This is a genomic window from Stenotrophomonas sp. TWI587, assembly GCF_039674145.1.
Taxonomy (GTDB): domain Bacteria; phylum Pseudomonadota; class Gammaproteobacteria; order Xanthomonadales; family Xanthomonadaceae; genus Stenotrophomonas; species Stenotrophomonas maltophilia_AY.
Genome location: NZ_JBDJMW010000004.1, coordinates 57,672 through 113,464 on the forward strand (window position 1 = coordinate 57,672; position 55,793 = coordinate 113,464).

56 protein-coding genes and 1 tRNA gene (1 of these 57 only partly in view) are annotated in these 55,793 nt (G+C 67.0%); 23 read left to right on the forward strand and 34 right to left on the reverse strand.

What is annotated here, in order from left to right; genetic code table 11:
* Positions 1–423: 423 nt before the first annotated feature.
* From ABE464_RS07840 to ABE464_RS07885, 10 genes are all read left to right on the forward strand, one after another.
* Positions 424–1,851: a Do family serine endopeptidase gene (locus ABE464_RS07840; RefSeq protein WP_346471485.1), complete on the forward strand. Its 1,428-nt coding sequence runs from the start codon at positions 424–426 to the stop codon at positions 1,849–1,851.
* 111 nt (positions 1,852–1,962) lie between these two features.
* Positions 1,963–2,328, forward strand: a complete 366-nt coding sequence (locus ABE464_RS07845; protein WP_019185548.1) for a hypothetical protein — start codon at positions 1,963–1,965, stop codon at positions 2,326–2,328.
* A gap of 8 nt (positions 2,329–2,336) precedes the next feature.
* Complete coding sequence (locus ABE464_RS07850; RefSeq protein ID WP_346471486.1) at positions 2,337–2,837, forward strand: phage holin family protein; 501 nt, start codon at positions 2,337–2,339, stop codon at positions 2,835–2,837.
* On the forward strand, positions 2,834–3,310 hold the full coding sequence (locus ABE464_RS07855) for a protein sip-5 (protein ID WP_346471487.1): 477 nt from the start codon (positions 2,834–2,836) through the stop codon (positions 3,308–3,310). Before ABE464_RS07850 ends, ABE464_RS07855 begins: the two co-directional genes overlap by 4 nt.
* 136 nt (positions 3,311–3,446) lie before the next feature.
* Positions 3,447–4,538: an AI-2E family transporter gene (locus tag ABE464_RS07860; RefSeq protein ID WP_346471488.1), complete on the forward strand. Its 1,092-nt coding sequence runs from the start codon at positions 3,447–3,449 to the stop codon at positions 4,536–4,538.
* A gap of 85 nt (positions 4,539–4,623) precedes the next feature.
* The gene (locus ABE464_RS07865) at positions 4,624–5,100 is read left to right on the forward strand and encodes a hypothetical protein (protein ID WP_346471489.1); all 477 of its coding nucleotides are present in this window, start codon (positions 4,624–4,626) and stop codon (positions 5,098–5,100) included.
* Positions 5,101–5,164: 64 nt separating this feature from the next.
* The gene (locus ABE464_RS07870; RefSeq protein ID WP_346471490.1) at positions 5,165–5,875 is read left to right on the forward strand and encodes an HAD family hydrolase; all 711 of its coding nucleotides are present in this window, start codon (positions 5,165–5,167) and stop codon (positions 5,873–5,875) included.
* Between the two features lie 28 nt (positions 5,876–5,903).
* Positions 5,904–7,271 carry a leucyl aminopeptidase family protein gene (locus ABE464_RS07875; protein WP_346471491.1) on the forward strand — a complete coding sequence of 456 codons (1,368 nt, stop codon included), beginning with the start codon at positions 5,904–5,906 and terminating at the stop codon, positions 7,269–7,271.
* 168 nt (positions 7,272–7,439) lie between these two features.
* On the forward strand, positions 7,440–8,552 hold the full coding sequence (locus ABE464_RS07880; protein ID WP_346471492.1) for a catalase family peroxidase: 1,113 nt from the start codon (positions 7,440–7,442) through the stop codon (positions 8,550–8,552).
* Positions 8,549–9,109, forward strand: coding sequence for a cytochrome b/b6 domain-containing protein (locus ABE464_RS07885; protein WP_346471493.1), 561 nt, complete (start codon positions 8,549–8,551; stop codon positions 9,107–9,109). Before ABE464_RS07880 ends, ABE464_RS07885 begins: the two co-directional genes overlap by 4 nt.
* A gap of 37 nt (positions 9,110–9,146) precedes the next feature.
* On the opposite strand, the gene ABE464_RS07890 is transcribed toward ABE464_RS07885, so the two are convergent.
* From ABE464_RS07890 to ABE464_RS07905, 4 genes are read right to left on the reverse strand one after another with little or no spacing between them, the layout of a single operon-like run.
* Positions 9,147–9,749, reverse strand: a complete 603-nt coding sequence (locus ABE464_RS07890; protein WP_346471494.1) for a response regulator transcription factor — start codon at positions 9,747–9,749, stop codon at positions 9,147–9,149.
* On the reverse strand, positions 9,746–10,981 hold the full coding sequence (locus ABE464_RS07895; protein WP_346471495.1) for a sensor histidine kinase: 1,236 nt from the start codon (positions 10,979–10,981) through the stop codon (positions 9,746–9,748). The genes ABE464_RS07890 and ABE464_RS07895 overlap by 4 nt, the downstream gene beginning before the upstream one ends.
* Before the next feature lie 6 nt (positions 10,982–10,987).
* On the reverse strand, positions 10,988–11,758 hold the full coding sequence (locus ABE464_RS07900; protein WP_346471496.1) for an ABC transporter permease: 771 nt from the start codon (positions 11,756–11,758) through the stop codon (positions 10,988–10,990).
* Positions 11,755–12,654 (reverse strand): ABC transporter ATP-binding protein, encoded by a 900-nt coding sequence (locus ABE464_RS07905; protein WP_346471497.1) that lies wholly within the window; start codon positions 12,652–12,654, stop codon positions 11,755–11,757. Before ABE464_RS07905 ends, ABE464_RS07900 begins: the two co-directional genes overlap by 4 nt.
* A gap of 205 nt (positions 12,655–12,859) precedes the next feature.
* On the opposite strand from ABE464_RS07905, the gene ABE464_RS07910 reads away from it, so the two are divergent.
* The 5 genes from ABE464_RS07910 (at position 12,860) to ABE464_RS07930 (ending at position 20,711) form a co-directional block, all read left to right on the forward strand.
* Entirely contained in the window at positions 12,860–14,095 is a 1,236-nt protein-coding gene (locus tag ABE464_RS07910; RefSeq protein ID WP_346471498.1) for an efflux RND transporter periplasmic adaptor subunit, read from the forward strand.
* Positions 14,096–14,261: 166 nt separating this feature from the next.
* Complete coding sequence (locus ABE464_RS07915; RefSeq protein WP_176990924.1) at positions 14,262–14,951, forward strand: ABC transporter ATP-binding protein; 690 nt, start codon at positions 14,262–14,264, stop codon at positions 14,949–14,951.
* Between the two features lie 14 nt (positions 14,952–14,965).
* A complete protein-coding gene (locus ABE464_RS07920; protein WP_346471499.1) occupies positions 14,966–16,126 on the forward strand; it encodes an FtsX-like permease family protein in 1,161 nt (386 codons plus the stop codon).
* Positions 16,127–16,135: 9 nt separating this feature from the next.
* Positions 16,136–17,446, forward strand: coding sequence for an ABC transporter permease (locus tag ABE464_RS07925; protein ID WP_346471500.1), 1,311 nt, complete (start codon positions 16,136–16,138; stop codon positions 17,444–17,446).
* A gap of 442 nt (positions 17,447–17,888) precedes the next feature.
* Positions 17,889–20,711, forward strand: coding sequence for a TonB-dependent receptor (locus tag ABE464_RS07930; protein WP_346471501.1), 2,823 nt, complete (start codon positions 17,889–17,891; stop codon positions 20,709–20,711).
* A gap of 799 nt (positions 20,712–21,510) precedes the next feature.
* Here the strand turns inward: ABE464_RS07930 and rarD are convergent.
* Both rarD and yedA read right to left on the reverse strand, forming a co-directional pair.
* Positions 21,511–22,431 carry an EamA family transporter RarD gene (gene rarD / locus ABE464_RS07935; protein WP_346471502.1) on the reverse strand — a complete coding sequence of 307 codons (921 nt, stop codon included), beginning with the start codon at positions 22,429–22,431 and terminating at the stop codon, positions 21,511–21,513.
* The gene (gene yedA, locus ABE464_RS07940) at positions 22,428–23,330 is read right to left on the reverse strand and encodes a drug/metabolite exporter YedA (protein WP_346471503.1); all 903 of its coding nucleotides are present in this window, start codon (positions 23,328–23,330) and stop codon (positions 22,428–22,430) included. The genes rarD and yedA overlap by 4 nt, the downstream gene beginning before the upstream one ends.
* A 178-nt stretch (positions 23,331–23,508) precedes the next feature.
* On the opposite strand from yedA, the gene ABE464_RS07945 reads away from it, so the two are divergent.
* Both ABE464_RS07945 and ABE464_RS07950 read left to right on the forward strand, forming a co-directional pair.
* Positions 23,509–24,843, forward strand: coding sequence for an MFS transporter (locus ABE464_RS07945; RefSeq protein ID WP_123731145.1), 1,335 nt, complete (start codon positions 23,509–23,511; stop codon positions 24,841–24,843).
* The gene (locus ABE464_RS07950) at positions 24,827–25,270 is read left to right on the forward strand and encodes a hypothetical protein (RefSeq protein WP_346471504.1); all 444 of its coding nucleotides are present in this window, start codon (positions 24,827–24,829) and stop codon (positions 25,268–25,270) included. The genes ABE464_RS07945 and ABE464_RS07950 overlap by 17 nt, the downstream gene beginning before the upstream one ends.
* Positions 25,271–25,289: 19 nt before the next feature.
* Here ABE464_RS07950 and ABE464_RS07955 read toward each other — a convergent pair whose 3' ends face one another.
* From ABE464_RS07955 to ABE464_RS07970, 4 genes are all read right to left on the reverse strand, one after another.
* Positions 25,290–26,942 carry a M28 family metallopeptidase gene (locus ABE464_RS07955; RefSeq protein ID WP_346471720.1) on the reverse strand — a complete coding sequence of 551 codons (1,653 nt, stop codon included), beginning with the start codon at positions 26,940–26,942 and terminating at the stop codon, positions 25,290–25,292.
* Between the two features lie 71 nt (positions 26,943–27,013).
* Positions 27,014–27,946 (reverse strand): MBL fold metallo-hydrolase, encoded by a 933-nt coding sequence (locus ABE464_RS07960; RefSeq protein WP_346471505.1) that lies wholly within the window; start codon positions 27,944–27,946, stop codon positions 27,014–27,016.
* Positions 27,947–27,986: 40 nt separating this feature from the next.
* Positions 27,987–28,316 (reverse strand): hypothetical protein, encoded by a 330-nt coding sequence (locus ABE464_RS07965; protein WP_346471506.1) that lies wholly within the window; start codon positions 28,314–28,316, stop codon positions 27,987–27,989.
* An 81-nt stretch (positions 28,317–28,397) separates the two neighbouring features.
* Entirely contained in the window at positions 28,398–29,687 is a 1,290-nt protein-coding gene (locus ABE464_RS07970; RefSeq protein WP_346471507.1) for a tryptophan--tRNA ligase, read from the reverse strand.
* Positions 29,688–29,795: 108 nt separating this feature from the next.
* Between ABE464_RS07970 and ABE464_RS07975 the strand changes: the two genes are divergently transcribed.
* The gene (locus tag ABE464_RS07975) at positions 29,796–30,599 is read left to right on the forward strand and encodes a hypothetical protein (RefSeq protein ID WP_346471508.1); all 804 of its coding nucleotides are present in this window, start codon (positions 29,796–29,798) and stop codon (positions 30,597–30,599) included.
* A gap of 101 nt (positions 30,600–30,700) precedes the next feature.
* Here the strand turns inward: ABE464_RS07975 and ABE464_RS07980 are convergent, their stop codons facing one another.
* The 7 genes from ABE464_RS07980 to birA all read right to left on the reverse strand — a co-directional run bounded on the left by ABE464_RS07980 (position 30,701) and on the right by birA (position 35,118).
* Complete coding sequence (locus ABE464_RS07980; protein ID WP_019185523.1) at positions 30,701–30,922, reverse strand: CsbD family protein; 222 nt, start codon at positions 30,920–30,922, stop codon at positions 30,701–30,703.
* A 213-nt stretch (positions 30,923–31,135) separates the two neighbouring features.
* Positions 31,136–31,273: an entericidin A/B family lipoprotein gene (locus tag ABE464_RS07985; protein WP_137191860.1), complete on the reverse strand. Its 138-nt coding sequence runs from the start codon at positions 31,271–31,273 to the stop codon at positions 31,136–31,138.
* A 191-nt stretch (positions 31,274–31,464) separates the two neighbouring features.
* A complete protein-coding gene (gene rocF, locus ABE464_RS07990; RefSeq protein WP_346471509.1) occupies positions 31,465–32,385 on the reverse strand; it encodes an arginase in 921 nt (306 codons plus the stop codon).
* A gap of 94 nt (positions 32,386–32,479) precedes the next feature.
* Positions 32,480–32,555, reverse strand: a tRNA-Thr gene (locus ABE464_RS07995).
* 41 nt (positions 32,556–32,596) lie between these two features.
* Positions 32,597–33,409: an SPOR domain-containing protein gene (locus ABE464_RS08000; protein ID WP_346471510.1), complete on the reverse strand. Its 813-nt coding sequence runs from the start codon at positions 33,407–33,409 to the stop codon at positions 32,597–32,599.
* A gap of 9 nt (positions 33,410–33,418) precedes the next feature.
* Complete coding sequence (locus ABE464_RS08005) at positions 33,419–34,156, reverse strand: type III pantothenate kinase (RefSeq protein WP_346471511.1); 738 nt, start codon at positions 34,154–34,156, stop codon at positions 33,419–33,421.
* Positions 34,153–35,118, reverse strand: a complete 966-nt coding sequence (gene birA, locus ABE464_RS08010; RefSeq protein WP_346471512.1) for a bifunctional biotin--[acetyl-CoA-carboxylase] ligase/biotin operon repressor BirA — start codon at positions 35,116–35,118, stop codon at positions 34,153–34,155. Before birA ends, ABE464_RS08005 begins: the two co-directional genes overlap by 4 nt.
* A gap of 128 nt (positions 35,119–35,246) precedes the next feature.
* On the opposite strand from birA, the gene ABE464_RS08015 reads away from it, so the two are divergent.
* Both ABE464_RS08015 and ABE464_RS08020 read left to right on the forward strand, forming a co-directional pair.
* A complete protein-coding gene (locus ABE464_RS08015) occupies positions 35,247–35,522 on the forward strand; it encodes a hypothetical protein (RefSeq protein ID WP_259260506.1) in 276 nt (91 codons plus the stop codon).
* A complete protein-coding gene (locus ABE464_RS08020) occupies positions 35,489–36,274 on the forward strand; it encodes a M90 family metallopeptidase (RefSeq protein WP_346471513.1) in 786 nt (261 codons plus the stop codon). Before ABE464_RS08015 ends, ABE464_RS08020 begins: the two co-directional genes overlap by 34 nt.
* Before the next feature lie 4 nt (positions 36,275–36,278).
* On the opposite strand, the gene ABE464_RS08025 is transcribed toward ABE464_RS08020, so the two are convergent.
* The 4 genes from ABE464_RS08025 to dusA form a co-directional block, all read right to left on the reverse strand.
* Entirely contained in the window at positions 36,279–37,703 is a 1,425-nt protein-coding gene (locus tag ABE464_RS08025; protein ID WP_070474511.1) for a sensor histidine kinase, read from the reverse strand.
* A 20-nt stretch (positions 37,704–37,723) separates the two neighbouring features.
* Positions 37,724–38,407, reverse strand: a complete 684-nt coding sequence (locus ABE464_RS08030) for a response regulator transcription factor (RefSeq protein WP_019185514.1) — start codon at positions 38,405–38,407, stop codon at positions 37,724–37,726.
* Positions 38,408–38,484: 77 nt separating this feature from the next.
* Positions 38,485–38,853: a hypothetical protein gene (locus tag ABE464_RS08035; protein ID WP_313208862.1), complete on the reverse strand. Its 369-nt coding sequence runs from the start codon at positions 38,851–38,853 to the stop codon at positions 38,485–38,487.
* 212 nt (positions 38,854–39,065) lie between these two features.
* Positions 39,066–40,082 (reverse strand): tRNA dihydrouridine(20/20a) synthase DusA, encoded by a 1,017-nt coding sequence (gene dusA / locus ABE464_RS08040; protein WP_346471514.1) that lies wholly within the window; start codon positions 40,080–40,082, stop codon positions 39,066–39,068.
* A 169-nt stretch (positions 40,083–40,251) separates the two neighbouring features.
* On the opposite strand from dusA, the gene ABE464_RS08045 reads away from it, so the two are divergent.
* Complete coding sequence (locus tag ABE464_RS08045; protein WP_346471515.1) at positions 40,252–41,208, forward strand: cation transporter; 957 nt, start codon at positions 40,252–40,254, stop codon at positions 41,206–41,208.
* Between the two features lie 14 nt (positions 41,209–41,222).
* Here ABE464_RS08045 and ABE464_RS08050 read toward each other — a convergent pair whose 3' ends face one another.
* Entirely contained in the window at positions 41,223–41,537 is a 315-nt protein-coding gene (locus ABE464_RS08050) for a hypothetical protein (RefSeq protein WP_346471516.1), read from the reverse strand.
* Positions 41,534–42,382 carry an AraC family transcriptional regulator gene (locus ABE464_RS08055; protein ID WP_346471517.1) on the reverse strand — a complete coding sequence of 283 codons (849 nt, stop codon included), beginning with the start codon at positions 42,380–42,382 and terminating at the stop codon, positions 41,534–41,536. Before ABE464_RS08055 ends, ABE464_RS08050 begins: the two co-directional genes overlap by 4 nt.
* Before the next feature lie 110 nt (positions 42,383–42,492).
* On the opposite strand from ABE464_RS08055, the gene ABE464_RS08060 reads away from it, so the two are divergent.
* Positions 42,493–42,918: an organic hydroperoxide resistance protein gene (locus ABE464_RS08060; RefSeq protein WP_346464218.1), complete on the forward strand. Its 426-nt coding sequence runs from the start codon at positions 42,493–42,495 to the stop codon at positions 42,916–42,918.
* Between the two features lie 96 nt (positions 42,919–43,014).
* On the opposite strand, the gene mmsB is transcribed toward ABE464_RS08060, so the two are convergent.
* The 5 genes from mmsB to ABE464_RS08085 are packed head-to-tail and all read right to left on the reverse strand — an operon-like array spanning position 43,015 to position 48,565.
* Positions 43,015–43,905: a 3-hydroxyisobutyrate dehydrogenase gene (gene mmsB / locus ABE464_RS08065; RefSeq protein WP_346471518.1), complete on the reverse strand. Its 891-nt coding sequence runs from the start codon at positions 43,903–43,905 to the stop codon at positions 43,015–43,017.
* Positions 43,902–45,077, reverse strand: coding sequence for an enoyl-CoA hydratase/isomerase family protein (locus tag ABE464_RS08070; RefSeq protein ID WP_070474376.1), 1,176 nt, complete (start codon positions 45,075–45,077; stop codon positions 43,902–43,904). The genes mmsB and ABE464_RS08070 overlap by 4 nt, the downstream gene beginning before the upstream one ends.
* Complete coding sequence (locus ABE464_RS08075; RefSeq protein ID WP_346471519.1) at positions 45,074–45,871, reverse strand: enoyl-CoA hydratase; 798 nt, start codon at positions 45,869–45,871, stop codon at positions 45,074–45,076. Before ABE464_RS08075 ends, ABE464_RS08070 begins: the two co-directional genes overlap by 4 nt.
* Positions 45,868–47,034, reverse strand: a complete 1,167-nt coding sequence (locus tag ABE464_RS08080) for an acyl-CoA dehydrogenase family protein (protein ID WP_070474374.1) — start codon at positions 47,032–47,034, stop codon at positions 45,868–45,870. Before ABE464_RS08080 ends, ABE464_RS08075 begins: the two co-directional genes overlap by 4 nt.
* Before the next feature lie 25 nt (positions 47,035–47,059).
* Positions 47,060–48,565, reverse strand: coding sequence for a CoA-acylating methylmalonate-semialdehyde dehydrogenase (locus ABE464_RS08085; RefSeq protein ID WP_346471520.1), 1,506 nt, complete (start codon positions 48,563–48,565; stop codon positions 47,060–47,062).
* An 84-nt stretch (positions 48,566–48,649) separates the two neighbouring features.
* Between ABE464_RS08085 and ABE464_RS08090 the strand changes: the two genes are divergently transcribed.
* Entirely contained in the window at positions 48,650–50,047 is a 1,398-nt protein-coding gene (locus ABE464_RS08090) for a short-chain fatty acyl-CoA regulator family protein (RefSeq protein WP_346471521.1), read from the forward strand.
* A 67-nt stretch (positions 50,048–50,114) separates the two neighbouring features.
* Here the strand turns inward: ABE464_RS08090 and ABE464_RS08095 are convergent, their stop codons facing one another.
* From ABE464_RS08095 to ABE464_RS08120, 6 genes are all read right to left on the reverse strand, one after another.
* Entirely contained in the window at positions 50,115–52,004 is a 1,890-nt protein-coding gene (locus ABE464_RS08095) for an RpoH suppressor (RefSeq protein WP_346471522.1), read from the reverse strand.
* A gap of 144 nt (positions 52,005–52,148) precedes the next feature.
* On the reverse strand, positions 52,149–52,685 hold the full coding sequence (locus ABE464_RS08100) for a lipocalin family protein (protein ID WP_259260518.1): 537 nt from the start codon (positions 52,683–52,685) through the stop codon (positions 52,149–52,151).
* Positions 52,686–52,713: 28 nt separating this feature from the next.
* A complete protein-coding gene (locus ABE464_RS08105; RefSeq protein ID WP_346471523.1) occupies positions 52,714–53,787 on the reverse strand; it encodes a class I SAM-dependent methyltransferase in 1,074 nt (357 codons plus the stop codon).
* Positions 53,784–54,581, reverse strand: coding sequence for a DUF1295 domain-containing protein (locus tag ABE464_RS08110; RefSeq protein WP_346471524.1), 798 nt, complete (start codon positions 54,579–54,581; stop codon positions 53,784–53,786). Before ABE464_RS08110 ends, ABE464_RS08105 begins: the two co-directional genes overlap by 4 nt.
* Positions 54,578–55,135: a DUF2878 domain-containing protein gene (locus tag ABE464_RS08115; protein ID WP_346471525.1), complete on the reverse strand. Its 558-nt coding sequence runs from the start codon at positions 55,133–55,135 to the stop codon at positions 54,578–54,580. The genes ABE464_RS08110 and ABE464_RS08115 overlap by 4 nt, the downstream gene beginning before the upstream one ends.
* A 1-nt stretch (position 55,136) precedes the next feature.
* Positions 55,137–55,793, reverse strand: partial view of a cyclopropane-fatty-acyl-phospholipid synthase family protein gene (locus tag ABE464_RS08120; RefSeq protein ID WP_346471526.1) — the 3' portion only. 600 nt of this gene lie beyond the right edge of the window; 657 of the gene's 1,257 nt are visible here — the last part of the coding sequence; its start codon lies off the right edge, out of view — the gene reads right to left on this strand; its stop codon occupies positions 55,137–55,139.

Here is a 55,793-nt window from a genome sequence, read left to right on the forward strand (position 1 = left end):
CGCACCGGTCGCGTGCACGAAACCCCTTGAAAACAGCAGTGGCGTTCCAGCACGTGGCGCGCGCGATGTGTCTCGATGCGCATGGTGGGTGCATCCAATGAACCGATGATTGGTCGTCGCACTTGATCCGTTCCTCACCCCCGCACGCCGTTTTTGCGCTGGTTTCGATGACGCGGGCATGCCCTGAAGAGGCATGACCAACGGGCGATGTGGCTGCGCCAGATACACCGCAGCGCCCTCCCTGGTGCCTCGCCATGTGACGCATCGGCACCGCCGCGCGTGCCTGGGCAACCCCACCGCGAGGCCGAGGACGTAGTGAATTTCATCCGGGGTTTAACCGGCTGCGGACACACTCATTCAGGTTGAATTACCGTATACGTGTTTTCCCTGCCCCCGCCCCCTCCGACACGGAACCGCCGGACCATGCGACCGCTCCCGACCCTGCTTACGCTCGCCCTCGCCGCTGCCTTCGGCGGGTTCACCGCCACGGCCATCAATGCGCACCTGGACAACCGTGCCGAAGCGGCGCCGGCCGCGTACACGATCCCCAGCGCGGCCGCGCTGCCCGCAGCGGTCGCCGGGCAACCCGTGCCCTCGCTGGCGCCGATGCTGGACCGTGTGATGCCGGCGGTGGTCAGCGTCAACACCAAGCAGGTGGTGCGCGTGCGCAACCCCTATTTCAACGATCCATTCTTCCGCCGCCTGTTCCCGGAAGTGCCGCAGGAACGCATCAACGAATCGCTGGGCTCGGGGGTGATCATCGATGCCGCCGAGGGCCTGGTGCTGACCAACCACCACGTCATCGACAACGCCGACGACGTGCAGGTGACCCTGGCCGATGGGCGGACGGTCAAGGCTGAATTCATCGGTTCCGATGCCGATACCGATGTTGCGTTGATCCGCATTCCGACCGGCAACCTGACCGAGATCAAGCTCGGCGACAGCGCGCAGCTGCGCGTGGGCGACTTCGTGGTGGCGATCGGCAACCCGTTCGGTTTCAGCCAGACGGTGACCTCCGGCATCGTCTCGGCCGTCGGCCGCAGTGGCATCCGCGGCCTGGGCTACCAGAACTTCATCCAGACCGATGCCTCGATCAACCCGGGCAATTCCGGCGGTGCGCTGGTCAACCTTCAGGGTCAGCTGGTCGGCATCAACACCGCCAGTTTCAATCCGCAGGGCAGCATGGCCGGCAACATCGGCCTGGGCCTGGCGATCCCTTCCAACCTGGCACGCGACGTGGTCGACCAGCTGGTCAAACACGGCGTGGTGGTGCGCGGCACGCTGGGCATCGAGAGCCAGAACCTCACCCAGCAGATCGCGCAGGGCCTGGGCCTGACCGAGACGCGGGGCGCGCTGGTCACCCGCGTGCTGGCCGGGTCCAGTGCCGCGGCCGCCGGGCTCAAGCCGGGCGACGTGGTGGTGTCGGCCAACGGGCAGCGCGTGGACAGCGCGCAGGCGCTGCACAACGTGGAAGGCCTGCAGCCCGTCGGCAGCACGCTGACCCTGGAGGTGCGCCGCGAAGGCAAGCCGCTGCAGATCAAGGCCACGCTGAAGGAACAGGCACGCGCGGTCACCGGCGAGTCGCTGGACCCGCGCCTGGGCGGGGCCACGTTTGTCGATCTGCCCGAGTCGCTGCGCCAGGCCGGCGTCAGCGGTGTGCTGGTCAGTGAGGTCAAGCGCGGCAGCCGTGCGGCCAACTCCGGTCTTGCGCAGGGTGACGTGATCACCGCGACAACGGCGGGTGAGTTTGCCGATCTCGCCAGCTGGCGCGCCAACTTCCAGCAGCGCCCGGCGCAGCTGGTGGTAAGGATCATCCGCGGAAACAGCGGCGGCCAGCTGGTCATGCGCTGAACGCGCACGCAGCCGTAACGTCGCTTACACCCGGCCGGTGCTATTACCTTGTGTTCGTTGCCGTCGGATCGTCCGCGGTCACCTTCCCCATCGCACAGCAGGAGATACACGATGAGCCCCACCAATACCGAGAACCTGAAGGAACACCTGGGCGAAGCCGGCTCGCACCTGAAGTCGGCCGCCACCGCTGCCGGCGGTGCCATCAAGGGCGCCACCGGTGCTGCCGGTGATGAGCTGCGCATCGGCAAGGCCAACGTCAAGGCCGAACTGTCCGATACCGCGCTGTCCGGCCTCGCCGCAGCCGAGTTTGGTGGTGCCGCCGCCAAGGAACAGGTTGATGCACTGATGGACAAGGGCAAGGACCTGGTCGACAGCGCCGCCGAGCTGATCCGTGAGCGTCCGCTTGCCTCCTTCGGCGTGGCCTTCGCGGCTGGCTGGATCATCGCCAAGCTGGCCCGCAGCGGCGGCGACAAGTAAGCAGCGGCGTGAGCGATCAAGCCCAGTCGACCGCCTCCGGTGGCGCGGATACCCCGCCACCGGACAGCGGTGAAAAAGCACCCCGCCTGGACGAGAGCATCCGCCAGGTCGGTGAGGCCGGCCGTGAGACGGTCGATTCGGCCAAGCACACGCTGCGCTCCCTGCGACGGTTGGCCTCGGCCGACTTCGCCCTGGCGCGCAGCGCGTTTGGCCGGGCACTTGCTTGGGCCGGGGTGGCGATCGTGTTCGGTGCATCGGCCTGGTTGTTGCTGGCCGGTACGCTGATCGCCCTGATGCAGCGCTGGGGCCTGTCCTGGTTCCATTCGCTGTTGATCACCTCGATCGTGAGCCTGCTGGTGACCGGCTATTCGATGTGGCGGGTGTCGTTCTTCTTCCGCCATACCGGCATGCATGCCACCCGCCGCCAGCTGTCGCGGTTGGGCCTGTATGACGAACCCAGCGATGAAGATCCCGATGCCGACGTCGACACCACAGGGGTGAAGCGATGAACTTCGAAGCCTTGCGGCAACGCGTCCAGCGCGCCGAGCTGGTGGTGGCGGTGCGGGTGGAGAAAACCCGCAGCAGCTGGTCCACCCTCAGCACCGTCTGGCGTACCGGATGGACACCATTGCGCATCATCACTGTGGGTCTGGCCGGTGGCTTCCTGGCCGGCAAGCTGGAGCCGACCGGCCTGGGCGCGAAAGTGCAGGGCGCACGCTGGCTGCAGATGATCGGCTCGGTCTCCAACCTGGTGGCCAGCACGCAGGCGGCGTTTGCCTCGATGCAGGCCAGTGAAGCGGCCGATACCGCCGAACAGGCCGCCGACAAAGTGGATGACGCGGCCGATGAAGTGCCACGTCAGGCTGCGCCGGCGGCAGCGGCCCCGACAACGCCGCGGCTCAACCCGCAACGGCGCGCCGAATCAGCGTCGCCAAACCAGCCGCAGCCGGCCGAGGCCGCCACGGACTTGTCCGAACGTTGATCGCATCGCGGTCACACGCATCTTCTGAAGGCCCTGCGGCGCACGCCACGGGGCCTTTCTTCACCTGCACGCCCCCCACACGCCACGCGCACCCGGCTTGCCCAATAATGGCGCTCCTTTCCAGTGTGCGACCCGCATGAGCGTTCCGGTTCCTCCTTCCGCCGAAGCCGTCGTCGCACCGCCCCCGCCGCGTCCGCGCGCGCCAATGTCGCTGGTCATCCTGGCCACGCTGGCCGTGGCCTTTACTCTGTGGGCGGCACAGGACGTGGTGCTGCCGATCCTGCTGGCGATGTTCTTCGCGCTGGTCGGCAACCCGATCCTGCGGATGCTGCAGAAGATCTGGATTCCCCGCTTCCTTGGCGCGGTACTGGTGCTCGGCGTTGGCTTGAGCGGCGCCGCCGCACTGGGTGTGCAGCTGGTCGGCCCGGCAATGGAGTGGGCCCAGGAAGCACCGCAGCAGCTGCGCAAGGTCGCCCGTCAGGTGCAGAACCTGACCAAGCCGGTGCAGCAGGCCAACCAGGCCGCCGAGAATTTCGCGCGCGTGGCCGGTGGCGAAGGCAGCCGCCGGGTGCAGATCGTGCGCACCCAGCTCGATGATCCCTACAAGGTACTGACCCGGGCACCCCGGTTGGCCGCCTCGGTGCTGGCGGTGGTGCTGTTGACCCTGTTCTTCATGATCTACGGGCAGAGCCTGCAGAAGCACGCGATCGCGTTGTTCCCCAGCCGTCAGCAGCAACGGTTCACTACGGACATCCTGCGTTCGATCGAACGTGAGGTGTCCCGCTATGTCCTGACCATCACGGTGATCAACACGCTGGTCGGCCTGGTGTTCTCCGGCATCCTGCTGCTGCTCGGCATCTCGCTGCAGGAGGCACTGCTATGGGGCACCGTGGCCGCGCTGCTGAATTTCGCGCCCTACGTGGGTCCGCTGATCGGCGTGGCGCTGATGCTGTTGATGGGCTTCGTGGAGTTCAGTGATCCCTTCAAAGCGTTGCTGCCGGCGGCGTGCTATCTCGCGCTGCATACCATCGAGGGCCAGGTCGTGACCCCGATCGTGCTCGGCCGGCAGATGGCGATCTCGCCACTGATTCTGATCCTGGCCCTGATGGTGTTCGGCTGGCTGTGGGGCATGATCGGCCTGCTGCTGGCAGTGCCGCTGCTGGTCTGCATCAAGCTGGTGCTGGCGCGCCTGGATGGCACCCAGGGCTGGGCCAAGCTGCTGGAATAAGCAGTCAAAGCCAGGGCTACGGCTGGCCGCGCGATCCGCGGTGCTGCCAGAATACCGGCACCTTTTCGGATGGATCCCGACCCTGATGTCTTCCTTCGCTGCCCGTTGCCTCGCCCTCGCCGGCCTTGTCTCCCTTGCTGCCCCGACGTTGGCCGCTCCCCCACCCAGCGCCGAGGTGGCCAGCCGCCAGCTGATCGAGGCGGTCACCTGCAAGCGTCACCTGACGCCTGCGCAGTTCGCCGCGCTGGCAAAGGTGCTCAAGCCGACCGAGCTGCAGGCGTACGGCGAACTGTCCGATGGCGAGTATGCGCTGACCACGCCATTGCTCGTGCTGGGCCAGCCGGTGAACCGCCTGCACCTGTACGACGGCGCCAGCGGCGAGGACAGCATCGACAGCTATACCGCCTACTTCAGCACGGCCGGTATCGACCAGGTCGCAGCGCTGGCGAAGATTCCGCGCAATGAAGCCGGCGACTACACGCTGGAAGTGGGCCGCCACGACCTGAGCGTGCGGCAGGACGAGGGCCAGGCAGCCATCACCTGTTCTTACGACCCGCGCTGAAGGACTGCCCTGCACTGCCTGCGCGCGCCATGAAAGCCTGCGCGCGCAGGCGTAGAATGGCGGGGTGAATTTCCCCGTCCAAGCCATCACCCTCGACCTCGACGACACCCTGTGGCCGTTCGCCCCCATCGGCGCCCGCATCGACCAGGTGTTGTACGAGTGGATGCTCCAGCACAGCCCCGCCACCGCCGCGATGTACCCGGTGGCGGCGATGCGCGAACTGCGCGAGCGCTCCTTTCATGACAACCCGCACCTGCACTACGACCTCAGCGCGCTGCGCCGGTTGACGCTGAGCGAGGCGCTGGAGAAAAGCGGCGCCGATCCGGCGCTGCTGGAACCGGCCTACGAGGCGTTCTACGCCGCGCGCAACCAGGTGGAGTTCTACCCGGATGCGATGGAGGCGCTGGCCCGGATCGCCGCGCGCGTGCCGGTCGCCGCGCTCAGCAACGGCAATGCCGACCTGCAGCGGATCGGCGTGTCCCACCACTTCACCTTCCAGCTCGGCTCACGCGAGCACGGTGCGGCCAAGCCGGCCGCCAGCATCTTCCACGCCGCCTGCGACCGGCTCGGCGTTGCGCCTGGCCAGGTCCTGCACGTCGGCGACCACGCCGAGATGGACGTGGTCGGGGCGATGCAGGCCGGTCTGCGCGGCTGCTGGATCAACCGCGAAGAACACACCTGGACCCACCCTTCACTGCAGCCCGATCTGCAGTTCGACACCCTGACCGGGCTGGCCGACTGGCTGGATGCAAACGCATCCGTCCAGCGCGCGTAAGCCGCCGCCCAAGGAGCACTCGAGTCCCATGTCCCAGATCAACGGTTTCACTTCCGAAACGCGCAACGCACTGCCGCTGCACGTGATGACCCGCGAACAGTACGCCGGCTGGCGCGCGCAGCAGTCGGACGCGCTGGGCGCGTGGCTGGATGCGCAGCGCTTCAACGGCAGCGGTGGCAGCGTGGTCCTGCTGCCGGGCGAGCACGGCCTGGCCGGCGCCATCGTCGGCGTGGGTGACCCGGGGGATGTCTACAGCTACGCGCATGCGCCGTTCGCGTTGCCGGAAGGCACCGTCTGGGCGCCGGCCGATGCGCTGGCACCGGAGATCGAGACCCTGCTGCAGCTCGGCTGGAGCCTGGGCAGCTACCGCTTCGCGCGCTATCGCAAACCGAACCGCGCGCCGGCGCAGCTGGCCGCCACGCCCTCGGCCGAAGTGCGCGACGTGATCGCCGCCAGCCTGCGCGTGCGTGACTGGGTCAATACCCCGACCGAAGACATGGGCCCGCAGCAGCTCGAAGACGCCGCGCGTGAACTGGCTGCCGCCCACGGCGCGCAGATCGAAGTGATCACCGGCGATGCATTGCTGGAGCAGAACTTCCCGTCCATCCATGCCGTGGGCCGCGCCTCGCATCGCGCGCCGCGCCTGATCGTGCTGCGCTGGGGCAATGAAGGCCAGCCGCACGTTGCGCTGGTCGGCAAAGGCGTGTGCTTCGATACCGGCGGGCTGGACATCAAGCCGGGCGATGGCATGCGCAACATGAAGAAGGACATGGGCGGCGCCGCGCATGCGCTGGGCCTGGCCGGGCTGATCATGGCCCAGCAGCTGCCGGTGCAGCTGACCCTGCTGATCCCGGCGGTGGAAAACGCGATCGGTCCGGATGCGTTCCGCCCGGGCGAAGTGATCGCCACCCGCAAGGGCCTGAGCATCGAGATCGACAACACCGACGCCGAAGGCCGCGTGATCCTTGCCGATGCACTGACCTATGCCAGCGAGCAGCAGCCGGAGATCGTGCTCGATTTCGCCACCCTGACCGGCGCGGCCCGCATCGCGCTCGGTCCGGACCTGCCGGCGCTCTTCAGCAACGACGACACCCTGGCCCAGCAGTGGCTGCAGGCCGGCGAATCGGTGCGCGATCCGGTCTGGCGCATGCCGCTGTGGCGCCCGTACCTGCGCTACCTGCACAGCAACATCGCGGATCTGGCCAATGCCGGTTCGCGCATGGCCGGCTCGGTCACCGCCGCGCTGTACCTGGAGCGCTTCATCGCGGAAGGCCAGACCTGGGCACACCTGGATGTGTACGCCTGGAACGACGGCGAGCGCCCGGGCCGCCCGGCTGGCGGCGAGGCATTGGCGCTGCGTTCGGCGTGGGCGATGCTGAAGACGCGTTACGCCTGAGGCACGGCCGAGTACTGCCCGGCACGCGCTGAACCACATGATCCCCGCCCCGGCGGGGATCGTCGTTTTTGAAGAGTTGTCGAAAATGTGAATATCGGCTTGCGCCGTGTTCTGCGACGATGCCCGCTGTCGCCCACCCACACGCATCGTGAAGGCAGGAATCCGGACATGTCGCTTTTCGGCTATACCCGCGCTGGTCGCGAACCGGGCGGCCCACGCCCCCCCTCACCGTTGCTGTGGATCGCGCTGATCGCCCTGATCGCCGGCGGCCTGGTGCTGGCCTTTGCCTGGCTGGCCGGCTGGATCGGCCGCGACCGCGTCACCGCGCAGACCTTCACCGATGCCATCGAGGCGACGGGGCCACCGCAGCCCGGCTTCCGTCGCGCCCACACCAAAGGCGTCTGCGTCAGTGGTGTGTTCCAGGGCACGCCGGAAGGCGCGGCACTGAGCTCGGCACGCGTATTCCGCCAGCGCCAGGTACCGGTACTGGGCCGCCTCTCGATCGGCGGCGGTGACCCTCATGGCGCCGACAACAAGGCCCGCGTGCGCAGCATGGCGCTGCAGTTGGTCAGCGACGACGGCCAGGAATGGCGAATGGCGATGAACAGTTTCCCGTTCTTCGCGGTGCCCACCGCCGAGGCGTTCCTGGAACAGACCCGCGCCGGTACGCCGGACCCGGCCACGGGTAAACCCGACCCGGCGAAGATGGCGGCGGTGCTGGAGAAGTACCCGTCCGCGCGGGCCTTCCAGCAGTGGGCCAAGACCGCCCCGTGGTCGAACAGCTGGGCCAACACCGCCTACAACGGCGTCAACAGCTTCCGCTTCACCGCGGCCGATGGCAGCCACCGCTTCGTGCGCTGGAGCATGCGCCCGCAGGCGCCGTTCGAAGACATGACGCCGGAACAGCGTGCGCAGTCCGACGATGATTTCCTGAGCGAGGAGTTCGCACAACGACTGGCGCAGGGCCCGGTGCGCTGGGACATGTGGGTGACGATCGCGAGTGACAGTGACCCGATCAACGACCCCTCGCAGGTCTGGCCGGAAGACCGCCGCCAGGTGAAGGCCGGCACGCTGACCCTGAGCAGCATGCAGCCGCAGGCCACAGGTGCCTGCCGCGACCTCAACTACGATCCGTTGATCCTGCCCAGCGGCGTGGCCGGCACGGATGATCCGATCCTGGCGGCACGCTCGGCGGTGTATTCGCAATCGTTCAATCGCCGCGAGCGCGAGATCGCCAGCGGCAAAGCGCCCGCCGCCACGGGCAAGGAAGGTGCGCGATGAACCGTGATGCCGGCCATTTCAATCTCCTCGCGCGAGTCCTGCACTGGCTGATGGCGGCGATGATCCTGGCCATGCTGTTCGTCGGCGTGACCATGGTCGCGTCACTGCACTGGCGCCCGATGCTGATCGATCTGCATCGACCACTGGGCATCGCGATCCTGCTGCTGGTGCTGGTGCGCCTGTACAACCGCCTGCGGCATCGCCCACCGCCGCTGCCGGCCGACCTGCCCGCCTGGCAGGCCGCGGCCGCGCATGCCTCGCACTGGGTGTTGTACGGGCTGATGCTGGCCATGCCGCTGGTTGGGTGGGGCATGCTCTCCGCTGGCGGCTACCCGATCGTCATGGGCGGCGGCGTCCACCTGCCGGCGATCCTGCCGCACAACCCGGCGCTGTACGCGGCGCTGCGCAATGCGCACAGCCTGCTCGCCTATGTGCTGTTCGCCACGGTGGTGATGCACCTGTCGGCGGCGCTGTTCCATCTGTGGGTGCGCCGCGATGGCGTGTTCCAGGCGATGGCGAAGGGGCCGCAGAAAGAGCGCAACGACGATGCCGGATGAATCAGGCTGCCTCGCGTCCTGGTAGTCACCGACCGCGTTACAACCAGCCCTTCTGCCGCGCCAGCCGATACGCTTCGATGCGGTTGGCCACGCCGAGCTTGCCGATGCACTCGGACAGGTAGTTGCGCACCGTACCGTGCGAGAGACCGAGCTGCGTGGCGATCTCGCTGGCCGAGCGGCCGTCGCCGGACAGGCGCAGCACCTGGCGCTCGCGATCGTTGAGTGGATCGGCCTGCGACCACGCATCCAGCGCAAGTTGCGGGTCGATCGCGCGACCACCGTGCTGCACCTGGCGCAGCGCATCGGCCAGGCGTTCGGCCGGGGCATCCTTGAGCAGATACCCGCAGACACCGGCATCCAGCGCACGGCGCAGGAAGCCCGAGCGCGCGAACGTGGTGACGATCACCACCTTGATCGGCAGGCCCTGGCGGGCGATCCGCTGTGCCAGTTCCAGCCCGGACAGCCCGGGCATTTCGATGTCGGTGACCAGGATGTCCGGCTGCAGCTGCTGCAGCATCCGCCATGCGGCCTCGCCGTCGGCTGCACTGCCCAGCACCTCGATATCCGGTTCCAGCCCGAGCAGCGCTGACAACGCGCCACGCACCATTGCCTGGTCTTCGGCCAGCAGGATCCGGATCATGATGCGCCCCCGGCCGGCAGCGACGGTGCTGTCGGCATCTCCACGGGCGCCGCCACCGCGGTGGTCGCGGCCGGCAAGGTGACCCGCACCGTCACGCAGGTGCCCTCCCCTTTCGCCGACTGCACCGCCAGGGTGCCACGCAGTGCAGCGACGCGTTCGCGCATGCCGGTCAACCCGTTCCCATCAACGTGGACGCCACCGCGCCCGTCATCGCGGATCTGCATCAACAGACTGCGCCCGTCCTGCTCGAAGGTGATCCACGCCTGCCGCGCCTGTGCATGGCGGGCGATATTGGTGACCGCCTCACGCAGGACCAGTGACAGCGCACGCTCGATATCAACCGGCATCGGCGGCGGCGGCGCGTAGTGCAGATGCACATGCTGGTACTCCAGCAGCAACCGGGCCGACGCGAGTTCGGCTGCCAGATCGCTGGCGCGGATACCGGTGACCGCGCTGCGCACCTCGGCCAGCGCCTGCCGCGCGATGGTTTCGGCCTCCTCCACCTCGCGGCGCGAGCCATCCGGATCGCGATCGGCCAGCTTGCGCGAGAGTTCCAGCTTCAAGGTGATCAACGACAATGTGTGCCCCAGCAGATCGTGCAGATCGCGGCCGATGCGCTCGCGTTCGGCGGTCGCCGCCAGCCGACGCACTTCATCCTGCGACAGCTGCAGCGCCGCATCCTGTTCATGACTGGCAGTTTCGAAATTGACCACCAGGCTGATGATCATCGCCATGCTCGGGATCCAGATCAGCGCCTGCCACGGGTAGTGGGCCAACAAGCCCACCACCACGAACAGCGCGTTCAACCCCACCAGCTTCAGCAGATAGCGCCCATAACCACTGCGGCGCGAGACGCGCAGGGTGACGCAGCCGAAGATGAAGTAGCTGACCGCCGAGGGATACCACGCCAGCGGCACCAACCCCAGCACCACCATCGACAGTGCATAGCGCGGCGCGTGGCAACGCGGGGCGAGCAGGACACCGGCGTACAGCGCGAGGAACACCGGGTAGGTCAGCAGGGTCAGGGCCGCCCAACGCCAGGTGTAGCCACTGCCGAACAGCGGTGTCAGGAACACCCACAGCGTCCACAGCAGGTGGATCGCATTCACCCACGGCGATTTGCCGCGCCGCAGGTTATCGGCCACGGCCGAATCCGGCGCGGGACGCAACAGGGAGGCGAGCCGACTCGATGACACGAACGATTCCAAGGCAGGGCGATCAGGCGCGATCATGCCACTTCAGCCGATGCGCCGCAGGCGTCGGCGTGCCAGCCCAAGGGCGACGGCGGTGATGCCGAGCAGCACGGCGATATGCACCCAGGCACTGCCCTGCGCTGACTGGCCGACCGCTGGCAGCGCCAGCTGGGCCAGGTGCCAGGTCGGCCACAGCGGCGCCAGGGTGCCGAACAACGACGGCAGCATCGACAGCGGCAGCCACAACCCGGACAGCAAGGCCAACGGGAGGTAGACCAGGTTGACGACCGCCGGCGCCGCGTTGGCACTGACATGGCTGCCGATCAGCAGGCCGATCGCACCCAGCGGCAATGCCGCGAATGCCGCGACCGCCAGCAGATGAAGTGCAGCGCTCGGAGTGACGGCCACACCTGCGCCAGTCGCCACCGCGATCAGCAGCATCGCCACCAGCACCGCGAACAGGACGGCCATCAACAGGCGGGCGAGCAAGGGAGCCAGCGGCGGCATCGGCAACGCGCGCTTGAGCGTGAGCAGGCCGCCCTCGCGATCCAGCGCCAACTGCACGCCGAAGCCGAACAGCGCCGGAGCCATCGCACCGAACACGCAGTAGGTGGCGAGCAGATAGATCGAGGCCTGGCCGCGACCGAGCAGCACACCGAACAAGGAATAGAACAACACCGGGAACAGCAGCGACGGCAGCACGAAGCCCGGGTAGCGCCAGGCTCGGCGAAGTTCGCACACGATTTCGGCGCGGTAGATCGGCCAAGCCGGCGCGCGGGCGGGCGTGGCGGGGGCGGTTTCAGTTACGGTGTTCATGCGGCCTCCCGGGTCAGTTCAACGAAGGCGTCGGCCAGGCCGCCGCCATGCACCTCCAGGTCCTGCAGCTGCGGATCTTCGGCAAGCAGACGCGCGACCACCGGCTCGGCCGGTTCGGCCAGCAGCTGCAGGCGCAGGCCATCGCGGACCGCCTCGCGCACGCCCGGCCAGGTCTTCAACGCTTCCACATCCAGCGCGCTGCGGCAGCGAATGCGACGCGGCGCCAGTTGCTGGCGGAACTGCGCCAGCGGACCATCGGCCAGCACCCGGCCCTGTTCGATGACCACCACACGGTGGGCGAGCGCCTCGGCTTCTTCCAGATAATGCGTGGTCAGCAGGACACCGCAGCCTTCAGCCGCCAGCTGCCGGATCGCCTGCCAGAGCTGTTGCCGCGCCTGGATGTCCAGGCCGGTGGTCGGCTCATCGAGGAACAACAACTGCGGCCGTCCGCACAGCGCGATGGCGAACTGCACGCGGCGCTGCTGACCACCGGACAGCTTCCCATAGCGACGCCGGGCAAGCTCGGTCAACCCGGCCAGCGCAAGGCAGTCCTCCAGCGAGCGCGGATCGGCATAGCAGGTGCGCGCCAGATCGATCAGCTCACGCACCTGCAGCACCGGCGGCAACGCGGTCGCCTGCAGCATCACCCCGATACCACCACGGCGATCACGGTCCTGCGGGTCGCCGCCGAGCAGCTCGACCCGGCCCGCGTCGGCCCGGCGCAGGCCCAGCAACAGGGAAATGGCGGTGCTCTTGCCGGCACCGTTGCGGCCCAGCAGCGCCAGCACTTCGCCGCGGTGCAACGAGAAGCTCACGCCCTTCAGGGCGGCGACATCACCGTAGTGGACCTGGACGTCCTGCAGACGGGCCAGGGGCGAGGCGGTGGAGATGGGCATGACGGACTCCCGGAGAGGACACCCACAGCTTCTGCCGCTGGCCGCGGCCGCCCCAGTGGCCGTCGTCAGCCCATGCAGGTGACAGCTGTCACTGCCGCCGCGCCAAGCCACCGGGCATGCTGTGGACCATCCCGGCCACCGCGCTGGTTTGCCCCTCGGCCGCCGATGCGGTCACACTCGGCCCGATTCCACGTCCAGACTCACGATGAACGCATCCGCTGAACTGCTCAAGGAACTCCGCATCGACCGCAAGGCCGGTTCGCCGCCCCCGTCGCCCCCGCGACGTGGCCGCTGGATCGTGCTGGCGATCGTCCTTCTCATTGTGTTGGCCGGCCTGGCCTGGTTCGTGCTCGGTCGCGAGCGCCCGATCGCCGTGACCACCGCGCCCGTGGTGGCGATCCAGCAGGGCGGCGCCAGCAGCTCGGTGCTCGACGCCAGCGGCTACGTGGTCGCCCGGCGCATGGCCACCGTCTCGGCCAAGATCACCGGCAAGGTGCGTGAGGTGATGATCGAGGAAGGCATGCGCGTGGAAGAGGGCCAGGTGATGGCCACGCTCGACCCGATCGATGCCAACGCCCAGCGCAGCCTCTCGGCCTCGCAGCTGGAGGCGGCGCGCAGCCAGCTCGCCGGGCTGCAGGCGCAGGTGGCCCAGGCCGATGCCGAAGCCGGCCGTCTGCAGGCACTGGTTGGCCAGCAGCTGGTCTCGCGCTCGCAGTACGACCTGGCCATCGCCCAGCGCGACAACCTGCGCGCCCAGCTCAAGACTGCCCAGCGCAACACCACCGTGGCCAGTGATTCGTTGGCGATCGCCGACCTCGGCGTGGACAACAACATCGTGCGCGCGCCGTTCTCTGGCGTGGTCACCGCCAAGGCCGCGCAGCCGGGCGAAATCGTCTCGCCATTGTCGGCGGGCGGTGGGTTCACCCGGACCGGCATCGGCACCATCGTTGACATGGATTCGCTGGAGATCGAAGTCGAAGTCGGCGAATCCTTTATCGGCCGCGTGCAGCCGAAGATGCCGGTCGAAGCCACCCTCAACGCCTACCCGGACTGGAAGATTCCCGCCGAGGTGATCGCGATCATCCCGACCGCCGACCGCGGCAAGGCCACGGTGAAAGTGCGTGTAGCCCTGAAGACCAAGGACCCGCGCATCGTGCCGGAGATGGGCGTGCGGGTCAGCTTCCTGGAAAGCGCCAAGCCGGCCGAAACGGCCAAGCCGCAGGGCGTGCGCGTGCCGGCTTCGGCGATCGTGGAGCGTGAGCAGAAGACCGTTGCCTTCGTGGTCAAGGACGATGCGCGGGTGGAGCAGCGCGCGATCACCGTGGGCACCACGCTCAACAACGACCGCCAGGTCACCCAGGGCCTGAGTGCCGGCGAGGTCGTGGTGACCACGCCACCGGCCGAGCTCCATGACGGCAGCAAGGTCACCGAAACCCCCTGACGGGGCCAGAACTGCAGTACGCGAGCCACGCTGATGCTCGCGGCAAGTGCGATTCACTCGTGCCATCACGGCGCGCACGGTGGCCGCTGCCTGTCACCGCGAACCCCGGGGGCGTACGCCCGGGCGTGCCGTATGCCCCTTCTTACCGATCCACGGAGAACCACCCATGTCCACCCTGGTTTCGCTCCGCAACATCACCAAGACCTACCAGCGCGGCCCCGAGAAAGTGCAGGTGCTGCACGGCATCGACCTGGACATCCAGTCCGGCGATTTCGTCGCGTTGATGGGCCCGTCCGGCTCGGGCAAGACCACCCTGCTGAACCTGATCGGCGGGTTGGATACGCCCACGGGCGGTGAGATCGAGATCGAAGGCGAGCGCATCGACCGCATGAGCGGCGGCCAGCTCTCGACCTGGCGCAGCCACCACGTCGGCTTCGTGTTCCAGTTCTACAACCTGATGCCGATGCTGACCGCGCAGAAGAACGTGGAGCTGCCGCTGCTGCTCACGCACCTGGGCGCAGCGCAGCGCAAGCGCAATGCCGAGATCGCGCTGACCCTGGTCGGCCTGGCCGACCGCCGCAGCCACCGCCCCAACGAACTGTCCGGTGGCCAGCAGCAGCGCGTGGCGATCGCCCGCGCGATCGTCTCCGACCCGACCTTCCTGATCTGCGATGAGCCCACCGGCGACCTGGACCGCCAGTCCGCCGAGGAGATCCTGGGGCTGCTGCAGCAGCTCAACCGCGAACACGGCAAGACCATCATCATGGTCACCCATGATCCCAAGGCCGCCGAGTACGCCACGCACACGGTGCACCTGGACAAGGGCGAACTGGCCGACGCGCCAGCGGCTCACTGACGGAGGATGCGGCGATGAAATATTTCTCGCTGGTCTGGGCACAGCTGTTCCGCAGCAAGACCCGCACCCTGCTGACGTTGCTGTCGGTGGTGGCGGCCTTCCTGCTGTTCGGCATGCTCGATTCAGTCCGCGTGGCATTCAACTCAGGCGGTGACACCATCGAAGGCGCCAAGCGGCTGGTGGTCTCCTCCAAGCTGTCGATCACCCAGAGTCTGCCCTTGCGGCTGCTGCGCGATATCGAAGCCACCCCGGGCGTGCGCAAGGTGAACTACGCCATGTGGTTCGGCGGCATCTACCAGGATCAGAAGAACTTCTTCCCGAGCTTCTCGGTCTCGGACAACTACATGGACCTGTATCCGGAGTTCGAGCTGGCGCCCGAGCAGGCCGAGGCGTTCAAGAACACCCGCACCGGTGCGCTGGTCGGTGAAGCCTTGGCCAAGCGTTTCGGCTGGAAGGTGGGCGACACCATTCCGATGCAGGCCACGATCTTCCCGCGCAAGGGCAGCAACGACTGGCCGCTGGAACTGAGCGGCATCTACCGGGCCAAGGACCGCAACAACGCCGGTGCGGAGAATCAGCTGCTGCTGCACTGGAGCTACTTCGATGAATCCAACGATTACATCAAGAACCAGGTCAGCTTCTATACCGTGCAGCTGGAGAACCCCGCGCACGCCTCGCGCGTGGCCCAGGCGATCGATGCGCTGTCGCTGAACTCCGATCACGAAACCAAGTCGCAGACCGAGGCTTCGTTCTCACAGGCCTTCGCCAAGCAGTTCGCCGATATCGGCCTGATCGTCACCGGCATCATGGCCGCGGTGTTCTTCACCCTGGTGCTGCTGACCGGCAACACCATGGCCCAGGCCGTGCGCGAGCGCATCCCGGAGCTGGCGATCCTCAAGACACTCGGCTTCAAGGACGGCACCGTGCTGGTGCTGGTGATGGTCGAGTCGGTGCTGCTGATCGTGCTCGGCGGGCTGATCGGCATGGGCCTGGCCTCGATCGTGATGCCGGTGATCAGCGCCAGCAGCCAGGGCATGATCAGCCTGCCCGGCGTACCGGCACAGACGTGGGTGGTTGCGCTGTGCCTGATGGCGGTGATCGGAATCGTGGTGGGCCTGCTGCCGGCGTTGCGCGCGCAGCGGTTGAAGATTGTCGATGCACTGGCCGGCCGCTGAGGAGACCCCATGAAAACGCACTGGATGTGGAATGTGTTGACCGTCGTGGCGCTGCTGGTCGCCCTGGTGGTGTGGATCGTGCTGCCATGGTGGATGGTGCTGGCGATCGCCGTGCTGCTGGCCGCCTGGCTGGTCCTGACGCGCAGCGGCCGGTTGTCACTCGCCGCCGCGCGTATCGGCATCGCCAGCCTGCCACAGCGGTGGGGTGCCTCCTCGGTGATCGTGGTGGGCATCGCCGGCGTGGTCGGCGTGCTGGTGGCGATGCTGGCCATGGGCGACGGTTTCAAAGCCACCCTGGAGCGCAGCGGCAGCGATGACGTGGCGATCGTGCTGCGCGGCGGCTCACAGGCGGAAACCAACTCGGTGATCATGCGCGACCAGGTCCCGCTGATCGAGAACCTGCCCGGCGTGGCCCGCGGAAGCGATGGCAAGCCGCTGATCTCCGCCGAGCTGTCGCAGGTGATCAGCCTGCTCTCGCGCAGCGACCACAGCGATACCAACGTGCAGTTCCGTGGCGTCGGCGAGCAGGCGTGGGCAGTGCGCGACAACGTGCGCATCATCGCGGGCCGCAAGTTCAAACCCGGGCTGCGCGAGATCGTGGTCGGCAAGGGCGCGCAGGCGCAGTTCGAGGGCCTGGAGATCGGCAAGACCCTGCAACTGGGCAAGCAGGAATGGACCGTGGTGGGCGTGTTCGCCTCCAATGATGTGCACGAGTCGGAGCTGTGGTCGGACACGCAGACGTTGTCCACCACCTACAACCGCAGTGCGTATCAGTCGGTCAATGTGCGCACCGAGGGGGCGGCGGGCTTCCAGCAGTTCAAGGACGCCATGGAGGCCGACCCGCGCCTGAAACTGGACGTGGAGACCACCCGCGACTACTACCGCAAGCAGTCCGGCGGCCTGAGCAAGCTGATCAGCATCCTGGGCACGGTGATCGGCGCGATCATGGCGATCGGCGCGGTGTTCGGTGCGCTCAACACCATGTACGCCGCCGTGGCCACCCGTGCGCGCGAGATCGCGACGATGCGGGCGATCGGCTTCCGCGGCGTGCCGGTGGTGACCGCGGTGATGCTGGAGACGATGCTGCTGGCGTTGCTCGGCGGCCTGCTCGGTGGATTGGTGGCGTGGCTGGTGTTCAACAACTACACGGTCTCCACGCTGGGCAACAACTTCAGCCAGGTCGTGTTCCAGTTCCAGGTATCGCCACAGCTGTTGTGGACGGGCCTGAAGTGGGCACTCGGCATCGGTCTGGTGGGCGGCCTGTTCCCGGCGTTGCGTGCCGCACGTCTGCCGATCACCACGGCGTTGCGCGAGACCTGAGCGACACGTTTGAACAACGCGCGTGCGCGTGACCGCGCACGCGAAATAGCAAGCCAGGAACCGCACTTGCAAGAGTGCGGTTCTTTTTTTGCCTGCCGTATTCACTGCGCGTTTAGTTGTCGCACGAACACGTCGTTGCGCGGCTGTACGCACGCTGCGACGCGATGTCGCACGCGCTCAAGTTGCCGCGAACCTCGCCGCTATCGGTGCCTCTGCCCGACACAGCGCGACGTTTTTTCCTGCGCAGCATGGCGAGGTGAAAAAGGTTTCCTCTGAATGGGTGTTTTTGTCAGCGACCATTCATTTACAGCGCTTTTTACGCTTTCAAATGAAAGTAAAAATGTTCAAAAGTCATTAGACTCCCGCCCCCCACGTCGTGGTGTGTTGTTCCCCACGCCGCCCGAACGGGCGAATGTTTTTACAGAGAAAGAGAAACGCACGGATGTATTTGAAGACCAATCCGCTGCGCAACGCGATCGCCATCGCGCTTGTCGCCAGCTGCAGTGCCCCCGCCTTCGCACAGAGTGCCGATGACGGCACCACCAACCTCGATCGCATCGAAATCACCGGCTCGCGCATCCGCCAGGCCAGCGTCGAATCGGCCCAGCCGGTCGTCGCGCTGAACCGCGCCGAGATCGAGAAGAAGGGCTACGTCAACGTCGCCGATATCCTGCAGGACGTCACCGCCGCCGGTTCGCCGAGCATGAGCCGTGCCTCCTCGCTGGAATCGGGTCGCGACTTCGGCGGCATGTACGTCAGCCTTCGCAACCTGGGCCCGGAACGCAGCCTGGTGCTGATCGACGGCCGCCGCATGGGCGTCAGCGCCGGCGGTTACTCCGATCTGGCCTCGATCCCGTCCTCGATCGTGGAGCGCGTGGAAGTACTGACCGACGGTGCCTCGGCCCTGTACGGCTCGGACGCCATTGCCGGCGTGGTCAACATCATCACCCGCAAGAACTTCGACGGTGCCGAAGTCAGCGCCTACGTCGGCCAGTACAGCGAAGGCGACGGCCAGAAGACCGCCTACAGCGCGACCTTCGGCAAGACCTTCGACCGCGGCTGGGTCACCGTGGGTGGCGAGTACACCGACGAAGATCCGGTCCTGGGCGGCACGCGTGCGTTCACCGCGTACCCGAACGGCCCGCGCCACACAGGCGACGGCCTGAGCGGCGTCACCCCGTGGGGCTATGCGACCGTCAACGGCAGCAACCTCAGCGTGGGCCCGGGCGGCGATCCCACCCAGCTGGGCAACTTCAAGCCGGCCGACAGGGCCAACGACGCCAACACCAAGACCAACATGAGCCTGCTCACCGGTCTGCAGCGCAAGTCGGTGTTCGCCAACGGTGGCTTCTCGATCACCGATGACCTGCGCCTGCTCGCCGATGCGCTGTACAGCGAGCGCGAGTCGAGCAAGCAGCTGGCTGGCTACCCGTACCAGAGCACCGGTTCGCGTGCACTGCTGTCCAAGGACAGCGCGTTCAATCCGTTCGGCCGCGATGTGGCCTTCGCGCACCGCACCGAAGAGCTGCCGCGCGGCACCGAGAACAACCTGACCACCAAGCGCGCCAGCCTGGGCCTGGAAGGCAGCTTCGACACCGGTTCGCGGTACTGGGACTGGAACGTCAGCTACATGTACAACCGCAATGAAGGCGAGCGCATCGGCACGGGCAGCATGTACCAGCCGAACGTGAACCAGTCGGTTGGCCCGTCGTTCCTGGATGCCAACAACGTCGCCCATTGTGGCAGCGTCGGCAACGTGATCGCCGGCTGCACCCCGTGGAATCCGCTGGCCCCGATGGGCTACACCGGCCCGGGCTCGCTGAGCAACCAGGACGTGCAGGACTTCCTGTTCACCCGCTTCACCGACACGATACAGAGCACCACCAAGGTGGCCAGCGCGAACATCTCCGGCTCGCTGTTCAGCCTCCCGGCCGGTGACATCCTGGGCGCACTGGGTGTCGAACACCGCAGCGAAGAAGCCAGCTACTCGCCGGACCTGATGGTCCGCAACGGCCAGATCGCCGGCACCACCGGCCAGCCGACCCAGGGCGACTACTCGCTCAACGAGGTCTACCTGGAACTGCAGGTCCCGCTGCTGGCCGACATGGCCTTCGCGCGTGAGCTGTCGCTGGACATGGCCGGTCGTTATTCGGACTACAACAACTTCGGCTCGACCACGAACACCAAGTTCGGCCTGAAGTGGAAGCCGATCGACAGCCTGCTGGTGCGCGCCACCTACGGCACCGGCTTCCGTGCGCCGACCGTGGAAGATCTGTACGGCGGCACCACCAGCACGCGCGATTCGTACACCGATCCGTGCGACACCAACTTCGGTGCGGCTGCCAACAACCCGCAGGTGCTGGCACGCTGCCTGGCCAACGGTGTCCCGGCCAACTTCCGCCAGCTCGCCGCTGACGGCACTACCGCAACGGTGCCGGGCCAGCAGGGTGGCACGGACTTCAGCTCGGGCTCCAATCCGGAACTGAAGCCGGAAACCGCGAAGACCTGGACCGTGGGCGTGGTCTACAGCCCGGAGTTCGTCTCGGGCCTGGACCTGAGCCTGGACTGGTGGAAGATCCGCATCAACGACGTGATCGTCGGTGAGTCGGCCACGGACATGCTCAACCAGTGCTACGTGCTGGGTGTGGACGCTGCGTGCGACCGCTTCACGCGCGCCCGTTCGGGCCGCACGATCGGTCAGGTCAACGGTCTGGACCGCACGCTGTTGAACGCGGGCTACCAGGAAACGGCCGGCTATGACCTCTCGGTGCGTTACCGTCTGCCGGAGCTGGCGATCGGCAAGTTCGCGGTCTCCTGGAATACCACGTACGTGGATTACCTGGAGCGCAAGAACGATAACGTCGACACCACGCCGGTACGTCAGTACACGGGTTGGGAAGGCAACTTCCGCGTGCGTTCGAACGTCAATGTGGATTATCAGTTCGGCAACTTCGGCCTCGGCTGGACGGCGCGTTACTACTCCAGCATGAAGGAGAACTGTGCGTACACGACCGAGTGCAGCAATCCGGGCTTCAGTTCGGCGTACACGGGCCGCCAGGGCATCAACAAGGTGGGTTCGAACACGTTCCACGATATCCAGGTGCGTTATGTGCTGCCGTGGAATGGCACGGTGTCGATGGGCGTGAACAATGTGTTCGACCATCAGGGTCCGATCATGTACAGCCAGCCGAACAGCAGTTTCACGTACTACGGTGGGTTCGATATCGGCCGTTACATGTACATGAAGTATCAGCAGCGTTTCTGATCGGGTTCGCCTGATCATCCTTTTCTGATCTGCGGCTTACTCTCTCCAAGCCGCCGAGTGGAAGTGAGACGGCGCCTTCGGGCGCCGTCTTTTTTTTGGTTCTGCAGTTTTGGAGTGATGACTTCTAGAGCGACTGCCTTTAGAGCGACGCTTCTAGAGCAACAGCCTTCAGAGCAGCAGCTTTCAGAGCAACAGCCTCTAGTGTTGGACTCGCCCTGGCTTGGGCGGGCACGGGTGGGTTGCCGGGACCCGCTGCAAGTACGTCCATGTAAGCTCGTATGCCGCCATCCATGGCGGCATACGGTCCCGCCAACCCACCCGTGCCCTCCCTCTGACAATGGGCTGGTGCGCAACGGAAATGCGGCACTCCGGCTGCGGCTTTTGATCTACTCGCTTTTGATCTGCGCGGCTTTGATCTGCTCAGCATTGATCCGCCCAGCTTGATGGGCTCAGCGTTGCTTTGCTCCGCCTCACAGACTCCGCTCCAGTTCGCTCGACCTGCTTGGCTGCGCTCCGTCTTGGCTGCGCTTCGACCGGCGATGCTTCCACCGGATCAATACGCTCGGCGCTGCAGCAATGGCGCCGCGGCGCCGTGCCGCCTTTCGCTTTGGCCTTGGCCTTGACCTTGGCCACCAGCCCACTGTCGGAGGCGGGGTGTGGGTGGGTGCGCGGGACCATATGCCGCCATGGATGGCGGCATATGAGCCCCCATGGATGGGTTCACGGCGGGTCCCGCGCACCCACCCACACCCCGCCTGGCCACGCAGCCCAGCAAACCAGGGCTCAAGCTTTCAAGCTTTCAGCGCTTCACCGCACCACCCGCTCGCGACCGCCACACACCGTCGCCGATGAACAGCAGCAGCCCGGTCCAGATCGCCGCGAAGCCCACCGCCTTGGCCGTATCGAACGGCTCGCGGAAAAAGAACACACCCAACAGCAACCCGATACTCGGCGCGATGTACTGCAGAATCCCGACAAGCGACAACGGAATCCGCTTCACCCCGTATGCAAACCCGATCAACGGCAACGCCGTCACCGCACCGCCGAAAATCAACAACGCATCGTTGCGCCAGCCCCAACCACTGAAGAACCCCCCGCCGTGCCCGCTCTCGCTCCACAGCGCAAACCCGATCGCCGGCAGGAACAGATACAGACTTTCCACGCCAAGCCCCGCCACCGGGTCCACCGAAATCATCTTGCGCAGCAGCCCGTACAGCCCGAACGAACAGGCCAGCCCCAGCGCGATCCACGGCGGCGTTCCGGCATCGAAAGTCAGCCATCCCACACCCAGGGCCGCGCAGCCCACGGCGAGCCACTGCAGGCGGCGCAGGCGCTCTTTGAGCACCACCACACCGAGTACCACGCTGACCAGCGGATTGATGAAGTAGCCCAGGCTGGTCTCGATCACATGCCCGGCGTTGATCGCCCAGATGTACAGGCCCCAGTTGAACGCGATCGCCACGCTGCTCAGCGCCAGCGTCGGCAGCGCGCGGGGCTGGGCCGCGATCGCCTTCCACCAGCCCAGGCCGTTGCTCAGCAGCAGCCAGGCCACCACCAGCACCGTGCTCCAGATGATGCGGTGCGCGATGATCTGCTGCGACGGCACGGCCTTGAGCAGGTGCCAGTAGACCGGCACCAGACCCCACAGGGTGAAAGTGAAGGCGGTGATCGCCAAGCCGCGGCGCTGCTCCTGCAGGCTGTGTTGTGCAGACAGGCTCACTTCGTGCGCGTCCGGGCCAGGGTCAGCACCACCACGCCGGCCAGGATCACCGCCATCGCGAGGAAGTCGCGGCCGCCAAAATGCTCGTTGCCGATGATCACGCCCAGGATCACGGCGATCACCGGATTGACGTAGGCATAGCTGGCCACCAGGGCCGGGCGCACGTTGTGCAGCAGCCACACGTACGCGGTGAAGGCGACGATCGAGCCGAACACGCACAGGTAGGCCACCGCGAGCAGCCCATTCATGGTGGGCCAGGTGGTCGGGCGTTCGCCGCTGAGCAGGCCCAGTACGATCAGCATCGCGCCGCCGCAGAGCATTTGCCCGGCAGCGGTCATGAAGGGGCTCGGCAGATCCAGTCCGCGCGCCCAGATCGAGCCGAATGCCCAGCCGATCGGGGCGATCAGCAGCAGGATCAGGCCCTGCGGTGAGGCGGTCAGGCTGCTGCCGGCGTTGAGCCAGACCACGCCGAGGAAGCCGATCGCGATGCCGAGCCACTCGCCGCGGCTGGCGTTCTGCCCGCGCATCGCGCTGAACAGGGCCATCCACAGCGGCACCGAGGCCACGGCGGTGGCCGCCAGTCCCGATGACACCGTGCGCTCGGCCAGCACCACCATGCCATTGCCCAGTACCAGCATGGTCAGGCCCATGATCGCCAGGTTGCGCCACTGGCGTCGGGTCGGCGCAGGCGAGCCGCGCCAGCGCAGCACGGCGTACATGAGCGAGCCGGCAATGATGAAGCGGCCCCCGGAGACCATCGTCAGCGGCAGTGCGCCACCTTCCAGCGCCAGCCGGATCCCGAGATAGGTGGACCCCCAGACCACGTACACCAGCAGCAGCGCCAGGACGACCAGGCCGCTGCGGGGAGCGGCCGACGGGGATTCGGGTAGGACGGCCATGGGCCACCACGGTGCGGGGGAACACGAATTCTAGGCCGTTGCCGATGGCGCGGCACGCGTCGAGGTGGCACGCTGTTTTCATCAGGCCGCATCGTGATGCCTGACACGCACTGGTTTTTGACGTGCGGTAAGGTAACAAGAGCAATCAACGCTTCCCCGCCAGGACCCCCTACCCTGTATGAGTACATCCGTCCCCGCCACCGCGGCACCTTCCGACCGGGCCGCCCTGCGGCGTTCCATCTCCAATACCCTCAAAGGCTCGGCCGGCAATCTGGTCGAGTGGTATGACGTCTACGTCTACTCGGTCTTCGCGGTCTACTTCGAATCCCAGTTCTTCTCGGCCGCCGACAAGAATTCCACCATGTACGTGTGGGCGATCTTCGCCGCCACCTTCCTGATGCGCCCGATCGGTGCGTGGTACTTCGGCCGCTTCGCCGACCGCTACGGCCGCCGCCTGGCCCTGACGGTGTCGGTCACGATGATGGCCGCCTGTTCGTTCCTGATCGCGATCACCCCCACCGCATCGCAGATCGGCATCTGGGCGGCGGTGATCCTGTTGTTCGCGCGCCTGCTGCAGGGCTTCGCCACCGGTGGCGAGTACGGCACCAGCGCCACGTACATGTCCGAAGCCGCCATTCCCGGGCGCCGCGGCTTCCTGTCCTCGTTCCATTACGTCACCCTTGTTGGTGGCCATGTGCTCGCACAGCTGACCCTGCTGTGCATGCTGACCTTCTGGGACAAGCCGGAAATCTCCGCGTGGGGCTGGCGCGTGGCGTTCGGCATCGGCGGCATCGGTGCGATCGTGGTGTTCTGGCTGCGCCGGACCATGGATGAATCGCTGCAGTCCGATTCCATCGAAGCTGCACGCGATGGCCGTGCCAAGGCCTCCGGCTCGATGCGTGAGCTGTTCGTCAACCAGTGGCGTCCGCTGCTGCTGTGCTTCCTGATCACCGCCGGCGGCACCGTCGCGTTCTACACCTACTCGGTGAACGGGCCGAAGATGATCCAGAGCGCGTTCGCGGGCAATGACGTCATGACCGGCACGCTCATCAACCTCGGCGTGCTGACCTTCCTGATGGTGCTGCAGCCGATCGGCGGCTGGCTGTCGGACATGGTCGGGCGCAAGAGCCTGCTGGTCTTCTTCGGGATCGGCGGCGTGCTGTACAGCTGGTACCTGATCACCGAGCTGCCCAACCAGCATGATCCGTTCATGGCCTTCCTGGTGCTGGGCATCGGCTTCGTCATCCTGACCGGCTACACCTCGATCAACGCGGTCGTCAAAGCCGAGTTGTTCCCGACCCATGTGCGCGCATTGGGCGTGGGCTTCGGCTATGCGATGGCCAACTCGCTGTTCGGCGGTACCGCGCCGCTGCTGTACCAGGGCGCGCTGAAGACCGGCCAGGTGAACCTGTTCGCGGTATACGTCACGGCGATCATCGCGGTCTCGCTGGTGGTCTACATGTTCTTCCTGACCAACAAGGGCCCGAACTGGCTCGATGGCACCCGCAAGTAAGCGCCACACCGCCTGCCCCGCGACCACGCGGGGCGGGCTGACGCTGGCAATGCTGGTGCTTCCGGCGTTTGCCCAGGCCAGCACCTCTGCTCATGCCACCAGCGCCCCTGCGGGGGCTGTATTGCTATGGGTGGCGGCCCTGCTGGCCACAGGCACGACGCTGGTGTGGGTGCTGCGCCGGCCACCGGCACAGGCCCGCTGGCCGCGGACCGGTTTCGGCCTGGCCCTGCTGGCGGTGATGGGCGCACTGGCGCTGCAACTGGCGGCCGACCTCGGCAGCGGGCACAGCGCGCTGCAACTTCGCTTCGGCCGGCAGGTCGCGACGGCCGCAGCGCAGCCGATGGCGTTCGGCGGGATGATCGTGTGTTACCTGGCCGCGCTCGCGGCCAGTGGCTGGGGCGCCTGGCGCCTGCTGCGGCGGCGCTGAGCGCCGCCGACGGCTCGCCTCAACGGCGCGCCGATTCGCTCTTCTCGCGCTCGGCGCGGAACTCCGAGCCTTCTTCCCACTGCGGCCAGCGACGGCTGTTGGCCAGCTCCGCGCCAAGGTCGTAGACCAGCAGGGTATCGGCGGCGTGGCCGCTCGGATCCCAGCTCGGGGTCCAGGCATCGCAGGCCTGGTGGTAGCAGGCGGCGAAGTACGCATCGCGCAGTTCACGGCCCTTTTCGACCCCACCCTCCCGCATGTCCAGCCCCGGCCCGATGGTGATCGCCGGCACGCCGAGACGGGCAAAGGCGAAGTGGTCGGCGCGGTAGAAGAAGCCCGCTTCCAGATTCGGATCCGGCGAGTAGGTGCGGCCGCGTGCCTTGGCCACGCGCTCCAGGTCGCCTTCCAGCGAGACCCGGCCCTTGCCCCATGAGGCAATGTCGCGGGTCGGGCCGTCCGGGCTGAACATCTCGATGTTCAACACGGCAGCGGTCTTGTCCAGCGGGGCGAGCGGGTGCGCGGCGTAATAGCTGGCGCCGAGCAGGCCCTTTTCTTCGGCGGTCAGCGCCACGAAATAGAGTGTGCGCTGCGGCTGCGGGCCGGCGGCGAAGACGCGGCCCAGCTCCAGCACGGTAGCCACGCCGGTGGCGTTGTCGATCGCACCGCGACGGATGCGGTCACCCTTGGCATCGGGCTGGCCGATACCGAAGGCATCCCAATGCGCGGAGAAGATCACCGCTTCATCGGCGTGCGCGCCGCCCGGCAGCTTGGCCACCACGTTGCGGGTGATCACCTGCTCGCGCTTGAGCTTGAAGTCCACCGAAAGCTGCGCATCGCCCAGGGCCACCGGCTTGAAGGCCGGGGTCATCGCACGGCGCTTCTCGGCCTCGAAATCCAGGCCCGCATCGCGGAACAGCTGCTCGGCCAGGCTGCGCTGCATCCAGCCACGCACCGGCACGTGCTGGGCCAGGGCCTGCTCGCGGGTGCGCTCGATATCAAACAGCGGCGAGGTGCCCGAGCTCTTCACCGTCGCCCAGCCATACGCCGCCGGCGCGGTCTCATGCACGATCAGCACGCCCTGCGCACCGCGGCGCGCGGCTTCTTCGAACTTGTAGGTCCAACGGCCGTAGTACGTCACCGCCTTGCCATCAAACGCACCCGGCTGGTCGGCCTCGAAATCGGCATCGTTGATCAGCACCACGGCGATCTTGCCGTGCAGGTCGACGTCCTTGTAATCGTTCCAGTGGCGCTCGGGCGCATCGATGCCGTAGCCCACGAACACCAGCGGGGCGTTCTTGATCGCCACCGCATCCTGCGGACGCAGGCTCTGCAGGGTCACGTCCTCGCCATTGGCCAGCGCGCGCAGCTTGCCCTTCTGGCGCAGCTGCGCACGCACCGGGCCATCAACCTGTGCGCGCACCATCGGCACCGGCTGCACCCAACCGCCATCAACGCCGCCGGGCTGCAGGCCGTACTTCTTGAACTCTTCGATCAGGTACTGGACCGTACGCTCTTCGCCGGGTGTGGCCGGGGCGCGGCCTTCGAACTCGTCCGAGGCGAGGATGCGTACGTGCCGCGACAGGGCCTGCGGGTCGATGCCGCCGCCGGGCAGGTCATTGGCGGCGTGGGCCAGGCCGCCCACGAACAGGCAGGACGACAGCAGCAGCATGCGCATCGGATTCACGGCAGACACCAGGACGGAAAACAGGACACCGGAGTGTAACGTGACACCCGCATGACCGTGCACTAGCGGCGGTCGCGATCCAGCCAGCAAGCCAGGCCCTGGGCGTTGAGCTCGATGTCCATCGTCAGCACCCGGGTCACCGCTTCATCATCGAGCGGGCAGCCGTGGGCCTGCGCGCGTTCCAGGTAAAGCGCGGTCAGCGCCGCCACCAGACAGCGATGCCGATCCGGCCGACCGTCGCATTGGCGGCCGATCTCGACCATGGCATCGATCTGCTCGACCAGATCGGCCGCCAGTTTCCGCGGCGGTGCCACGCGCCCGTAGTGGGTCAGATACATGGCCTGCGGATCGTAGGCCAGCATTTTGGCGATCGATTGCTTCAGCGGCTCGGGATCGAACTGGACCGGCGAAGAGGTCGGCACGATGAAGGCGCCCTGCGTGCTGTCCAGCTCGCGGTAGGACAGCCCGAAGGTGTCACCGGTGAACCAGCTGCGGCTGCGCGCATCCCATACGCATAGATGGTGACGCGCGTGCCCGGGCGTATCCACGCACAGCAGCGGGCGGCCGGCCAGATCCACGATGTGCCCATCTTCAGCGATCACGACCCGGTCGGCGGCGACCGCCAGGATCGGCCCATAGCTGCGCGCGATTTCCGCTTCGCCATAGACCTCGGTGGCACCGGCGATCAGCCGGGTCGGATCAACCATGTGCGGCGCGCCGCGCGGATGCACGACCAGGGTGGCGTTGGGCAACTGCTGCATCAGCAGGCCGGCACCGCCGGCATGATCCAGGTGCACATGGGTCAGGATCAGCCAGTCGACCTGTTCCGGCGTGCAGCCGGCGCGCGTCAGCGCGGCGAGCATCGCTGGCACGGCCAGGCCGGTGCCGCAATCGATGAAGGCCGCCCGGCCGTTCTCGACGATCAGGTAGGCGGCGTCGAAATCATCGCGCTGGAACGCGGTGTCGATCGTATGAATGCTGGGGTCGACGTGCATCACCACCTCCCTGGCGCGAAACGCCCCCATCTTACGTCGATCAGTGCAGCGGCTTCGATGCGGCTTTGGTCGCAGTGGCGGCCAGCAGCGGCCCACGCAGCAGCACGGCGGCCACCATCACCGCCAGGAACGCACCGTACGCGTACAGCACCGCGAGCACTTGTCGCCAGATGGGTCCGGCATCGTTCTGGACCACGCCGATGTGATGGCCCCACAGCATCGCCAGGATGCTCAGCACGAAGGCCAGCACCAGCGCGACGCCATCAAACAGGCGCCGCGCGGTGCTACGCGGCTGGCGGGGAAACAGCCAGTACAGCGTGCCCAGCAGCACGAACCAGGGCAGGAACAACAACAACGACAACCAGGCCATCGCAGTCTCCCGTACAGGAACACGCCCCTGCGGCGTGCACGGGCATCATGCCATAGCCTGGTTGTCGGCCAGCGGCGGGTGTTACTCGCGCAGTGCCTGCAATGCGGCCAGCACGACATCCACCTCGGCCTCGAGCTTGAACAATTCGCTCTGCAGTCCGTCGCCATGCTCGGTCTGCTTGAGCACGCCGATCAGCTGGCCGGCATCGCGCGGCGAATCGAAGCCTTCGCTCTGGATCAGCGGTGTGCCGTCACCGGCCTGCAGCTTGAAGTAGAAGCGGCCATCCTTTTCGCGGTACTGCTTGAACAGCGGCGGTGCTGCGCGTGCGGCCCCGCCTTCCTCGCTGGCCACATCACCGGCGGTGGAGAGATCGCGCAGGCCGACGGCATGGCGCAGTTCCTTGAGCAGCGGCACCGCGAACTGCTCGCGCAGCTGCTGGCCACGTCGGCGCAGCAGCGCCTCGATCTTCTCCGGCTCGGCCATCAGCGCGTCATAGCGCTCGCGCAGCGGGGTGATCTCGCTGTCGATGCGCTCGAACAGCTGCTGCTTGGCATCGCCCCAGCTGATGCCGTCGGCGAACGCCTGCGCGAACGCGGCCGTCTGCGCCGGCGTGGCGAACGCCTGGTACATCTGGAACAGGGCCGAACCCTCGGTGCTCTTCGGCTCGCCCGGTGCACGCGAATCGGTGAGGATCGAGAACACCAGCTTCTTCAATTCCGCACGCGGCGCGAACAATGGAATGGTGTTGTGGTAGCTCTTGCTCATCTTGCGGCCATCCAGCCCGGCCAGCGTGGCGACCTGCTCATCGATCACCACCTCCGGCAGCGGGAAGAATTCCTGGCCGTAGACGTGGTTGAAGCGCTGCGCGAAATCGCGCGCCATTTCGATGTGCTGGATCTGGTCGCGACCGACCGGCACGCGGTTGGCCTTGAAGATCAGGATGTCGGCAGCCATCAGCACCGGGTACATGAACAGCCCCGCGCTGACCCCGGCGTCGTCATCCAGCTGCTCCTCGCGGTTCTTGTCCACAGCAGCCTTGTAGGCATGCGCGCGGTTGAGGATGCCCTTGCTGGCGATCACGGTCAGGAACCACATCAGCTCGGTGGTTTCCGGGATGTCGCTCTGCCGGTAGAACCACACCTTGTCCGGATCCAGCCCGCACGCCAGCCAACTTGCCGCGATCTCCAGCGTGGAGCGCTGGGTGCGCTCGGGCTCCTGCGCCTTGATCAGGCTGTGCAGGTCGGCCAGGAAGAAGAAGCTCTCGATGTCCGAGGCCTGGCTGGCGGCGATCGCCGGGCGGATGGCGCCGACATAGTTGCCCAGATGGGGCGTGCCGGAGGGGGTGATGCCGGTAAGAACGCGGGTCGTCATGGGGGAATCAGTGCTGACAAGTGAACCGCCCCAGTTTACCTGCCCGCGCTCAACCCCGTTGGCCGGGGCCGTGCGTTTGATACTGCACCTGCCCTGCGGAGCCTTGCCATGAAGCGTCTGATCCTGCCCCTGCTGGCCGTGCTGGCCCTGTGCGGCTTCAAACCCGGGCTCCCGCTGCGCTACGACACCGGTCCGGTCCACCTGACAGTGATCGACCGCGACAGCGGCAAGGCCCTGACCCAGTATCGCCAGGGCCCGCAGCGCTGGGTGGCCGGGCAACAGGGCCACCGCTACAGCGTGCGCCTGCGCAACGGCAGCGCCGAACGCGTGCTGGTGGTGCTCTCGGTGGATGGGCTCAATGCCATCAGCGGCGAAGTGGCCGCACCCGGCCAGACCGGCTACGTCCTCAACCCCTGGCAGACCACCGACATCCATGGCTGGCGCAAGTCCTCGGACGAGGTCGCCCAGTTCGTGTTCACCGATCCGGATCGCAGCTATGCGGGCCGCACCGGGCGCCCGGACAACATCGGCGTGATCGGCGTGGCGGTGTTCCACGAGGCCGGGCGCGTCTCCGTGGCCGTCGCGCCGGCGGCCGCGGACTCTGCCGATGCCAAGGCCCGCCCGCAGGCGCGCTCCTCTTCGCTGGAGAGTGTCCGTGTCACCGGTTCCGCCGCCCCCGCCCCGCAGCTGGGCACCGGGCATGGCGAGCGTGAGACATCGCGCGTGCGCAACACCTCCTTCGAACGCGACACCCCGTACCCGGCGCAGCAGGTGCAGGTCCGCTATGACAGCGAGCGCAATCTGATCGCGCGCGGGATCATTCCGCGGCCGCCGGCGCCCGCCCGCAATGAACCGCAGGCGTTCCCCAACCGCTACGTGCCCGACCCGCCGCCGCTGCGCGGCGAGCATTGAGCGCCGCCGATACCGGGCAGGACACATGAAAAAACGGGCCGCTCTCGCGGCCCGTTCCGGTTTCAACCCCCGACGGCTGATCCGTCGTACTGGATCACCACTCAGTGGTAATCCGGATAATCCTTGCGCATGGCCGCTTCGAAGTCGCGGACTTCGGTTTCAGCACGGTCACGTGCCCAGCCATAGCGTTCCTGCAGGCGCCCTGCCAAGTACTCGGCATTGCCTTCAGCCACCTTGAAATCGTCGTCGGTCAGGTCGCCCCACTTGGCCTGCGCCTTGCCCTTGAGCTGCGTCCACTTGCCGGAAATGATGTCTTTGTTCATGGGTTCGCATCCTTGATTGCAACGGCCATCTCGCCGTGGGACCAGAATGCGGCAGTGCACGTTGGCATACGGTCAACCAGCGATGAAACACGCGCTCACGAGCTTGAATGGATTCACTACAGCATGGAGCCACACGGTGATCGCGCGGTTATCTCGCGCGCATGAAAAAGGCCGGGAATCCCCGGCCTTTTCCGTTGACTGCTGATCCGCGGATCAGTTGCCCTTGGCAGCGTCTTCGACCGTTTCACCGGCCTTCTGCACATCCTTGCCGGCACCAGCAACGGTGTTGCAGCCGGACAGCATGGCGACCGAGAACATCGACAACAGCATCAGTGCGATAACACGCTTCATAGGGTTCTCCTGGTTGATCAAATTCACTACCGGTATCCGGTCCCGCCTGTCAGATGAGCACGCCAGCGCAACTCCTCTTCCTGACCTGCAGCGCCGCAGGTTCAACCACACGGCGCCGCGTGACGTGCAATCTGGCTGGAGAGGCGTGCAGCGGATGTGAATGCAGGAAAGCACGGTTCAGCCAGGCGCTCTCAATCGCGCATCAGGGTCGATTTCCCGAACAGGCTTTCGACCAGATCGACGGCCAGTTCTGCGGTCGCATTGCGGTTGTCCAGCAGCGGATTCAGCTCGACGATGTCCAGCGAGCCCATGCGTCCGGTGTCGGCGATCATCTCCATCACCAGCTGCGCTTCGCGGTAATTGACCCCGCCCGGCACCGTGGTGCCGACGCCGGGTGCAATGCTCGGATCCAGGAAATCCACGTCGAAGCTGACGTGCAGGTGCGTGTTGGCGTCGATGCCGGCCAGCGCTGCCTCCATCGTGCGCTTCATGCCGGCTTCGTCGATATAGCGCATGTCGTAGACATCCACCTGGTGCTGCTTGATCAGGCGCTTTTCTTCCTGGTCCACCGAGCGGATGCCGATCTGGTGCACCTGCTGCGGACGGATCGCGGGCGCATCGCCACCCAGCCGGGTCAACGCATCCGGGCCCAGCCCGCACAGGCAGGCCACCGGCATGCCGTGGACGTTGCCCGACGGCGTCACCTCGCTGGTGTTGAAATCCGAATGCGCATCCAGCCAGAGCACGCGCAGGTCCTTGCCCTGTTCGCGGCACCAGCGCGCGACCGCGGTGATCGAACCGATCCCGAGGCAGTGGTCACCCCCAAGCATGATCGGCATGCGCCCGGCCTGCAGCTCGGCGTAGGTCGCGTCCATCAGTGCGCGGTTCCAGGCCACTACCTCGTCCAGATGGCGGTAGCCCTGCACCGGTGCCGTCCACGGGTTGCGTGGACCGTCCAGGTTGCCGAGGTCGCGCACGTCCACGCCGCGCGCGGTGAGCGCATCACCCAGGCCGGCGATGCGCAGGGCGTCCGGTCCCAGACCCGCACCACGGTGGCCCGCACCAACATCGGTGGGCACACCAATCAGGGAAACCGGGGAATACATCGCCATCGCTGTTGCCTCCATTGCAAAGAGGACCAGCATAGCCAGCGCGGGGGGATAGGACTCGCGGCGCTGCAGCAGTCGTTGCCGACCTGGGATCAAATGGTGCCGGCACCCGGATTCGAACTGGGGACCTACCGCTTACAAGGCGGTTGCTCTACCAACTGAGCTATGCCGGCATGGGCATCGCGGCGGGATGACCCGTCGCGGAGCCGGGATTCTAGCGCAAGCGCGCGCATTCCAGCGAGCGGTGCTGGGCCGCGCCGCTGCGCTGGCGGGCCACGGCGGCGTCGGCACCCTCGGCGAGGGTCGCATCCAGCCACCACTGCGCGCTCCCGTCGCCTCCGCTGGCGACCATGGTCGCCTTGAAACCGGCGGCGCTCAGGGCGGCCAGGCGGCGATCCGCGCCCTCCCGGTTGCGGTATTGGCCCAGCGCGATGGCGTTGGTGTCCTCGCCCTGAGCAATGATGTAGTAGTCGCTCACACCGGCCGCGACGATGCGCTTGACCGTGGCCTGCGCCTCCTCACGGCTGGCGGCGGGCGGCAGCAGCACGCGGTAGCGGGTGGCGCCGGCATCGGCGACCTCACGCAGCTTGGCCCCACGCAGGGCACTCCCGGCGCGCGACTGGGCGGCCTGGGCGGCAGCGCGGTCAGCAAAGGGCCCCAGGCTCACGCACTGGGCGGGTGCGGGTACCGCGGCCGGTGCGGGTGCGGCGGCCACAGGAGTGGGCGCAGGCACGCTGGCGGCCGGTGTTGGCGCAGGCGTGTCGGCCACGGCGCTAGGCGGCGCGGCGGTGGACACGGGCGGCTGGGCCACGGGCGCGGTGGCGGGCGTGACGTCCTGCAGCGCTGACGCGGCATCCGGGGAGGCCGCGCTGGCCGGCGTCGCCTGCGTGGTCGGCAGCACTTCCAACTGGGCCACACCGGCCGACGAGGCCGGCGGTGCGCTGACCGGCTCGCCGCGCAGCACCCACCACAGCGCAACACCAATGTTGAGGATGACCAGGACGACGATCAGGGCACGGGTAAGCATCGGCTGATCCTAGCCTGCCGACGGCGGTTGATGCACGGCCCAACGGGCCAGCCCATCGAGCACCAGTGCGGGCTGGAATTCAGCATCGCCGAGCAGCGGCAGCAACGCCGGCGCGCCGCCGCCGTGCACCAGCAGGTGCGGCAATACGCCGAGCCGTTGCCCGCCCTGCACCCGGCTGCGTTCGATCAGCGCCACCGCCGCCCCATCGCAGCCGGACGCCAGTGCATCGGCGGTGTCATTGGCGAACTCGCTGTAGTCGCCGCCTGCCGCCGGCAACTGCACGGCGCGTGCATGCAAGGCTTCGCGCATGGTGGTGGGCGAGGCCGAAATCCGCCCGCCATGATGCTGGCCGTTGGCATCCAGCAGGTCGATGGTCAGCGCGGTGCCCACGCCGGCAATCAGCACGGCCTGGCCACGCGCGGCCACGGCCAGCAGCGCCAGATAGCGGTCCACGCCGAAGCGGGTGGGATCGGCATAGGCGATCCGCACACCGGCGTAGTCGGCTTCGGTGCGCGCCACGCGGACATGGCGGAAGCGGGCCTGCAGCACATCCAGCATGGCGGCGGTCAGCGAGGGCGCTGCGACGCTGGCAACGTAGGCGGTGTCGCCCGACGGCAGCGCATCCAGCGCCGCGGCCGGCATCGCCTCGGCACCATGCGGCCACGCCTGCACGTCGCCCGCGCGCATGCCCTGCAACGGCGCGAATTTGAAGCGCGAATTGCCCAGATCAAACAACCAGTCGCTCATTGCGCCCTCACGCTGACTTCGCCCGCATGGAAAACCCGTTCGCTGCCGTCGATGCGCACGCGCAGCGCTCCGTCATCGGCCAGCCCCAGCGCCGTGCCGGCAAACAGCACGCCGCCCTCTTCCACCTGCACCTCGCGCCCGGCCAGGCTGTCCAACGCGGCATAGCGGGCGAGGAACGGCGCCAGGCCGTCCTGCTCGAACGCGTCCAGTGCCGGCAGAAGGGCGGCGAGGATGTGCGCGACCACGGCGTTGCGCGAGGTCTGTGCGCCGGAGAGCGTGTCCAGATCGGTCCAGGGCTGGGTGATCTCCGCCGCGAACGCAGCGGGCATGCGGACGTTGACGCCCAGGCCGATCACCGCGCGCGCCGGGCCGGCGAATTCACCGCCGCCTTCGATCAGCAGACCACCGAGCTTGTGCCCATCGACGATGAGATCGTTCGGCCACTTCAGCGCCACACCGGGGTAGCCGGCCTCGCGCAGCGCCTCGGCCACCGCAACCCCGGCAACCAGGCTCAGCCCGCCCAGGCGCGAGAGACCACCGGCAAACCCGCGCAGCACCGAAAGGTAGATATGCGCCGCCAGCGGCGAGGCCCAGACCCGCCCGCGGCGACCGCGGCCACGGGTCTGGCGCTCGGCAAGCAGGGCCATCGCCCCGCGCTCCGGCGCGCTGCAGCGCAGCAATTCACTGTTCGTTGACGCGACCGACCAGGCCACCTGCAGGGCGCTCAGCTGCCCGCTCACGGCGGCCGGCAGCGCGGCCTGGATCGCCTCGGCGTCCAGCAGATCCAGCGGCTGCTGCAACTGGTAGCCGTCACCGGCGCGGCCGTCGATATCGACGCCTGCCGCCCTAAGTCCTTGAATCCGCTTCCAAATCGCGGCGCGGGTCTGGCCCAGCTCGCGCGCCAGCGCGTCGCCGGACAGGCGCCCGGCGCCCAGTTTGGCCAGCAGTTGGCGGTCGTCCACGGCAGCTTCCATCGGGTAAACAGGAAAAGTATGCGGGAAAGCCGCCGCCAGCGCCCGCCGGGGGCCTTCCAATCCCCCGGCCGAATCGGGCTAGAATCGAGAACTTGACCCGCCGCTGGATGTTGACGATGCGCCCGTTCGCCCATTGCCTGCTCCTCCTGATGGCCCCGCTGGCCGCGCACGCTTCCGATGCGCTCACCACGGCGGGCCGCGGCGCGTGTGTCTACTCGGCCAACGAGAACGAGCGCAGCGCACCGGCATCTGCTTCGGCGGCTGCGGCACCGGCCACGGTGAAGCCCAGCGCCAGCAGCGGTACCAGCACCGGCGGTGGCGGCGATGACGACGTGCTGCCGCGCCTGCGCGCACCGAAGTGGCACAGCTTCCTGCCGGGTATGTTCCGCTGATCGAACGACTGTTGGGCTGGCTGCGCCGCACGCCACGCGAGATCGACCCTACCCTCTGGGACACCACCTGCCGCCGCGCCGCTTGGCTGCAGCAGCTGGATCCTGCCCGCCGCGAACGCCTGCGCGCGCTTGCCGCCCGCTTCCTGAACGAGAAAACCATCAGCCCGGCCGCCGAGCTGCAGCTGGAGGACGCCGATGGCGTGTTGCTGGCCGCGTTGTGCTGCCTGCCGCTGCTGGAACTGGGCGAGATCGGCCTGCGTGGCTGGTCGCAGCTGATCGTGTATCCCGAGGCGTTCCGCGTGCACCGCAGCCAGGTGGATGCGGCCGGCGTGCTGCACGAATGGGACGATGCGCTGATCGGCGAATCCTGGGACAGCGGCCCGCTGATTCTGTCGTGGGCCGATGTCCAAGCCGACATCGCCGATCCGGAGGCCGGGTTCTGCGTGGCCGTGCATGAAATGGCGCACAAGATCGATGCGCTGGACGGGGCGATCGACGGCACGCCGCCCTTGCCGCGCGCGTGGCAGAAACAATGGGCGGCGGATTTCCAGCAGGCCTATGACGCGTTCTGCGCCGAGGTGGACCAAGGCCGCGAGACGTTGATCGATCCGTACGCCTCCGAGGCGCCAGAGGAGTTTTTTGCCGTGGTCAGCGAGTACCACTTCTCCGCACCGGCACTGCTCGCGCGCGAGATGCCGGCGGTGGCCGCGCATCTCCAGCGGTTCTATGGTCCGTCACCGCTGATGCGGTGATGCGTTACGGTCCCGGCGGCAACTTCACTTCGAAGCGGGCACCACCCAGCTCCGGCGAACGCTTCACCTGCAGCTCGCCGCGGTAGTCCTTGATCAGGTCCTGCACGATCGACAGGCCGATGCCGTGACCCTGCACGCGCTCATCGCCACGTACGCCACGCTGAAGCACCTTGGCGATGTCTTCCGGTGCGATGCCCGGGCCGTCGTCATCCACCGACAGCACCAGGCCCGCGCGACGCGCACCGGGGGCCGGCAACGGATGCGCGGTGAGCAGCACGCGACGCTTGGCCCACTTGAAGGCGTTCTCCAGCAGGTTGCCGAGCAGTTCCTGCAGATCGCCAGGCTCACCGTGGAAACGCGCGGCCGGGTCGATATCGAATTCACACAGCACGCCCTTGGAAGCGTAGACCTTCTCCAGGCCCCGCACGATTTCTTCGGCGTTGGATTCGATCGGCAACGGGGCGGAGAACAGCTTGTGCCCCGAAGAAGCCGCGCGCGCCAGCTGGTAGGACACCAGGTTGTTCATGCGCCGCAGCTGCACGTCGAACTCTTCTCGCAGATCCTCATCGCGAGCGCCGCTGTCGAGCTGCGTGCGCAACACCGCCAGCGGTGTTTTCAGGCTGTGCGCGAGATCGGCCAGGGTGTTGCGCTGGCGTTCGAGGTTCTCTCGCTCGCTCTCGATGAAGGCGTTGATGCTGTCGGTCAGCGGCTCCAGCTCGCGCGGATGGCGTTCGCTCATGCGCTCGGTTTCACCGCGCTGGACCTTGGTCAGCTCATTGATCACGCGCCGCATCGGGCGCAGGCTCCACTGCAGAATGACCGTCTGCAGCAGCAGCAGGATCAGACCGATGCCGCCGAGGTAGAACCACACGCGCCCGCGGAATACGCGCAGCTGTGCGCCGAGCGCGCGCGAGTCTTCGAGCACGTAGATCGTGTACGGGAACTCGGTGGCCGGGTCGGCGTCGGCATCCCAGACCAGGCCCATGCCATAGCGGTAGGCCGAGCCCTCACTGCCGTCGATCTGGATCATCGGCAACGGCCCTTCGAAGACTTCCTGGCGCGGGGCCAGCATGCCACCGCCCACGGTGGGCAGCATCGGGCCTTCGGCAGACATGGAGTTTCCCTTGCCGTCCGGCATCACGACCTGCAGATAAAGGCCACTGCCCGGGACGTCAAAACGCGGATCCGGTGGCTGCTCGCGGATGTACAGCGAGCGGTCGCGGGTGAAGTCGATGCCGGCCGCGTAGGCCGTGGCGTAATTCTTCAACCGCTCGCGCAGATTGGCCTTCGCGGTATCGGCGAAGGCCGCGTCCAGCGCGTAGCCGGCCAGGGCCAGGAAGGCCACCAGGCCCACCGAGGCGGCCAACAGCTGGCGCGCCTGCAGTGAGCGCGGCCGCCAGCGTTTAAAGAACCACAGACGGCCGGACATCATCTATCGCCAGCCGCAGCTCAGCCTTCGTTGCGCGGAATGGCGAAACGGTAACCGCGGCCACGCACGGTCTCGATCGGCTTGAGTTCGCCGTCGGCATCGAGCTTCTTGCGCAGGCGGCCGATGAAGACCTCCAGCACGTTGGAGTCGCGGTCGAAGTCTTGCTGATAGATGTGTTCGGTGAGGTCGGCCTTGGAGACCAGTTCACCGGCATGCATCATCAGGTACTCCAGCACCTTGTACTCGTAGCTGGTGAGATCCACGTTGCTGCCGTTGACGCTGACCGTCTGCGCGGCGAGATCCAGCGCGACCGGGCCGCACTCCAGCGTCGGCTTGCTCCAGCCGGCGGCACGGCGCAGCAGCGCATTGACGCGGGCCAGCAGCTCTTCCACATGGAACGGCTTGACGAGGTAATCGTCGGCGCCCTGCTTGAGGCCCTCGACCTTGTCCTGCCAGCTCGAACGCGCGGTCAGGATCAGCACCGGGAATTTCTTGCCCTCGTCGCGCAGGGCCTTGATCAGCTCCATGCCCGACATCTTGGGCAGGCCAAGATCGATGATGCCGACGTCGAACGGAACCTCGCGGCCCATGTACAGACCTTCCTCACCGTCCTGCGCAGCATCGACGGCAAAGCCTTCGCGCTTGAGCCGGGCTGCCAGTGTTTCCCGCAGCGGGGCTTCGTCTTCGACCAGAAGGATACGCATGAACTCTCCCTAGTGTCCTGGGTATGGCCCCTTGGGGCCAGTGGGTAATGCAGATGACTGCGGACAACTATCCCTGTTCAGGGGTTATCGCCGCGTAGTGATGACATATCCGAGCGCGGCGTGCGGGGCTGTGAACGCGATGTCGCCGGATCGTCCATATAGCGGACGCGACCGCGATCATCCATGTACTTCACCCGGTTGATGTCGCGCCCATCGAAGGGCACGCGCTCGGCACCGAGGATGTGTCCACCGGTAGTACGTTGCACCCGACGCACGGCATCGGACAGCGAGCGCTCCTGTGGACCGCCGCGTTCGGCCGTACGCATCATCTCGGCACGGGCCGCTTCCGGCGGCGGCATCTGCGCCCACGCACTGGTGGAGGCAGCTGCGCCCGTCGCCAGAAGGGCGAAGGCGGCAATGCGGCGGTGGCGGGTCACGGAGAACATCGGTCTGATCCTAGCGGAGCGCGGCTAAACGTTCAAAAGTTGTGAATCGGCAACCGCCAGCCTGGGCCGGCGCTTTACGAATCTTTAGCGAATTCTTGGTTTTAGCCAGTGAATCCGGTCTGAACTTTTCCGCCTGCCTCCCCGCTTTGTTCATCTAAGTGAACATTGGCGGCTAAACCGGAATGCTTGTCAAGCTGACAAGGTGACGCGCCTCACGCCGCGACGCGCTCCGCCTGGGCACGGGTCACCGCCAGCGCCTGCTCGATCAGGCTCCAATCGGCGCCGACCCGGTGCGAGCCTTCGCTCAGGATTTGCCGGAAGGCACGGCCGCCCGGCTGGCCATGGAACAGGCCCAGCAGGTGGCGGGTGATGTGCTTGAGCGCCAGCCCCCGGGCCAGCTGGGCCTCGACATAGGGCTGCATGGCGCGCAGCAGTGCCTCGCGCGATTGCAGTGGGGCACCGGTCTGGGCGGCCTCCAGCTGATGCAGCACGTAGGGGTCGTGGTAGGCGGCACGGCCCAGCATCACCCCATCCAGCGCCGGCAACTGGGCCTGCGCGGCCTCGACCGTGGCCAGGCCGCCGTTGAGGACGATCTGCAGCTGCGGACGGTCGGCCTTGAGACGGTGCGCCCAGTCGTAACGCAGCGGGGGCACTTCGCGGTTTTCCTTCGGCGAGAGGCCCTTCAGCCACGCGTTGCGGGCATGCACCACGAACATCGCGCTGCCGGCATTGGCCGATTGATCGACGAAGTTCACGAATTTTTCGTAGTCGTTGTCGTCATCCACGCCCAGTCGGCATTTGACCGTGACCGGGATGTCCACCGCCGCGACCATCGCACCCACGCACTCGGCCACCAGGGCCGGTTCGCGCATCAGGCAGGCGCCGAAGCGCCCGGCCTGCACGCGGTCGGACGGGCAGCCGCAGTTGAGGTTGACCTCGTCGTAGCCCCATTCCTGCGCGATACGGGCGGCCTGGGCCAGCAGGGCCGGATCGCTGCCACCGAGCTGCAGGGCCAGCGGATGCTCGCTGCCGTCAAAGCCCAGCAGGCGCTCACGGTCGCCGTGGATCACCGCGTTGGCGTGCACCATCTCGGTGTACAGCCGTGCGCCCGGCGCCAACAACCGGTGGAAATACCGGCAATGGCGGTCCGTCCAGTCCATCATCGGGGCGACGGACAGGCGCAGGGAGGCGGCGTAACGCGCGGCGGCGTCGGTGGCGGGCTGGGTCATGGGGCGCGGGGCTATCTGGATTCACTGGCATTGCCAGCGCAATCAATAGTTTACCCACTTCCCATGAACACTGCCCGAGAGCCGCTGCGGGCGCCAATGCGCACTGGCAGTACACGCCTGCAACGACGGCAGTAGACAATGCAGCTCTGCACGTCCCTCCCAGGCATCCATGCCCGCACTCCGCCTGCCCAGCTTCGACCCCACCACCGAACAAGGCGTCCTGCGCCTGTCGATCGCCGCATCGCTGGCGATGGCCGCCGCGGCCGTGGCGTTCGGCCTGCTGGCCAACTCCTCGCTGATCATCTTCGACGGCATCTACGGCCTGATCGACGTGGTGATGACCTGGCTATCGTTGTTGGTGGTGCGCCTGATCAGTCTCTCGACTCACGTGGATACCCTGCAATCGCGCTTGAACCAGCGCTTCACCATGGGCTTCTGGCATCTGGAACCGATCGTGCTCGGGGTCAGCGGCACGTTGATGATCGGCGCGGCGCTGTATGCCGCGGTCAATGCGGTGGATGCACTGATGTCCGGCGGGCGCGAGATCGCGCTCGGGCCGGCGATCCTGTTCGCGGTGATCTCAATCGTGGCCGAAACCGGCCTGGCGCTGTTCGTACGCCGGGCGAACCGGTCGATCGGCTCGGACTTCATCGCACTCGATGCGAAGAACTGGGTGGTCGCGGCGAGCATGTCAGCCGCCTATCTGGTCGCCTTCCTCGGCGGCTATGTACTGGGCGGCACGCAGTGGGCGTGGCTGGTGCCCTACATCGATCCGGCGATCCTGCTGGTGGTCTGCCTGTTCGTGGTGGTGGCCCCCATGGGTACGGTACGCCAGGCGCTGTCGGACATTCTGCTGATCACCCCGCTGGATCTGCAGACCCATGTGGACGAGGTCGCGCGCGACATCGTGGCCAGGCACGGCTTCCTGGAATTCCGCAGCTACGTGGCCAAGGTCGGGCGCGGTGAGCAGATCGAGCTGTTCTTCGTGGTGCGCGCCGATGATCCACCGCGGGCGCTGATCGAGTGGGATCGGTTGCGCGATGAGATCGGCGAGGCGCTGGGTGAGGAGTCGCCGGATCGGTGGCTGACGATCCTGTTCACGACGGATCGGGAGTGGGCGATCTGAGCGATGCCGGATCGTCAACCGGTGAGCACTGCGAGTGTAAGAAAGGCAAGCACCTGTGTTACGAGAAGGATGCGGAGGATCGCCGCGTCACGGCGCATGTCACCCAGTTCCTTCAAGGGCGCGCTCTTTTCCAGGCCGAGAATGATCCAGAGATGCGTCACCTGCCCCTGCACTCCAAAGGTTTCGGGACAGCCCAGCCGCTTCCACATGTCTGGATGCCGGCGTCTGAACGTGCGCACGAAGCGATAGAACAACCCCAGGTAGATGGAGACGGAAGCGACTGCCACCACGGCAACAACGTTGAACATCATTGAGTTTTCCAAGGTCATGCGCGCTCGGGAGATTCCATGGGGTTGAGCATGTTCTTCCACTGCCGCGGCGACTGCCCGGTCTGCGCCTTGAACGCGCGCGACAATGCGGCTTCGCTACCGTAACCCACATCGACGGCGATGCGCTTGAGCGGATGGCCGCGGCGCAGCGCCTGCTGCACCAGGCGGGTGCGCCAGCCCTGCAGGTAATGACCGGGCGTACTGCCGATGGTGTCGCGGAAGCTGTCGGCGAAGGCGCTGCGTGACATGCCGGCGCGCTGCGCAAGCGACTCCAGCGTCCACTCGTCGGCGGGCGCTTCATGCATCGCCACCAGCGCGTGACGCAGGCGCGGATGGGCCATGCCGGCGAGCAGGCCGACGCGGATCTGACCGCTTTCCATCAGCGCGCGCAGGATCTGGATGAGCACGACTTCAAACAGACGATCCAGCAGCGCCTGGCGGCCGCAGCGCTGCGCGAAGGCTTCTTCGAACAGCAGTGACAGCACCGGCTGGCCGCCGTACAAGCCCTCCAGCGGCAGGCACACGATCGGCGGCAGCGCAGCGGCGACCGGGTTGTTGGCGCCCCCTTCGAACTGCAGGTTGGCGCACGCGAAATCCGCGCCCCGCGTGGCATCGGTGACGAAGCGGTGCGCGAGCGGGCGCGGGTACAGCAGCACGCTGGGCGTGGTGATCTGCAGCGTGCTGCCATCCGGGTGCTCGACGCGTACATGGCCCTCGCGGATCAGATGCAGTTGACCACGCTCGCCATCGCCGGGCAGATCGTTGATGCCGCACAGCGCGCCCGCGTGGAAGACCTCGGCAGACACCGCGAAACGGTCCAGCAGGGATTGCAGTCGGTCGACCATGGCGGACTCCAGATCAAGTTTTCTGGACGAAATGTTGCCACAAGTACGATGCGGGCGCGCACAGTACACCTGCCATCTGGCCCACCCTTTTCACTCCGCAGGAGATTCCCATGTCCATTGCCAACGTTCTGTATACCGCCCAGGCCACTGCCAACGGCGGCCGCGACGGCCGCGCCGTCTCTTCCGACAACGTGCTGGACATCCAGCTCTCCACCCCGCGCGAGCTGGGCGGTGCGGGCGGCCCGGGCACCAACCCGGAGCAGCTGTTCGCCGCGGGCTACTCGGCCTGCTTCCTGGGCGCGCTGAAGTACGTGGCCGGCCAGGCCAAGGTCGCCCTGCCGGCCGAGACCGCGATCACCGGCAAGGTCGGCATCGGCCAGATCCCGACCGGTTTCGGCATCGAAGTCGCGCTGGAGATCTCGGTCCCGGGCCTGCCGCGCGAGCAGGTCGAAGCGCTGGTGCAGAAGGCGCACATCGTGTGCCCGTACTCGAACGCGACCCGCGGCAACATCGACGTGACGCTGACGGTGGTCTGAAAAAAAATGGGCGGCTGCCGGACTTGATCGTCTGGCAACCGCCCATCCCACCGCGGTGGATCCCGTGGGCGTGCCCACGGGATGCATCTTGTTCCCTTACTTGTCGTGCGTGATCAGCTGCACCACGCTGGAGAAATCCAGCTTGCCGCGACCGGCCTGGTGATTCATCGAATACAGGTTGCGGGCCAGCTCGCCCAGCGGGATCGAGGCGCCGACACTCATCGCTGCTTCCACTGCCAGGCCCATGTCCTTGAGCATCAGGTCGCTGCCGAAACCGCCGCTGTAGCCGCGCGAGGCCGGGGCGTTTTCCAGCACGCCGGGCCACGGGTTGCACACTTCGGTGGCCCAGCTGCGGCCGGTGCTGACCGCCATCATCTGCGAGAGCACCTTCGGGTCCAGCCCGTGTGCGACGCCCAGCGCGATCGATTCACCGGTCACCGCCATGATCACGCCCAGCGCCATGTTGTTGCACAGCTTGGCGACCTGGCCAGCACCGCTGGCACCAACGTGGAAGATGTTCTTGCCCATCGCCTGCAGCAGCGGGCGCGCACGCTCCAGTGCCTCGGCTTCGCCACCGACGATGAAGGTCAGCGTGCCGGCCTGTGCACCCGCGGTGCCGCCGGAGACCGGCGCATCCAGCATCTGCAGGCCGCGTGCGGCCGCCGCTTCAGCGACCTTGCGGGCGGTGGCCGGGGCGATGGTGCTGCAATCGATGATGAGCGCGCCGCCCGGGATGTCGCCGAGCAGGCCGTCATCACCCAGGTACACGCCTTCCACGTGGCGGCTGGCCGGCAGCATCGAAATGACGATCTCGGCCCCGGTCAGCGTATCCAGCGCCGAGCTGGCGGCGGTGGCGCCGGCATCGACGGCGGCCTGCACAGCGGCGGGCACCAGATCGAACACGCGCACGGCGTGACCAGCCTTGGCCAGGTTGGCGGCCATCGGGCCACCCATGTTGCCCAACCCGATGAATGCAATACGGCTCATGCGTGGCTCCTTTCAGGGACGGTGGCACCGAGGTCGGCCAGCGGATGCGCGGCATCGGACCACGGCGAAACGAAGAAGGTGCGGGCCCACTCGGTTGTGGCGTCCGCCAGGGTGCGCGGCTGCCACTGCGGGTTGCGGTCCTTGTCGATCAGCAACGCGCGGATGCCTTCGGCGAAGTCACCATGGGCGGCCGCGTGCAGGGCTGCGATGTATTCGATGCGGTAGACCTCGGCCAACGAGGCGCCCTCGGCCAGGTGCTGCAGCTCGAACGCGAGCCGGGCCGAGCCGGGTGCACCAGCGGCGAGTGTGGCCTGCGCGGTCTTCAGCCAGGCATCCTCGGTCTCCAGGGCAAGGATGGCCTCGACGATGGCGCCGACGTCGTCACCGGCGCACAGCGCATCCACGGTGGCGGCATTGCGCAGCAGCGGACCGGTGGCCGCATCGCTGGCGTGCTGCTGCAGCAGCGCGGTCAGTTGTTCGTGGTTGCGCTTGGCCTCGCGGCTCCAGTGCACGTCCGCCAGCGCGTTGAACACGGTCTCGCGCTGTGCCTCGGCGATGTGGATATCGGCCAGGCCGGCGTAGATCGCATCGCCGGCGTTGAGCGGTGCACCGGTCAGGGCCAGGAACAGGCCGCCGTGGCCGGGCACGCGCGGCAGCAGCCAGCTGCCGCCCACGTCCGGGAACAGGCCGACGGTGATTTCCGGGAACGCCAGCTTGGAGCGCTCGCTGACCACACGGTGGCTGGCGCCGGACATCAGGCCGATACCACCGCCCATGACGATGCCATGGCCCCAGCACAGGATCGGCTTGGGATAGGTGTGGATCGCGTAGTCGACGCGGTACTCCACGTCGAAGAATTCAGCGGCGTAGGCGTTGTCGCGGATGTCGGTCTTTCCGCTCTCGCGGTAGTCGACCATGCTGCGGTACAGGCTGTGCAGGTCGCCGCCGGCGCAGAAGGCTTTTTCGCCCGCGCCCTGCAGCACGACCAGCGCAATGCCGTCATCAACGGCCCAGGCCTCCAGCCGCTCGCGCAGCAGGTGCGCCATCGGAAGCGAGAACCCGTTGAGGGTGCGCGCTGCGTTGAGCGTGGCGATGCCGATGCGCGTGCCATTGGCGGCGGCGCGCTCTTCGAACAGCACCGGTGCCTCGTCGCTGGCGACGGCGGTGCTCATGCGTTCTTCCACTGTGCGGCGCGCTTTTCCAGGAAGGCGTTCACGCCTTCGGCCTGGTCGGCGCTGTCGAACAGATCGACGAAGGCCTCGCGCTCGGCCACCAGCGCCGAGGCGTGGGTACCGGTACGGGTGGCCTGCACCAGCGTCTTGCACGCGGCGATGCTGGTCGGGCTCTGCTTGCCCGCCTTGTGCGCCCATGCCAGGGCCAGCGCCTTGGCTTCACCCTTGCCGACCTTCTGTTCGACCAGGCCGATACGCAGTGCAGTGTCCGCATCGATGCGCTCGCCGAGCAGGATCATGCGCTTGGCCCAGCCTTCGCCGACCAGACGCGGCAGGTTCTGGGTGCCACCGGCGCATGGCAGCAGGCCGACGGTGGCCTCCGGCAGCGCCACCTGGGCGTGTTCTTCGATGATGCGCAGGTCGCAGGCCAGCGCGCATTCCAGACCGCCGCCCATCGCGTAGCCGTTGATCGCGGCGATGGACACGCCACGGAACCCGGACAGCGCTTCAAAGGCTTCGCCGAAGCGACGTGCGGCTTCGCGGGCGGCCGCCTTGTCGCCGGAGGCGAACTGCTTGAGGTCGGCACCGGCGGAGAAGAACTTCTCGCCATCGCCGGTGATCACCAACGCGTAGATATCGCGGTCTGCGTTGAGCGCGCCGACCAGATCGCGCAGCGCGGACAGGCTGTGCACGGTCCAGGTATGCGCCGGCGGGTTGTTGAGGGTGATGACCGCGACGTGGCCATCGGCCTCGACCTTCAGGCCGACATGATCATGCTGGCGCCACTCCATCATCGCAGTTCCTCTTCAGTGTTGAGCAGGTGGCGGGCCACGATCACACGCATGATCTCGTTGGTGCCCTCCAGGATCTGGTGCACGCGCGAATCGCGCAGCAGCCGTTCAATCGGGTATTCACGGATGTAGCCGTAGCCGCCGTGGATCTGCAGCGCGTCGTTGCAGATGTTGAAGCCGGCATCGGTGGCGAAGCGCTTGGCCATCGCGCACCACACGTTGGCATCGCTGGCACCGGCATCGAGCTTGCGCGCGGCGGTGTGCACCATCTGCCGTGCGGCGACCAGCTGGGTGGCCATGTCGGCCAGCTTGAACTGCAGCGCCTGGAACTCGGACAGCGCCTTGCCGAACTGACGGCGCTCGCCCATGTAGCGGCGGGCGGCATCCAGTGCGCCCTGGGCAGCGCCGAGAGAACAGGCGGCGATGTTGATGCGGCCGCCGTCCAAACCCTTCATGGCCAGCTTGAAACCACTGCCTTCCTCGCCGAGCAGATGGCTGACCGGCACGCGCACGTTCTCGAACGCGATGCCGCGGGTCGGCTGGCTGTTCCAGCCCATCTTCTCTTCCTTGCGGCCGTAGCTGATGCCCGGCAGATCGGCCGGTACCGCGATCGCGCTGATGCCACCCGCGCCTGGACCGCCCGTACGCGCCATCACCACCAGCAGCTCGGTGGCACCGGCGCCGGAGATGAAGGCCTTGGAGCCGTTCAATACGTAGTGATCACCGTCACGCACCGCGCTGGTTTTCAGCGAGGCTGCGTCCGAGCCGGCACCCGGCTCGGTCAGGCAGTACGAGGCCAACTTGGTACCGGACGAGAGGTCTGCACCCCATTCGGCACGAAGACTCTCCTGGCCCCACTTGGCCACCATCCACGACGCCATGTTGTGGATGCTGACATAGGCCGCCGTGGACGGATCCACATTGGCGAGCTCCTCGATGACGACGGCGGCGTCCAGACGGCTCAAGCCGCTGCCGCCGACCTCGGGGTCCATGTACAACCCACAGAACCCGAGTTCCCCTGCCTTGGCGATCGCCTCGCGCGGAAAGATGCCCTCCGCATCCCATCGCGCGGCGTGCGGCGCCAGTTCGGCCTGGGCGAAGTCACGCGCTGCCTCTCTATAGGCCTGCTGCGCTTCGTCGAGTTCCGTCGTCATCGAGTGGCTCATGGTCGAACTCCGTTGTTGCTGTTGCTTACTTCAGGCTGATGGTGGTGTTGACGCCATGACCCAGCGTCTCGTCATCGAACCAGCGCGAGGTGATCGTCTTGGTCTGGGTGTAGAACATCACCACCTGCTTGCCGTAGGGGCCCAGGTCACCGAGCTTGGAGGCACGCGAGCCGGTGAACGAGAACAGCGGCACCGGCACCGGGATCGGCACGTTGATGCCGACCTGGCCGACGTCGATGTCTTCCTGGAACTTGCGGGCGGCCGCACCGGACTGGGTGAACAGCGCGGTGCCGTTGCCGTTCGGGTTGGCGTTGATCAGTTCGATGGCGTCTTCCAGCGTGTCCGCTTCCAGGATGACCAGCACCGGCCCGAAGATTTCTTCGTCGTACACGCGCATGCCCGGCTTGACACCGGCGAAGATGGTCGGGCCAACGAAGTTGCCCTTCTCGAAACCATCGACCTGCGGGTTGCGGCCGTCGAGCACCAGCTTGGCGCCCTGCTCCACGCCCGAGGCGATCAGGCCTTCGACACGCTCACGCGCGGCGCAGGAGATGACCGGGCCGACATCGGTACCGGCGACGCTGCCACCGCTCACCTTCAGCGTCTTGGCCTTGGCCACCAGGTCCGGCACCCACTCGCGTGCTTCGCCGACCAGCACCAGGGTGGAGGCGGCCATGCAGCGCTGACCGGCCGCACCGAAAGCGGCACCGACCATCGCGTTGAGGCTCTGTTCCTTGTTGGCGTCCGGCAGCACCACGGCGTGGTTCTTGGCGCCCATCATGCACTGCACGCGTTTGCCGGCCAGCGAGGCGCGGTTGTACACGTGGGTGCCGACGCGGGTGGAACCGACGAAGGAAACCGCCTTGATATCCGGGTGATCGCAGATCGCGTTGACCACGTCTTCGCCACCGTGCACGACGTTCAGCACGCCCTTGGGGATACCTGCTTCCAGCGCCAGTTCGACCAGGCGCATGGTGACCATCGGGTCCTGCTCGGACGGCTTGAGGATGAAGGTGTTGCCGGTGGCGATGGCCATCGGGAACATCCACAGCGGAATCATCGCCGGGAAGTTGAACGGGGTGATGCCCGCGCAGACGCCCAGCGGCTGCAGCAGGGTGTAGGTGTCCACGCCGTTGGCCACGTTGTTGGCCAGCTCACCGAGCTGAAGGTTGCCGATCGCGGCGGCATGCTCGACCACTTCCAGGCCACGGAATACATCGCCCTCGGCATCCGGCACGGTCTTGCCCTGCTCGGCGCTGAGGATGTGCGCCAGCTCGCTCATGTTCTCGCGGATCAGCTGCTGGTACTTCAGGAAGATGCGCGCACGGGTGCCGATCGGGGTCTTGCGCCAGGTCTTGAACGCTTCCTTGGCCGAGGCGACGGCGGCGTCGACTTCGCTGGGGGTGGCGAATGGGACCTGGGCCAGGACGTCCTGGGTGGCCGGGTTGACCACGTTCTGCCAATGCGAGCTGGTCGATTCGATGAACTGGCCATCGATCAACATGCGGATACGGGGCGCTGCAACAGTCATGGACAATCCCGGCGGGTCGAAAGTTGTTGGCATTATTCACAGTGCCACCCTCGATTTCCGGCCTGTATACGCTTAATCTGGCCAATGCCCGCTACGATTCTTGTGAATTCTGTGAATAGCCAGCCCGTCCAACGCCAGATCGGCCTGCGCCTGCTCAAGCTGCGCGAGCAGCGCGGCTACAGCCAGCTGGCGCTGGCCAAGGCCTTGGGGCTGTCGGCCAGCTACCTGAACCAGATCGAGCGCAACAAGCGGCCGCTGACCCCGGCAGTGCAGGGCAAGCTGCGGGAGGTGCTGGGCGACGTCAGCGAGCTGTTCGAGGTCGATGATCCCGGCGCGCTGCAGGAATCGCTGGGCGAGACCCTGCGCGACCTGGGCCTGGCCGATGTCAGCAGCACCGAATTGCGCGCGATGGCCGGCAACCTGCCGCAGATCAGCCGCGCCCTGCTCGACCTGCACCGCCGCCACCTGATGCTGCGCGAACATGCCGCCGCGCTGGAGTTCCAGCTGGGCGATGTGCACGCCGGGCAGGCGCTGCCCGCAGGCGACCAGGTGCGCGATTTCTTCAACCGCATGCACAACCACATCCCCGAGCTGGATGACCTGGCCGAGCAGTTGTTCGGCGAATGGGGGCTGGTAGCCGGGCATGTGGCGCCGCGACTGCGCCAGCTGCTGGCCGACCGCCACGGCGTGCTGGTGGAAGTGGGGCCGCTGCAGGCCGGGCGCGAGAAGCGCGTCTACGACGGCGGCAGCCGCACCTTGTGGCTGCCCGACTACCTGGAGCCGGGCCAGCAGGCGTTCCAGATGGCGGCCGAGCTGGCCCTGCTCGGCTATGCGGCGCAGATCGATGCGGTGATCGCACGCGCGGGGTTTGGCGAGGCAGAGCAGATCGCGCAGGCGCGGATCGGCATGTCCAACTACTTCGCCGGCGCGCTGGTGATGCCGTATGCGCAGTTCCTGCGCGCCGCCGAGCACAGTGCCTACGACATCGATGCGCTGGCCCATCGCTTCGGCGTGGGCTTCGAAGCGGTCTGCCATCGCTTGAGCACGCTGGCGCGGCGCAGTGCGCCCGGCCTGCCGTTCTTCTTCATCCGCGTGGACCGTGCGGGCAATGTCTCCAAGCGGCATTCGGCCACCGATTTCCACTTCTCGCAGGTGGGTGGCTCGTGCCCATTGTGGATCGTGTACGAAGCCTTCAACCAACCCGGGCGTGTATTGACCCAGACCGCGCGCATGCCGGACGGGCGTCGTCACTTCTGGTTGGCGCGGCAGGTGAGCAGTGGGCCGATCGGGCATGGCCAGCCACGCAAGACCTTCGCGGTGGCGCTGGGCTGCGATCTGCAGCATGCCGAGCGGTTGATCTACACGCGCGGGCTGGATATCCAGAGCCCGGGCAACTCGGTCTCGATCGGCCCAGGCTGCCGCGTGTGCCCGCGCGAGGATTGCATGCAGCGCGCGTTCCCGCAGCTGCCGGGGCGTGGGTGATGCGGCCCGGTCGCGGTTGGATCGTGGCGGCCAACGGCCGGCACCTACCGGGTTGAAGGACGCCGGTCTAGTAAATCGGCGTGACCTTCATCTGCGGCAGCGGCCGTGGCGCCCCGTCGGTGAGGTCCGGCCCGAGGTCTTCCCAGGTCTGGCCCTGCTCGACCATGTGCCGCCACAACTGCTGCGATTCGCGGCGTTTGTCTTCCGAGCTCAAGCGGTACGACGGCGGTACCGGCGTGCCGGTGGCCACACTTTGATACGCCGCTTCGTATGCCGCCACGCGTTGTGCGGGGTCATCGGTGCGCGCCACATCCAGCGTGTAGCGCTGGTAGGCCGAGGCCAGATTGCGCCAGCGGATCCAGTAGTGGTTGGCGAAGGAGAAATCGCAGAAGCGCTCCCCGGCGATACTGCCCTTGTCGGCGATGCGGCTGAGCACAGCCTGTGGCATGTCCAGGTTCATGCCGCCTTCGTCGCCCTCCAGCGCGACATGCACGATGCGGTCGCGGTAGCCCGGCGCACGCGCCTGGAGCACATCGCGCCAGTTCTGCATGGTCGACACGATCGAGAACAGGAAACCGGACATCTCCGCCGCGGCCATCGGCTGCGCGATGGACTGGTAGGTGCGTTGCCAGCCATGGCGGTTCTCGGTGGGCAGGAACACGGCCTGCTCCGCGCGCGCATGCGCGTCGCCCTCAGCCACCACGCTCACGGCGTCGGCAGACTGCGCGTAGACCAGATTGATGCCGAACGTGGGCCAGCGCGGCAACGCGGCATCGAACAGGTGGATCGGGAAGTTGCTGCTGATCCCGCCATCGGAGAACCAGCACACGCGGAACGCGGTGATCACCGGGCCGCAGCTCTGGCCACCACTGGTGAGCCCTTCCATGCTGTCGGCGACGTTGGTGTTGTCGCGCCGGGGTTCGGCATCGGCAACCGGCTCGCAGCGACGTTCGCGACGGGCCGGCTCATGCAGCGGCACCGCGCTGATCAGCAGCGGGAAGCTCAGGCTCATCCGTGTGGCGACCAGCACCGGCAGGTCCTCGCCATCGACCAGGCGGTAGTAGTCGCGCCCATCGACCCGCTCTGGTGCGCCAGCGCGCGCGACCAGCCACTCGACCACGCTGGCGGGAAACAGCTGCGCGAACTCCTCGCGCAGGAACCAGAAGTGCGCCGCGTTGAACGGAAGCGTGCGCGGCTCACTGTGCGACACGCAGGTGGTGATCATCTGCAGCGTGATCGCATGCGCGCCGCTGGGCTCGCCGGGATAGCGTGGGGCCGTATGCAGATCGCCGAAGGTCAGCGGCTGCTCCAGCGGCTTGCCGGCCAAGGCCTGCAGCTGGGTGTGCAGCCAATCGGTCAACGCCGGCGCGGAGGCATTCGGCTGGGTGCTGCCGTTGCACAGGCCGAGCAGATTACGCCGGGCCACCCGGGCCACGCGCAGCGCCGAGGCCAGTACACCCGCGCCGTAGGCGCACAGCAGCGACGGCAGCAACGTCGCCCAGATGCCGTCGATGCCACCGGCCAGGTAGCCGATGCCCAGCAGGCCGGCCAGCGACAGCAGTACCTCCAGTGGCGCGATCGCAAATACCGCGGCGAGCAGACAGGCGATCTTGCGCAGCAGGCCGGCCTTGCCGGTCAACATCACCAGCAGGCGGTACGCGGTACGCGCGCCATACGCCGGCTGGAAGAGGCTGTGGATGAAGCCTTGCCGTGACAGCTGCGCCGACACCTCGGCCAGCCCCGGAAAGCCCACCGCGGCCGCTACCGGCTCCCCGACCTGGCGACGCCGATCGCCCAGCGCGGCTGCCGCGGCCACGGCAGCGGCAATGGCCCCGGCCGAGGTACCGCCGATGCTTTTGAAGCGGTACTCACTGGCCAGCGACAACACCGCGTTGGGATACACGATGCCGCTGGTGATGCCGCCCTTCATGACCAGATCGCAGTACTTGTCCGCCACGTTGCCGCCCTCTGTCCGCCCGTGCGTGGCCGATCCACGCACCCTCTCCAGCGGTGCCCGCCACAAGGCAGGCACCGGGGAGTTCGATGGGAACAGTATCGCCTGCGCGCTTCTCAGCGCCTGAGAAGCGCGGCACGGAACGGCTTATTCGGCGTTGCCGGACTGCGGCACGCGCCGTACCTGGGACAGGTCGTAGCCGAGCGCGGCGATGCGGGTCATGGCCGCTTGATAGTCCGCATCGGAGATGGTCGGGGTGCGCGCCATCAGCCACATGTAGTCGCGCTTGCTGCGGCCGACGATGGTCTGCTTGTAATCCGGATCCAGATCCACGATCACGTACTCGGCCTGGATCGGCCAGATGAACTGCATGCCCCAGATGGCGCCGCCGGTGCCTTCCTTGACCGTCCCGACCGGGTGCATGGTCTTGATCGGTGCCTGGAAGCTGCCCTTGCGATACCGGAAGGTGGTCTGGATGCGGCCGTCCGGACGCAGTGCGTAGGATTCCACCGCATCGAACGCCTCACGCTCGGGCCGGCTGGGGATGTGGGCGATCACATACCAGTCGCCCATGAAGCGCGGCACGTCCACATGCGCGACGGGCGGGATCGGACGGGTGTTGCCGCTGCAGCCGCCGAGCATCATGCCGACAACCAGCAGGGGAACGAGAGCACGGATGGACATGACGGCTTCCTCCAGGAACGTGGGGTGATCACGGACGGTTGAACAGGTAATGGGCCACCTGCCATTGCTGGCCCTGCTGGTAGCCGAACAACTCTGCGCAGGCCATCCAGAACATGCGCCAGCGCTGGTGCCACAACGCGGCCGAGGCATCGCCGTAGGTCTGCCGCAGCACCGCCATCACGGCGTCTTTCTCACGGTCCTGGTTGGCCAGCCAGTGGTTGGCGGTGCGCTCGTAGTGGGTACCATCCAGCAGCCAGCGCTGCTGCAGCTGCAGATGCTGCTGGAAGAACAGCAGGGTATCGGCTGCCGGCATCAGGCCACCGGTGAAGAAGTGGCGGCCCATCCAGTTGTCATCGCCTTCGGTCTCGAACGGGTACATCAGCGTGCGGTGCACGAAGATGTGCACGAACAGCTTGCCCTCCGGCCGCAGCCACGCGTGAATGCGCTGCAACAGCTGCGGGTAGTTGCGCATGTGCTCGAACATTTCGATCGAGACGCAGCGATCAAAGGTCTCGGCATCGAGCGTCAGGTGATTCACATCACGGGTCAGCACGGTGACGTTGATCAGGCCACGTGCACGACACTGCCCCAGGATGTACTCGCGTTGGCTGTTGGAGTTGGAGACGGCGGTGATCTGCGCGTTCGGGTAGCGCTCGGCCATCCACAGCGTCAGCGACCCCCAACCGCAGCCCAGTTCCAGGATGTGCTGCCCATCGGCCAGCTGTGCGCGCTCACCGTACAGCGCGAGCATCGCCTCTTCGGCCTCGTCCAGCGTTTCAGTGCCGGTGGCGTAGTAGCAGCTGCTGTACTTCAGACGCTTGCCGAGGCAGCGGTGGAAGAACTCGGCCGGAACTTCATAGTGCTGGCGATTGGCCGCATCCACGTGCAACGCGACCGCGCTGCTGGCCAGCCCGGCGATGCGCGCGGCGAAGCGCTGCGACTGGACCTGCTGGCCGCCGGCAAGCTCTTCGCGCAGGCGCTGCTCGCACTGGCGGCGGATGCCCAGCCGCAACAGCGCGTCGGGCAGCACCCCGCGTTCGGCCAGGCCGGTCAGGCCCGGTGCGTAGTCCGGCAGCGGAAGACGGTCACTGGCAACATTCATGGGGAAGATTCCTTGCGGGCAGGCGACGAACGGGAGGGGAACCACGGAAACAGCATCGGCGTGGTGCGTTGGTACTCGCGGTAATCCTCACCACGCGAGCGCAGTGCCTGCGCCTCGGTGAAGGGAATCCCACTGACCCAACGCAGGAACACGTACATCACCAGCGGGCCGGACCAGGCCAACCACCACAACGGCGACTGCACGGCCAGCAGCACGTAGGTGAACCAGTGCAGCCATTCGAAGAAATAGTTGGGATGCCGCGAGTAGCGCCACAGCCCATCGCGGCAGGTCTTGCCCTTGTTGGCCGGATCGGCGCGGAAGCGCGCCAGCTGACGGTCGGCCAGCGATTCGCCGCCCACGCTCAGCAGCCACATCGCCACCGCGGCGATCAGCCAGCCCCAGCCCTGGGGTGCCGGATTCACCGACACCGCCACGAACGGCAGTGCGAACAGCACGATCAGCAGGGCCTGGAACTGGAAGAAGCCGAAGATCTTTCCCTGATGGCCGTTCCAGTGCTTGCGCAGATGCTGGTAGCGGCCGTCCTCGGGCTCGCTGCGCACGCGGTGCCACAGGTGCAGGGCCAGACGCGAGCCCCACAGCCCGCCCAGCACCGCCAGCGCGATCCGCGGCATCGACGCGCCATCGCCGAGCAGAGCCAGCAACAGGGCAGACGCGCCCACACCTTTGGCCCACAGCACATCGACCACCCCGATGTTCTGGTGCCGGCGCTGCCACCACCAGCCCCAGGTCATCATCACGGCGGCATACAGCCACACCACCCACAGCATCTTCATCGTGTGTCTCCTGGAGCAAGTGTGGCGAGGGGTACCGCGCGGGTCTGCCAATGACGGGCACACGCCGCAAGCACCGGCAGCGCGATCGCCCAGCCGAGGCCGAGCAGCAGCACGCCGTGCCACTGCGGTGCAGCGAACACCACCGACGACCAGCCGCGTGCGGCGGACAGGTACGCCAGCGGCGCCAGCAGCAGACCGACCAGCGCGGCAACCGCCAGATGCCGTTGCAGCACCGCGAATGACACCGTGAGCGTCATCGCGAACGCGGCCCACAGCGCGAGGATCCAGACCGGGGCGATCCACGCGGGATCATTGCCGGCCGCGTACAGCACCCAGCCGGAGGCGCCAGCCAGCCCGTCGACGACCAAGCCGCAGCCGATCGCGACCAGCATCAGTTTCAACTCCACCGACGGCTGCGCCGACAGCGCCAGCTCACTGCTCACGTACACGGCCGCCGCCACCAGCGCGGGCCAGCGCAGCCCATGACCGGCGCCGATCACGGCGCACAGCCAGACCAGCTGGTTGCCGATCACGTTGGCCCAGAAACGCAGCACTTCAGCCCTCCCCGGCAATCAGCGCGGGCCGGTAGCCCGGACGCGCCATCAACAGGTGCGAAACGCCGATGGAGCGCTCCAGGAAGCCACCTTCGCAATACGCCAGGTAGAACTCCCACATGCGGATGAAGCCCGCATCGAAGCCCTGCGCGCGCACGGCCGGCAGCTGGGCCATGAAGCGCTGGCGCCACGCGCGCAACGTCAGCGCGTACGACGGGCCGAAATCATGCTGGCCGATCAGCTGGAGGTCACTGCTGCGGGTCTTGGCGGCGACGATGGCGTTGATCGAGGGGATGAAGCTGCCGGGGAACACGAAGCGCTTGATGTAATCGACGCTGCGCCGCGCCTGCTCGTAACGCTGGTCTTCGATGGTGATGGCCTGCAGCAGCGCCAGACCGTCATCCTTGAGCAAACGGGTAAGCGTGGCGAAGTAGGTGTCCAGGTACTGTGCGCCGATCGCCTCGATCATCTCGATGGACACCAGCTTGTCGAACTGGCCCTCCAGATCGCGGTAATCCTTGAGCAGCAGGGTGACCTTGTCCTGCAGCCCGGCCGCCTCGACCCGCTGCCTGGCCAGCGTGTACTGCTCCACCGAGATGGTGGTGGTGGTGACGTGGCAGCCGATATGGCGCGCCGCGTACAGCGCGAAGCCGCCCCA

Coding starts and splice junctions, on each gene's coding strand:
- ABE464_RS07840 (WP_346471485.1), top strand. CDS start 424: ATGCGACCGCTCCCGACCCTGCTTACGCTCGCCCTCGCCGCTGCCTTC.
- ABE464_RS07845 (WP_019185548.1), top strand. CDS start 1,963: ATGAGCCCCACCAATACCGAGAACCTGAAGGAACACCTGGGCGAAGCC.
- ABE464_RS07855 (WP_346471487.1), top strand. CDS start 2,834: ATGAACTTCGAAGCCTTGCGGCAACGCGTCCAGCGCGCCGAGCTGGTG.
- ABE464_RS07860 (WP_346471488.1), top strand. CDS start 3,447: ATGAGCGTTCCGGTTCCTCCTTCCGCCGAAGCCGTCGTCGCACCGCCC.
- ABE464_RS07865 (WP_346471489.1), top strand. CDS start 4,624: ATGTCTTCCTTCGCTGCCCGTTGCCTCGCCCTCGCCGGCCTTGTCTCC.
- ABE464_RS07875 (WP_346471491.1), top strand. CDS start 5,904: ATGTCCCAGATCAACGGTTTCACTTCCGAAACGCGCAACGCACTGCCG.
- ABE464_RS07880 (WP_346471492.1), top strand. CDS start 7,440: ATGTCGCTTTTCGGCTATACCCGCGCTGGTCGCGAACCGGGCGGCCCA.
- ABE464_RS07885 (WP_346471493.1), top strand. CDS start 8,549: ATGAACCGTGATGCCGGCCATTTCAATCTCCTCGCGCGAGTCCTGCAC.
- ABE464_RS07890 (WP_346471494.1), bottom strand. CDS start 9,749: ATGATCCGGATCCTGCTGGCCGAAGACCAGGCAATGGTGCGTGGCGCG.
- ABE464_RS07895 (WP_346471495.1), bottom strand. CDS start 10,981: ATGATCGCGCCTGATCGCCCTGCCTTGGAATCGTTCGTGTCATCGAGT.
- ABE464_RS07900 (WP_346471496.1), bottom strand. CDS start 11,758: ATGAACACCGTAACTGAAACCGCCCCCGCCACGCCCGCCCGCGCGCCG.
- ABE464_RS07905 (WP_346471497.1), bottom strand. CDS start 12,654: ATGCCCATCTCCACCGCCTCGCCCCTGGCCCGTCTGCAGGACGTCCAG.
- ABE464_RS07910 (WP_346471498.1), top strand. CDS start 12,860: ATGAACGCATCCGCTGAACTGCTCAAGGAACTCCGCATCGACCGCAAG.
- ABE464_RS07915 (WP_176990924.1), top strand. CDS start 14,262: ATGTCCACCCTGGTTTCGCTCCGCAACATCACCAAGACCTACCAGCGC.
- ABE464_RS07920 (WP_346471499.1), top strand. CDS start 14,966: ATGAAATATTTCTCGCTGGTCTGGGCACAGCTGTTCCGCAGCAAGACC.
- ABE464_RS07925 (WP_346471500.1), top strand. CDS start 16,136: ATGAAAACGCACTGGATGTGGAATGTGTTGACCGTCGTGGCGCTGCTG.
- ABE464_RS07930 (WP_346471501.1), top strand. CDS start 17,889: ATGTATTTGAAGACCAATCCGCTGCGCAACGCGATCGCCATCGCGCTT.
- yedA (WP_346471503.1), bottom strand. CDS start 23,330: ATGGCCGTCCTACCCGAATCCCCGTCGGCCGCTCCCCGCAGCGGCCTG.
- ABE464_RS07945 (WP_123731145.1), top strand. CDS start 23,509: ATGAGTACATCCGTCCCCGCCACCGCGGCACCTTCCGACCGGGCCGCC.
- ABE464_RS07950 (WP_346471504.1), top strand. CDS start 24,827: ATGGCACCCGCAAGTAAGCGCCACACCGCCTGCCCCGCGACCACGCGG.
- ABE464_RS07955 (WP_346471720.1), bottom strand. CDS start 26,942: ATGCGCATGCTGCTGCTGTCGTCCTGCCTGTTCGTGGGCGGCCTGGCC.
- ABE464_RS07960 (WP_346471505.1), bottom strand. CDS start 27,946: ATGCACGTCGACCCCAGCATTCATACGATCGACACCGCGTTCCAGCGC.
- ABE464_RS07965 (WP_346471506.1), bottom strand. CDS start 28,316: ATGGCCTGGTTGTCGTTGTTGTTGTTCCTGCCCTGGTTCGTGCTGCTG.
- ABE464_RS07970 (WP_346471507.1), bottom strand. CDS start 29,687: ATGACGACCCGCGTTCTTACCGGCATCACCCCCTCCGGCACGCCCCAT.
- ABE464_RS07975 (WP_346471508.1), top strand. CDS start 29,796: ATGAAGCGTCTGATCCTGCCCCTGCTGGCCGTGCTGGCCCTGTGCGGC.
- ABE464_RS07980 (WP_019185523.1), bottom strand. CDS start 30,922: ATGAACAAAGACATCATTTCCGGCAAGTGGACGCAGCTCAAGGGCAAG.
- ABE464_RS07985 (WP_137191860.1), bottom strand. CDS start 31,273: ATGAAGCGTGTTATCGCACTGATGCTGTTGTCGATGTTCTCGGTCGCC.
- rocF (WP_346471509.1), bottom strand. CDS start 32,385: ATGGCGATGTATTCCCCGGTTTCCCTGATTGGTGTGCCCACCGATGTT.
- ABE464_RS08000 (WP_346471510.1), bottom strand. CDS start 33,409: ATGCTTACCCGTGCCCTGATCGTCGTCCTGGTCATCCTCAACATTGGT.
- ABE464_RS08005 (WP_346471511.1), bottom strand. CDS start 34,156: ATGAGCGACTGGTTGTTTGATCTGGGCAATTCGCGCTTCAAATTCGCG.
- ABE464_RS08015 (WP_259260506.1), top strand. CDS start 35,247: ATGCGCCCGTTCGCCCATTGCCTGCTCCTCCTGATGGCCCCGCTGGCC.
- ABE464_RS08025 (WP_070474511.1), bottom strand. CDS start 37,703: ATGTCCGGCCGTCTGTGGTTCTTTAAACGCTGGCGGCCGCGCTCACTG.
- ABE464_RS08030 (WP_019185514.1), bottom strand. CDS start 38,407: ATGCGTATCCTTCTGGTCGAAGACGAAGCCCCGCTGCGGGAAACACTG.
- ABE464_RS08035 (WP_313208862.1), bottom strand. CDS start 38,853: ATGTTCTCCGTGACCCGCCACCGCCGCATTGCCGCCTTCGCCCTTCTG.
- dusA (WP_346471514.1), bottom strand. CDS start 40,082: ATGACCCAGCCCGCCACCGACGCCGCCGCGCGTTACGCCGCCTCCCTG.
- ABE464_RS08045 (WP_346471515.1), top strand. CDS start 40,252: ATGCCCGCACTCCGCCTGCCCAGCTTCGACCCCACCACCGAACAAGGC.
- ABE464_RS08050 (WP_346471516.1), bottom strand. CDS start 41,537: ATGACCTTGGAAAACTCAATGATGTTCAACGTTGTTGCCGTGGTGGCA.
- ABE464_RS08055 (WP_346471517.1), bottom strand. CDS start 42,382: ATGGTCGACCGACTGCAATCCCTGCTGGACCGTTTCGCGGTGTCTGCC.
- ABE464_RS08060 (WP_346464218.1), top strand. CDS start 42,493: ATGTCCATTGCCAACGTTCTGTATACCGCCCAGGCCACTGCCAACGGC.
- mmsB (WP_346471518.1), bottom strand. CDS start 43,905: ATGAGCCGTATTGCATTCATCGGGTTGGGCAACATGGGTGGCCCGATG.
- ABE464_RS08070 (WP_070474376.1), bottom strand. CDS start 45,077: ATGAGCACCGCCGTCGCCAGCGACGAGGCACCGGTGCTGTTCGAAGAG.
- ABE464_RS08075 (WP_346471519.1), bottom strand. CDS start 45,871: ATGATGGAGTGGCGCCAGCATGATCATGTCGGCCTGAAGGTCGAGGCC.
- ABE464_RS08080 (WP_070474374.1), bottom strand. CDS start 47,034: ATGAGCCACTCGATGACGACGGAACTCGACGAAGCGCAGCAGGCCTAT.
- ABE464_RS08085 (WP_346471520.1), bottom strand. CDS start 48,565: ATGACTGTTGCAGCGCCCCGTATCCGCATGTTGATCGATGGCCAGTTC.
- ABE464_RS08090 (WP_346471521.1), top strand. CDS start 48,650: ATGCCCGCTACGATTCTTGTGAATTCTGTGAATAGCCAGCCCGTCCAA.
- ABE464_RS08100 (WP_259260518.1), bottom strand. CDS start 52,685: ATGTCCATCCGTGCTCTCGTTCCCCTGCTGGTTGTCGGCATGATGCTC.
- ABE464_RS08105 (WP_346471523.1), bottom strand. CDS start 53,787: ATGAATGTTGCCAGTGACCGTCTTCCGCTGCCGGACTACGCACCGGGC.
- ABE464_RS08110 (WP_346471524.1), bottom strand. CDS start 54,581: ATGAAGATGCTGTGGGTGGTGTGGCTGTATGCCGCCGTGATGATGACC.